We start from the raw sequence: 47,816 nt of genomic DNA, 5'->3' as shown, positions 1-47,816 counted from the left end.
GTATCGGAGCAATCCGATACCGGCCCTTGATCATTTTTGGGGACCAGTTGGGGACCAACCGGAGGTCCGGCGTCCCTGACCGGGTCAGCGGGTCATGACGATGGGGCCCGGTAGCGAGCGTGGTGCGCGCAGCGCGCTGAAGTGGGCCGAGAGCGCCGCTCCGGTGGCCGTGATCTTGTGGACGTCCGGGTGAAGGTAGCGCTGGGTGGTGGTCAGTGAACCGTGGCCGGCGATCCTGCGGAGGACGTGTACCGGGATCCCGGCGTCGGCGAACCAGGTCAGCGCGGTGTGCCGGAGGTCGTGGCGGCGCAGATGCTCGTAGCCGAGCTTGGTGACCACGTCGTCCCAGTGTGTGGCGTCGCGCAGGACGGCGGTGGAGATGCGTCCGCCTCGTGGGCCTGTGAACAGGCGGGCGTCCGGATTGAGGCCGGCGGACAGGATGCGTTGCGCGACGAGGGGGCGGATCTCCTCGACGATGGGAACCTTGCGGGCCCGCTTGCCCTTGGTGCCCTTGTCGGTCAGCCCGCCGGGGGCGGGTGTGGTCTGACGGCGAACGGTCCAGATCCACTGGGTGGTGTCGATGTCTCCGACGCGGCAGCCGGAGATCTTGCCGATCCGTGCGGCGGTGCACGCGGCGAAGATGACCACGTCTCCCCAGCCGCGGTACTCGTCGTGGGAGGCTGCCACGAGCGCGTCGGACAGTGCGAGGAGTGTTTCCCAGTCGGGCAGGGCGAGCGCGCGTGGGTCGAGGAGTTCGTCCTCGGCCTGCTTGTAGAGCTTCTGCCAGCCGGTCACCCGGGCGGGGTTCACCTTGATGATGCCGTCGCGCACCGCCTGCTCCATGACGCGGACCAGGACGGCGATGGTGTTCTTGACCGTTGAGCGGCTGAGCTCGTCGGCGATCCAGTTCTGCACGGTGCGGTCGACAGCACCGTTGGTGATCATCCGGACCGCGATGTGGCCCAATGCGGGCACGACGCGCATCCGCCAGCCGGCGAGATAGGGGTCGAGAGTCTTCAACTCCAGCCCTCGCAAAGCGAGGTCCATATTCGCATTGCCGTACTCGGCGAGCTTCATGGTGGCCAGCGACGGGGACAGCCCTGACTCAGCCGCTTCGATGATCGACTGGAGCCAATCCTGCGCTTCGTCCTCGTCCGCCTTTCCTTCCGACAGGGACAGGCGCCGCTTCGTAGCCGGGTCGAACCAGCGGACCCGCGCTCGGTACGGGTTGGGGCGATCAGGCCGGTACTCGATGTCGGTCGTGAGCCGGACACCGACCGGCACCACGGCTTTCTCGGCCATCATGCGTCTCGGCGCGGGACGGTCCGGCGGCGACGCAGCCATTCCTCAATGTCGACCGCGCTGTACATGACGACGCGTTCCGAAACGGCGACGAACGGCGGGCCTTGGGGCGGCCGGGCGGTGCGCCAACGGCGCAGAGTCGAGGTGTCTATTTGACGCTCGTTCTGATGGGGTGTCAGGTGTGCCTTGGGCAGGTCAGGTGGCGTCAAAGCTGCGAGCGACGATGTGACGCCGAGGGCTGGTGACGCTCAATGCGGGGCCCGCCGGATCGTGCAGATCAGATGTCGCGGAAGAGACCAGCCAGCGCGCTGACCTGCAATGGTGAGATGGGTTCGGGCTCTGACCTGCGCGAATGATCTTTTACTTGTTTCATGATCGTGCCGGTTGATGGTCCGCACGCCCGTTGCTCTTCTGGGTGGTGCGGTGATCTACTACACACTCCGGAGTGGCTTATGGGGGAACTGTGCAAACAGGCCATTTTGCCGTAAATCGAGAGTCCAGTGCTGTGCGTCAGCGCGCGCGAGGTGGCTGTGGCTCTCGCGCCTGCTGACGGCGGCCGTCGGAGCAGGCGCGGGTTCGCCTACCAGGATGCCGTCACGTTGCTGGACTGCCTGGACATGCTCGAAGGCAGGTGGACAGCGGTCTCGTGGGAGGACCTGGAGGACATCCTGTGTCATCGGGATGGCGCCCCCGTATACCGGCAGGTCAAGACGATCGAGGAAGCCGGGACGCGGCACAGTATCGCCAACGTTTGCAAACCGGAGGAGAAGAAGGCCGCAGACAGCAGCTATCTGGGCAAGCTGTTCCTGGGTAAGCCGTTGCCGGACGGCACACGGTTCACCTTCATAGTCAACGAGACGCCCCAGCGGGACTTGTATGCGTTCGTCGCGGAACGTGACCGCCCTCGCGGCCCGGTGAGCGCGGACGCCCGCGCGGACATCGTCAAGAGGCTCCAAGGGGTTCAGCTGCCTGACGGCAGGGACATCGGATGGTGTGTTGACCGCCTGGACGTCCTGGTGGAGGCGCGCACCATCGACCAGGTCGAGGCGGAGGCCATGGCGCGACTGGCGCCACTGGTGGAAGCGTGTCTGGGCGAGAAACCGCTGTACGGGGAAGTCGAGGAGGTCATGATCTGGCTGATCTCCAAATACATAGCCCGCAGCGCCCTTGAGCTGCGACCGAGAACCTTTACCGTGGACGATTTCGGCGCGGCCCTGGACGACAGCGTGCGCAGAGCAACCGGGCGGCGACGAGACGGTTCCACCGAACTGTTGATGAAGCTCAAGCTCAAGCTGCGGACTGCTGAAATACCGGAGCCCGAGGCGGAAGCTCAGCACGATGCCATGCTCGCCTACCGTCGGACGTACCGCGCCAGTGTCGGCACCCGGCGCCGCGCGTACGACGATCTGGCCGATCAGATCAACGCCATCTGCACGCTCGCGATGGCGAAACGACGCGCCGGACGTCTCGCCGCCGGCTCGGCGGCGTACTTCGAGACGCTCGTGGCGGTGAGCGAGCTGCCCGGGGTGAGCAGCCGGCAGTTCACCCTCGCCGAGGCCCACGCAGTGCTTTCCGACATCACGGCACGCTGCCAAAACAGGTACGCCGATGCCTCATAAGATCGGCAGCAGCGTGGTGCCCCCGCTGTATCGCGCCTGGGACCCGGACGACTCCCCTGACTTCCACGCAACACGGCTCCTGCTGCTGATCTACCTCTGCGGCGAGGAGCCCGGCCCCTACATTGAGGGACGGACGAAGTTCGCCAAGCTTGATTTCTTCGTGCGCTATCCAGGATTCCTGGAGCGGGCCCACGCCGCGATGCCGGAAGCCGTCGATGCCGAAACCGCGTTTCTCGCCCCCGATCCGTCCGAGGTCGAGGCGCCGATGATCCGCTACCGCTACGGGCCCTGGGATCAGCGCTACCGGCAGTTCCTCGCCTTCCTCGTCTCTAGAGACCTTGTGACCATCACCACCCACCGGGTCGAACGAGTGAAACTCAAAGCCGTCGGCAAGAGGACCGCGCAACGCCTCACCGAGGCCCCGCAGTTCCAGCCGCTGGTCCGGCGCTGTCAGGCCATGCGAGGAAATCTGGCCGCCATGTCGGGCACCGACCTGAAGAACCTGATCTACGACCTGTTCCCCAACGAGGTCGGCAACGCGTCCTTCCGCCAGGAGATCCGGCCATGACAAAGCCCGTGACCGCCCACCCCGACCGCGGGATCAGGATCGACTCCGTCAAGCTCGTTCACAACACCGCAGAGATCGACGAGTACACCTTCGGAACCGGCATGCTGAACACCCTCAGTGGGCCCCGCAACAGTTCCAAGACCACCACGCTGAAGGTCATCGACTACTGCTTCGGCGACCGCGGCGGGATGATCGATGCTCTTGGTGCAGCCGTCTCCGACGAGTACATAGAGGTCTCCACCGCGATCCGGCTCAACGGCCAGCCCCGCACCCTGACCCGTCTCCTCCAGCACGGACGTATGAACAAGGTGTACGTAGACGGAGACGGGATGACCGACGCTGACTTCTCCGACTGGATCCTGCGCGAACTGGGCTGGCCCAACCTGCGCATCCCCAAGGGCCTCCACCCGGCCACAGCCAGTGAACTGACGCCCTTGTCCTTCCGGAACCTCCTGCGCCATATCTACCGCAACGAGGAGTCCTGGACGAGCTTCGCCAACAAGGAGCAGGAATTTATCCGGCGCGGCGTCGTCAGCATGCTCCTCGGCTTCGCCCCCTCCCGCTACGACAACAAGGACTTCGCCGTCGCCCAGGCCAAGCGGCGCCTTGCCGTAGCTCAGGCAGTGGAGCGGGACGTGCAGGACAGCACCTCGCAGGCCGTTACCGCCATCTCCGAACGGCTCGGCATTCCCGTCGCCCGCACCCTCGACCAGGTAGCGACCGCACGAGAAGAGGTCACTTCCCAACTCGACGGGGTTCGCCAACGACGTCACGAACTGACGCGAGAGATCAACAGCCTCCTGCAGGGAACGTCTACCACCGAGACGGCAGCCGGATACGACTCCTCTCTGACGAGCGTCTACGAAGACGTATCCAAGCGGCTGCAACTTGCGGTCGACGAGGTAGTCGCGCTCGAACAACTTGGCAGCGAACACGCCCACTCGGCTCAGACGGTCACCTCCGAGGTGACCCGCATGGAACGCCTCGTTGCTTCCGTGGAGATCTTCGATGCCCTGCCCGTACGACTCTGCCCGGCGTGCGAACAACGGGTCGACCCACACCGAGATCACGACGAAGACGCCTGCTATCTGTGCTTCCAACCGGTTGACGACGACCAGCGCCGCCGACGGGCACACGTGGAGATCCGGTCGCTCAAGTCGGAACTCGCCGACCTGCACGACGTCACCGCCCGCACTGCTGCCGATCTGCAAGAGGCCCGCACTCACCGGGCGAACCTTCAAGAGGAACAGACACGGCTCGCGCACCGCATCAACGAACAACGCGCCGCGCAGCTGGCGCCCTTCATGGCCACCCTCGAAAACCTGGCTGCCCAGATTGCCCAGCTCGAACAGAAGATGACAGCCTTTCCCGCCATCGAGGAGATCCTCCAACGCCGCGCTGTGGCCAGCCAGGCCGTCACCGTTGCACAACAAGCCGTTGACGCAATTGATCAAGAGCCTGCCGCCGTCGCCACAGCTACGCTCACCTCCGTTGAACGATGCGCCTTGTTCGCCGAGCGCATGAACGAATTTCTTCACCGCTACCGCGAGCGCGGCTGGGTCAAGGGCACCATCACCATCAACGACAGTGACCTCACCTTCTACGTAGGCACCCGCCCCTGGGATCAAGCCCTTGGGGCAGAGCCGAAGGTGCTCTTCTTCCTGGCCTACAGCTACGCCACGCTCTTCCTGGCATCCGACCTCGACGAAGAAGCTGCGTTCCCCGGCCTGCTGCTCCTGGACAACCCGTACCAGCAGGGCATCGGAACCACCGTGGTCGACGATGTCCTGCGAGATCTCGCAAACGCAGCCCAGAGCACGGGTGCTCAGGTCATCAGTACCCAGGCCGTTCCGGTACCACGAGACCCGGGCGCCATCCGAGAGATCCACATGCCCACGGAGTACGAAGCGCCATAGACGGACTCGCAGGAGTGTTGGTATCCCCTGGGTAGGCCGAGAGGCGCGATCCCGACAACGGGAAACGGGCCAGGGTTTGGTCAGGACAGTCCGTCTGCGGCAAAGAATAGTCGCTAGAGGCATAGATGAACGGACCACGCAAAGCACGTAATAGAGCAGGCGCTTAGAAGGCGCCTGCTCTGTTCATTCATCCAGGTGCCATTGTGTCCCGGTTTAGTAAATTTTGTGCAGCGAACGCTACTTCCAAGGGTAGTTCGCCGGCGGCAGACGTATTGGGTCGCCAACATACTGGATTAGGGCGGCTGCTTTAAGTGAACCTAGGTGTAGGCGGGTTAGCCGCCGATGCGTGTAGTCGGCGTGGAGCGACGACGAATCCCGCACGGGTTGATGGGCGGGCCCCTGCCTTTGTAGCACGGGATCCCCGGTTACCGAAACCGGGGATTGTGTGGACGATTGTTGTTGTCGAGCGATCCGCGTGCGACAGATCCCCTATCCCCGCAAGGAGTTCACTGCTGTGCTGGTCGATGCTTTGGATGAGGAATGGATACTTTCCGAGAGGCAAGTTCTCTCGCTATTGGATTGGATACGCCAGCAGGCGGGCGGCAGTCGCTCGGTGTACCCGTTCCTGGTCACCCTGGCCGAGGGGGCACTCCGTCCGAGTGAAGTGCGATCCCTGCGTGTTCGCGATGTTGTCCATCGTTCGGGTGGTTCTGGTGAGCTGACGGCTGGCTGTCGAGGGCAGGCTCGACTGGTTCCGCTGCGACCGGGGTTCGCCATGTTCCTGCGCGGGTGGATCAACGATGCCGGTCTCCAGAAGGATGATCTGTTGTTCCCCGACGCGCGTGGTGGGCGACTCTCGGTAGATGCATACATGGGGCTCTGGGAGCAGGCGCAAGAGGCCGTGCTGCCCCATGACCAGCTGCTGCCCTGGCGGTTGGGGGAGCCCGTCGACATCCTGCGGGAGTCTTCCTTGGTGCGATGGCTGAGGCTGGGCGTCGATGTCGCCACGGTGGCCGAGCTCGCTGGAGTGGCCCCAGCCTGGCTGGCGCTTCGCTACCCGTACTGCTTCCGTCTCGAAGCGACAGAGATCGATTGGGGAGCGCCTCGCTCGGGCGACACGCCTGCCAGAGCCGACTGACCGATGAACCGGGCGGCGCTTCGCTAGACCGGCGGAGCGCCGCCATCCGAGACCCATTTTCCCACGCCTTCCGGTTCGCCGCCGAGAGCGTTCCTGCCTGGCTCATGTGCGCAGGAACCCGGCCGCCCCGCGACGTGCTACGCCCCGCCCTGACAGGGCTTGCGGCCTTCACCACGGACTGGACTGGCTTGGCGGCCGCCTCGCCGCCGCACCCCCTTACGCTCCCCGCCAAGGACTCACCCATGCCTCCACGCTTGCTGTCCATCCCTGCCGTCGCCGCCGTTCTGGACGTCGACCGCCGCACCGTCTACCGCTTCATCGCCGTAGGTGACCTTCCAGTCGTCGATCTGCGCACCGGCACGGGACGCTCGCGAATCCGCGTCCCCGCCGCCGGCCTCGACGAGTTCATCTCCAGCCGCGCCGTCGCCGCACCGACTCCGCGCCGCTGACCCCGGCCCGCGAGGGTCCTTCCGTACTGACATGAGGAGTTGGGCTGTACCTACGCAAGTTGAAGACGGGCAACTGGCAGGCGACGGTTCGTAACCGGCTGGGTGACCGGTTCAGCGAATCGTTTCCCCTCAAGACGCAGGCGCGTGCCTGGGGACTGGAGATGGAGACCCAGTTCGCCCGTGGGGGACTGCGTGACCCACGGGTTGGTGAAACGTCCTTCCGCGACTGGCACGACCGGTGGTGGGACGCCCGCGTCGTCGAGCCCCACACGCTGCAGGGAGACGGGTCGAGCATCAAGAATCACGTCATGCCCTACTGGGCCGACTGGGAGATGCGGGCGATCACCCGCATGGATGTGCAGAGTTGGATCCGCTCCCTGATTGACAAGGGTGCTGGGGCCGCGGCCATCAAGCGGGCCTACAATCTGACGTCCTCCATCATGCGCGCGGCCGTCGACGACGACGTCATCGCGGTGAGCCCCTGCCGCAGCATCGACCTGCCCCAGATCGCAGTCAAGCCGCCGCAGTGGTTCACGCTCGACCAGGCGCAGAGCGTGCTGGACGAGCTCCCGACCGTGTGGCGGACAATGTGCCTGGTCGGCTTCTACACCGGGCTGCGATGGGGCGAGCTCTCCGGGCTGCACCGCCACCGCATCGACCAGCGTCGCTCCCGCCTGTTCGTCGTCGAGGTCAACACCAAGAGCGGCATCAAGGAGTACCCCAAGAGCTCCAAGAGCCGCCGCGAGGTACCGCTCCCGCCCCACGTCCTGGAGGCGCTGGAGCGCCACAGCCACCGACTCGACCGTGACGCAGTGGTGTTCACCACCCTCACCAAGGGCCGGGCCGGCCGCCTCCTCAACGACGGCAACTGGCGACGGCAGACATGGTGGCCGGCCGTCGACAGCGCCTACTACTTCGACGATGACGGCGAGCAGCAGCTCGTCCCGCACTACCCGCCGCACTCCATGCGCCACACCTGCGCCTCTTGGCTCGTACAGAAGGGCGTCTCCCTCTACGAGGTCCAACACCTCCTCGGCCACGAGAGCTTCCAGACCACCCAGCGCTACGCCCATCTCCAGCCAGACGCCCACAAGGCCGTGCTCGGCGCCTGGGAGCGCATGGATTCTCCGCTCACCATCGCTGCATGAGTTTCCTTCGCCCCGTCCACTGTCGACGGGACCGTTCGACGCTTGTGTCAAGCGGCTGGCATTCGACCGCTGTGATGCGGGATCGTTGCTTCCTGATGATCGACGACTCTGTGGTTGCTGACGGCGGTGAGCCGACGAAGCTTGCGCAGCCTCGGTCGCCCTATAGCGAGCGTCCCGTCGCGCGTGCCAGGCGGGCGAAGGCGCAGGAACTGATCGAGCGGCTCGTCGCCGAGGGGCGCGTGCGGATCGCTGAGCCGGATCACGACGAGGTCGCGGAGTGGCGGCGCGTCGTCAATTACGCGAAGCGCCACGGCATGGAGCCGGCGGGCCGACGTATCGAGAAGGTCCCTTACGGTGGGCCGGGACTGGAGCTGTTCCTTGCTGACGGCCCGCATCCCAACGCGCGGAGCCAGCGGTCGAAGGCAGCCGGGGAACCAATACCAGTCCCCGCACGTCTGGGAAATCTACATTCGGTGGTGGCGAAGCTCAAAGACGAAGAGAGTCGGCTGGCGATGCCGCCTGCGTTGCGCCGCAGGGCGCTTCTGCTGCTGCAGGGGCTCGCGGCTGAGGCAGTACGCCGAGGGTACGAGGTGCGGAAGGCGAGGTCCGCTTTTCACCCGCGCGAGGGCGGAGTGGACGTCACTGTCGACGGCTTCGCGTACACCGTTTCCGCTAGGCAGGAGTTCCCAGAGTCCACGAATCCGGAGCGCTCTGCCCGTCTCGTCTTGGAGCTCGCCCATGGTCTCGGAGACAGGAACGGTTGCTGGCGGGATCGGAAGAGCCGGACACTTGAAGAAGCCCTCGGTGTGATCCTCGGGGAGATTGAAGCGCGAGCCGCCGATGACACTCAGCGTCGACAGGATGAACAGCAGGCCAAGGCAGATCGTGAGGTTCGCTGGGAGGCGGCCTTGGCTGTGGCGAAGCAACAAGCTGTTCGCGAACAGCTTGCCCATGTGCTGAGTGAAGAGGCCAGGGGGTGGCAGGAAGCGGCCGCCCTCAGCGCGTACTGCATGGCGTTGGAACGTCGTATCCAAGAACTGGATGGCACCGCGGACGAGCCGGCACTGGACTCAGCCCGACGCTGGCTGGAGTGGGCAAGGGCATATGTAAAGTCGGTAAACCCTCTGAGTGAACTTCCCGGCATGCCCCGCACACGTGAACCCACATCGGAGGAGCTCGAACCACACCTCAAGGGATGGAGCCCCCACGGACCGGAACGGCGTGGCCGAGGGTGATGTAAGCCTGTTCGACTGCGCCTTCGAGCGGTCCGATACCCACCTAGACAAGTAGGAGTCTTGCTCTACGAGGTTCAGCCCCTCCTCGCTTCCAGACCACGAAGCGGTACGCCCGCCTACAGTCGGATGCTCACAAGGCGGTTCTCGGGGCCTGAGAGAGCCTGGACGCTCCACTGACGATCGCCGTATAGACGTTTCTTTGCTTCGTCCTTGAACGATGGGGCAAAGAAGCGCCTATGCAGGACGTGGGCCAGGACTCCGAACCAATGGTTGGGGGTATCTGCGACACGGCGAAGGAGTTGTCCGCTCCCGGGACGCTCGAGTTACGGGCGTCGGTCGGTGGGCTCGTCGCTCTTGGGTGGACCGTAGGGTGCCTGAGCGCCGGTCGCTTGATCGGAGGGGTGGGAGGCTTGGTGGCCGTGGAGTCGATAGACCATTTCATCCGGACAACGGTCTAGGCGGGCTCGACGCCAGGCAGCGTCGTAGGACAAGGGCGTTGAGCTGCGCCGTTGAGCGAGGAGGGCTCGGAGGCTGGTCATTGGGGCCAACAGCGCTCGCCACAAGACGAGCTTCATGGATGTGCCCTTCGAGTTGTCGTGTCGGCCCCGGGTATGTCCACCGGCCCAATGCTGCTGGGCCGGCTGCCGCCGTTGAGCGCCTTGAGGGAGTCGGACAGCACGACCATTGCCTGCTGTCGCTTTTCGATGTCTGTGAACCCTTGGCCCACCTGCTCCCATTGCTGCAGGAGTGGGAACCACCAGCGGTTGCAGGAGTAGATCAGGCGAGCGAGGCGCTGGAGTTCGGCCACATGCTCTTCAGTCAGGGCACCGGGGGCGTGGTGCTCAAGTTGGTCCAGGACGACGAGGTCCGGGTGATCGTAGAGGTTGTCCTTCAAGAAACGCAGCCGGCGAACGCGTTGCTCGTCCGCTGCCCGCTGTGCCAGTAGATCCTTCGCAGCGCTGGGCAGACCGAGAGCCGCGTAGACGTTCAACAGGCAGTAGTTCGCGGCCCGGTGGGGCATACAGCCGAGGGCGGAGTTGACGGCGTCTTGGGCAGCGGGTACGTCCGAGGCCGTCAGGCGTGCCGTTGTCGCGGAGGCCCTGGCATGCACGGCGGCGCGTACTGTCTCCTCCACATTGGGAGGTATACGCCACAGTGGTCGCCAGGTGATCGTGTACACGGCTTCGAACGCGATGTCGTCCGAGGCACTCGGCAGCAGACGCGGCTGGACAGACGTACTCTTCCGGACTGCACGCCTCCATGGCCACCTCACGGAAGACTCTCTTCAAGCGGAAAGACCGTGTGCAGACGGCTGTCGACGAGGTGGTTGTAGAAGTCGTCAGCCACACTGACGCCCTCAACGGTGGAGATGCCGCGCAGCTCGTTCATGAGCTTCATGCCAGCCTCGAACATGTTGTGGCCGCGTAGCGCAGGCAGGAGCTGGTTACGCAACTGTGCGTAGGCACTGGGATCGCCGGCGCACGAGCGAATCCAGTCCGTCAACCGCGAAATGACCTGGGCAGCGGTGTCCGGTGAGGAGAGCAGGTTGTTGAGGGCTCGCTGTACGTCGATGTCCGAGGGAGGCGCGCACACGAGCCACGGCGTGCCGTCACGGCGGACAGTCATCAGCGCGAGGAAGGCCATTGCACCGCCGCGCGACGATACCTTGCCCTTTTGCCAGCCCTGGACCTCAGCGACCAGTTGCCTTGCCACGGTGGGGTGGTGGACAAGATCGTCGTAGGCAGCCAGGACTTGGCCCGCTACGTCGGCGTTCTTGTGCGCGACGCGACGCAGGCGCACCATGGCCCGCTTGGTCAGAGACGTGGTGGCGGAGGAGTCCTCCAGGATCCGTTGACACAGCGCGATTACGGCGGGCGCGTAACTCCTCTGTTCCGCCCACCCGTAGAGCGCTGCCCACGCCATGCGGCCGACGTGTTCGTTGCGCACGGCCTTGTCCAGGACCGCACCGAGTACCTCTGGCCGACTGCTGCTGACGAGTTCACCCAACTCGGTGAGATAGCCCACCGTTCCGTGGCGCACGGTGAGTTCGGCCAGCGCCGCGACGGCATGGTCTTCCGGATCTGCGCTCTGGGCTGTCGCGACAAGCCAGGTCAGCAAGGGTTTGCGCATGACGTCGTAGTTGTCCCAGACGTACTCCAGCACCGCGCGTCCGTAGGCGGGCCGGTCGAAGACCACTGTGTCCTGTAGGTCGACTCGACCCCCAACGTCCTGGATACGCCGACGCATTCCTCGTCCTGCCAGAGCACTGCGGGGCGGCGACAACCCTGGTGCTGTGTCGGCGGCGCCGGGCGCGTCTCCGATGGCTGAGAGCAGAGCGGCTGCACTGCGCGCGACGATGGGCATGGGCGCAGACTGCTGCACGGCCAAGGCCATGAGCAGGCAACGGTCTTCCACGGTGAGTGACGGGTTGTCGTGCGCGTGCAGGCTGTTCAGCTCGCCAAATCGGCTGTCAAGTTCACCGCGCCAGTCGGTCAACGCTGCGACGATGCGGTCTTCGAGGGTGCTCCCGGTTTCACCCTCGCCTTCGGCCTGCGCGAACGACTGCTGGGAGCTGGTGCGGCTGTGCTCCTTCCAGGCCATCACGACGGTGTGCGCGGCCCGCACGGCGGCCACTGCTGTCAGTCCCCGCAAGGGCGTCGTGGTTTTGGAGAAGGAGCGAAGTGACGTGACGAGTTGGTCGTAGCCGTGGGCAGTTAGGTGCGCCTCGACCATGCTCTGGGCATCGGGCGCCTCGTGCAGGTGAACGACTCGGATGCCGTCACGATCGCTGAGGCGGTGATCCTTCCACAGGTCCTGTGCGACGGTCAGCGCGAGGTAGGAGCGGCAGTCGCGCAGGTGGGAGGCGTGTTTTGACAGGGCGTTCAGGAAGTCGGCGGAGACTTGGTCGTTCTCTGGATGCTTGAGATCGAGCTGGTATGCGTGCGCCCTCTCCAGAGGCAGGCGCCCCTGGCGGGGAGTGTCCCAGTCCGCGTCCAGCTGGACGATGGTGGTTTCGTCAGCAGTGTGCTCGGCCAGCAGTCGCAGAGCGAAGGTGGTGGAGCCGCATGAACGCGGTGCCACAATGACGGTGACCGGCTGGCAAGGACGGCCGGTGACAGCATTGACGATCTGCTCCCAGACCAGGTCCCAGTGCGGGCCCCGTACGAACGGCTGGCCGCGCAACCGCTCACGGTTCTGCTCCACGCCCTCCAGCAGGTCCCGCTTTCGAGTCTCCAGGATCACCTGCTCGATGTGGTGGGCGACAACTTCGGGGTCCCCGTATACGTGTGTCGCTGCACCGTCGGTTTCGTGCACGCGGGGCGCGGGTGGCAAAGCGCCTGGCTGTGGGGGAACTGGGGAAGGGGACGGGCCGTCAGGGTTCGCGCCCGGTTGATCGGCGGAGCCGGTTCCGGGACGCAAGCGATGCAGCCAGCTGCCGGAGCCATTGGACTGGCTCTCGGCACCCTCGTTGTTCGATGGGGTGACGTCGGAGCGAGTAGGGTCGAACGGTACGTCAGTCATACCGGAACTCCAGGTTGTGTGCGGGAAAGGCAGCTGGGGCGGAAGGTTGGATGCCTCACCGCTGGCGGCGATCGATTCGCACGGTTTCGATGCTGTTGGCGATCGTGGCGTCGCTGACCTGAGCGTGGAACTGGAACGTGCCGCCGCTGCTGGCAGCAGGCGCCTCCGATGCCGCGTTCTGCTGCGCGGTGGAGGACGGCGCAGAAGCCGACGATGCGGCCTCTGTGACATAGGGGTGTACGGCCGGACCGGTCAGGCCCGGTACATGAATCCGGCAGGGCTGCTCGAAGCCGGGCTTGTCGCTGACGCGGGCAACCGCCTTGAGGAAGTGATGTGAGCCTAGATCCTGCGTGCGTCCCGAGTGCACGGTGCGCTGGTAGACGATCTCGGAGAGCGCGGCAGCAAGGAAGCCGCCATTGTCCTTCGCGGCGGACAGCGCTTGGCGGTTTGCCTGACTGTCGAGCAGCCGGGTGGTGTCGTTGATGGCGTTACCGCGGTGGTCGGGCAGGGACAGCGGACCGATGTGCACACTGGCTCGCAGCCGAAGGACGGGACTACTGGCCAGCCGCTGCCGCTCGTAGCGCATCAGAGCCGCATTGAGCCGGTCCAGCAGTGGGTCCACGAGTCGTGCCAGCACTGAGGGCGGGAACAGAAGGATCGCCCCGTCGCCACCGTCCTTGTAGCCACCGTGAAGTTCCTGCGGGTCGGGCAGCTGGCAATCGGCGAGCACGGTCGCCACGATGTCGTCCACGTCGCACCGGGCGGCGGCCATCTTCGCCTCGGGGATCTGGCTGTACTTTTCCATGTCGATCGCCACGAGGGCGAGTTCGGCGGGCACATCCAAGGACTCTGCGTGCAGCGGCGCATCCATCGGGCACCGTCCTTTCAGCACAGGCGGTCAGGGAAGTGCCCATGCTGATCGGGCGGGACGGCGGCCGCTGCCCAGTAGTGGGCACGCCTGAAGTGCGGCCCGTCACGCCTACGTACGCGCGTGCGATTGAATCGAATGGATGTCGCGAACAAGGAGCCCGCCACTGGAGGTGGTGCGGACCCAGTCCTGCTCGCGCCAGGGTTTGAGCGCGTTGACCACCGCGTTGCGGGAAGCGCCAATCATCTGAGACAGCTCCGTCTGGGTCAGACGCACGGCGAGATCCGAAGCCGAAGTGGATGCGGCCTCGACCAGTCGCGACAGAGCCGATGCCAGACGCAGCGGCACAGATGCGGTGGCCAGTTCGAGCCGAACGGCCTCCGATTCCCTGACCCGGGCGATGGCATGGCGCAGGAGTGGGGCCAGCAGATCGTGCTCCTCAACGAACGTGAGGAAGGCGTCAGCCGGGATGATGCGGATCTGGCAGGTCTCGGCGGCGATGACCGTGGCGGCGCGCGGCTGGGAGTCCAACACGGCCAGCTCGCCGAGTAACTCACCGGCGCCGCGCACGGCAAGAAGCGTCCTTTCTCCGCAGGCCCCGGCCAGGGTGATCAACGTTGACCCGGACTCCAGCACGATCACATGAGTTGCTGGATCTCCCTGGCGGAGCAGCACACTCCGGGCGGGCCTGACGCGCTGTGGTGCTAGAGCCTCCAAACGTGCCCACAACTTGTCGCCGATCACCGTGGCATGCGGCTGATACATGCGTCCCCCCTGCTATGCGGCCCAGACACGCTTGGGCGATCATCTCAACTAATCAGAATGTTGCTCAATAGACACATTCCAGCCATCAGGAGTGCTGCCAGGGCAAAGTCGACGGACAGGCGGGCTGCTCGCAGCTTCCTGTTCGCCAGCCAGGCCAGCACCCGCAGTCGGCGGCCCTCGATATGCCGTTCAAGCTCCGAATGCGCAGTCGTACTCACACCGACCCGGTGGTGTACGAGCGCTTCGCCCATCAATTCGGTATGCAGTCCCGCGCTTGGGACCACGGGCCGCAGCGCGAGCAGCGCAGCCCCGATGGCGGCCATCAGCAAGAGGCACATCAGGACCAGGAAGAGCACCGCGATGGGGGCCATGCCGTGTGTACTCGGCAGCACGGCAACCCCTGCAGCCAGCAGGCCACCGGCTATTCCGCACAGGGCCGTTGCTTTCGTATCGGCCCGCTGTACCTCGACGAAGGCGCGTTGAGCGTGTCCTTGCAACCGCTCCGTCTCCACCGGAATTTTGCCTGGCTCGTGCATGCCGTCCCACATCCCTCTGTGGCCGTCGCCTGCTTGTTAGGGCAGTTGCCAGCTTGCTCTCAGCTGTCGAGGAGTGATGCCTACCGCAGGGCATGAGGAGCGGTAGTTTCCTCACTCCGCGGCGTTCCGTGGCTCCGCGTTCGCTGGGATGTAGGTCGGCACTGGTGGGCGGAGCGAGCGTCTACTGCTGACTGGGCCTCGTGGGGGTGAAGGTCAGCTCGTGTCTCGTCTGACGCTCGTTTGACGCTCCGAGTGTCGGTAGTGTCCTACGGCTGGACTATGAATGGCATCTGACCTGGGGATACGTCAGATCCCTCCCCATCTGATGTCTTTCCGATGACGCATCATGTGGGCGTGGCGATTCTGGAGCCGGTCACCAAGGGTGCCTGAACTGCGGGTTTGGTCGTGCGCATTATGTGTGGTGCGGGCGTTACGGGCGATATCTTGACGCTGAAATGACGTTCGTTCTGATGGTGTGTCAGGCGTCCTGTTGGGCAGGTCAGGCCCTGCCAGGGTGGCGTATAGCGATGGAGCGCCGAGGGTGGGCGGCGCTCTGCACGGAGCTGCTGCTTCCTGATGGTCAGATGTCCCGGAAGAGACCAGTCGGCTTCGTGACCTGCGGCGATGGCTAATCAGGGGGCGCTGACCTGCGGGAGTGGCCTTTCGGTTGTTTCACGCACTTACCTGTTGATGCAGCCGAAAGTCCCAGAGAAGTCCCAGGAGACTCCCAGTGCCGGCGGATGATCTTTCCGCCTTGTATGGGCTGTGCAGACGCGTGCACTCCGGTCTTGCGACGGCTACGCGGGACGGACGGCGAGTCCTTCGGAGTGGGCCGGGTCGAGGAAGTCGAGATGGCCTACCTTTGCCTCGTCCGCCCACCGGGTGTACTCGTTGATGGTTTGCGCCGGGTGGGGCAGGCCGAGCTTGGTCGCCGTGGTTCGGATGCGGTTGCCGGTCAGCCCGCTCAAGACGATTCTTTCGTCGCTCGGATGGGCCAAAGCCGCGCTCATCCATCGTCGGCGGATCGCCCTGTTGCGGAGGTGTGCGCCTCGATTGCCGCGTCGGCAGCGGCCAGGTGACGTGTGACCGGGCCGAAGGAGACCAGGCCGCTGCCCGCGCCGGCGTACTCGGCTGCGGCGGGGGCGAGTTCGTCCCGGGCGCGGCGCAGTACCGGCAGATGTCCCACGGACGCGGCGGCTCGGGCGAGTACGCACCACAGGGCCTCCTGGAGCAGATCATGCGGTGGCCGGGGGACTGTCGAGAGAGCTTGGCGGGCCCGCTCGGTGTCGCCGGAGGCTGCCAGCAGCAGGGGGGCGAGCCACGGCCGGTACGGGCCCGGGTCCAGGTCGGTGAAGTCGGCGGGATCGGGCAGGGCGTCGCCTCGCATGACGGGGATCAGCTCGACGAGGGCAGCGGCTCCTCGGGTGAGGCCGGGCATGCCGCAGTCAGCGGTTTCCGCCAGGACGCGTGTGTACCGGGCGCGAGCGGCTGGCCAGCCGTCCGTCTCGCAGAGGCGCAAGGCCCGGTACCAGGCGGTGAAGACGCCTGCGAGCGGCCGTTCGTTGCGGTCCGCGAGCTGGTCGATCTCTTCGGCCTCGGTGTCCGCTGCCGCGAAGTCGCCGAGTCCGGCGAGCGCCTGGAGGCGGATGATGCGGCCGAGTACTTCGTGCCCGGGGAGCTGGTAATTGTCGGCCAGCCGGGTCAGTTCGGTGCCGAGGGCGTCCCGGCGGGTGGCTGACCCGCAGGCGGCGAACGCCTGCATGAAGGCACCGTTGAGGGCGAACGCCAGAAGAGCGGGGTCGCCGAAGCGACGGGCAGTGCGGACGGCTTGGTCGGCGGCGCGTTCGGCGCGTAGCCGCCATGCTTCGGTGGTGGGCGCGGCGGCGGCCCGGGGGAGCGGGGCGTCGGCGGCGGCGTCGCCCCGGGATTCGACCGCCATGACCGACTGCAGGCGGGCGCGGAGGGCGGGCGGCCCTTCGGGGCCGAGCCGGGCTGCGGCCCGAGCTGCGGCCCGGGAGAGTTCCCCGGCGCCTTCGGGGTCGTCGGCGTGGGTCCACACTGCCGGGACGTCGTAGGAGCCGATGATCCTGGCGGCCAGTTCCGGGTCGCCGGTCGTCTCTGCGGCCGAGACCAGATCGCGCCGGTGCCGGTGTGCCTCCTCCAGTCCGTCGGGTCCGGTTACAGCAAGGTCGCGCAGGAGGCCCGCGGTGGCGTGCAACCGCGCCCGGGACCGGGCGGGCACCGAGCGGTTCCAGGAGGCCGCCGCCCGGTCCCAGACGCTGTCGGCCGTTCCGGCCGGTTCGGCCGGGGAGTCCGCCGAGCTCAGGATGCGTGCCCCGGTCCGTGCCAGAGCGCCCGAGCCTCCGTTCAAGGCGTCACGGGCCTGGTCCAGTGCCCGCAGTGCCTCGCCGTGCCGCCCGGCCCGGTCCAGCGCCGTGGTCAGCAGCACCCAGCCGTCTTCCCGGCCGGGGTGCTCGGCGACATGGGCCCGCAGGTCCGCGACTGCGTCCCGGGCGGCACCGGTCGCCAGCAGGGCGTCGGCCCGCCGCTCCACCGCGTCCAAGCGCAGCGCCTCCAGCCGCGCCCGCTCGGCGGCGGCCCACGCGGCAGCGGGGAAATCGGCGAGTAGCGGCCCCCGCCAGCAGGCGAGTGCCTTGTCCCAGAGGGCGACCGCTGCCCGCGGCGGCGCTTGGTCCGCGTGGGCGGCGATGTCTTCGAACCGCCAGGCGTCGACCGCCTCCCGGCCGGCGCGCAGGGCGTAGCCGGGTCCGTCGGTGACCAGGAGACGGGACGGCTGCCGAGGCGGGCGCCCGGGTTCCAGAGCACGCCGCAGGGCCGAGACGAAGGTGCGGACCGCGCCGACCGCACCCGCCGGGGCCTCGTCCTCCCACAGGTCGGCCACCAGCCGGCCGACCGGGACCACCCGGCCCCGGGCGATCAGCAGCCGCCCGAGGACTTCCCGGTGCCGGGGCGCGCTCAGCGGCAGCAGTGCCCCATCGGTGTCCCAGGCGACGACCGGTCCCAGCAGTCCGAACTGCACACTCACGGCGGGTCCTTTCGCGGACGAGGCGGCACCGTCGCCGGACAGTGCAGCGTTCGCACTCATCGAGCGCTGATCCGCGGCCCGCAACCTGGGTGACGTCCCCGAACAGCCCGGACCAACGAGGTCAAAGGTCCAGGCTGTCCACTTTCCCACGAACCACAGGAGCCACCGTGACAACCCCGAGCATCCCCGGATTCACCGAGCACCGCGTGAGCGTCGACGACGGCGTCACCCTGAATGCCGCCGTCGGCGGCAGCGGCATCCCGGTCGTGCTGCTGCACGGCTTCCCGCAGACCCACCTGATGTGGCGGCACGTCGCCGCCGACCTTGCTGCCGACCACACCGTGATCTGTCCCGACCTGCGCGGTTACGGCGCCAGTGACAAGCCCGCCGAGACCGGACCTGACGTCTACTCCAAGCGGACCATGGCCCGGGACGTCGTACGCCTCGCCGCCGCACTCGGCCACGACCGCTTCACCCTGGCGGGCCACGACCGCGGCGCCCTGGTCGCCTTCCGCGCCGCGATGGACCACCCGGACGCAGTCGCCCGCGCCCTCTTCCTGGACGTCCTGCCCACCCTCGACATGTGGGACGCGTTGCGCGGCGTGAACGGCGCGGTCGGCTTCCACCTCTACCTGATGGCCCAGGCGCCCGGCCTGCCCGAGGAGATGATCCGTGGTGCCGCGGACACCTTCTTCAGCTACTTCCTCGACGCCTGGACCAAAAACCCTGACGCCCTCCCCGCCGATGTCCGCGCCCACTACCTCGCAGCCTCCGCCGCGGCCGTGCCCTCCATCGTCGCCGACTACCGCGCCTCGGCCGGTGTCGACGTCGACCACGACAGTGCCGACCAGGAGAACGGGAAGAAGCTGGCCCTGCCCGTCACCGTCCTCCAGCAGGACTGGGGAGCAGCCCTCGGCTACCACGCCCAGGGTCTCTGGAGCGCCTGGACCGACGACCTCCGCCACCAGACCGTCTCCTGCGGGCACTTCATGGCCGAAGAGGACCCACAACTGATCGCGTCCGAGATCCGGGCCCTCACCGTCCGCTGAACGAGCCCCCACGGCTCACTTCGCCGCCCCAGGCTGAACAGAAAGAGAGGGGCGACATGGCGCGAAGGGTACGCCGCTCAGGCGGCGTACCTGGCCACCATCATCAGAACAGCCTCGTCGACGACCGACTCGATAGCGGCGCCGTCCGGAGCCCAGTGGGGAAGGAGCAGGCGGGGCCAGAAGACGTAGTTGGAGATCATGCCGAGGAACTGGGTCGCGGCCAGCTCCGGATCCTCCAGCCGGATCGTGCCCGCCTCCCGTTCCGCTTCCAGGTAGCGGCGCACCGAATCGAAGTAGGGCATCTTGCCGCGGTGGAACTGCGACTCGGCCAGTTCCGGGAAGCGCGGCAGCTCGGCGATGACGATTCGGAAGAGGTCGGCCATGTCCGGACGGGTGAGCAGGGCGGCGTAGCGCCGGCCGATCAGGGCGAGGCCCGCCCGGAGGTCGCCCGGCGCAGGCGTCTCCTCTGTCCCGTCTCCCGTCTGCCAGGACGTGGTCACGATCGCGTCGAACAGCGCAGCCTTGGTCGGGAACTGCTTGAACAGGGTCGCCTTCGACACTCCGGCTGCCTCGGCGATCTTCGCCAGCGAGGTCCGGTCGTACCCCGAATCCAGGAAGAGGCGGGTGGCCGCGCCCTGGATCGCGGCCCGTTTCTCCTCGGCTACGCGCTGGTGGTAGGCCGACGGCTCGGTGTTCATGGGACCATCCTAGACGAGGTGAGCCACTTGACTCACCTCTCGTCGTTCTCGTAGATTCGATGGTGAGGCGAGTCGCTCGACTCGCCATCTGGAAAGGACCACCTCATGGGACGCTTCGACCACCGCACCGTGCTCGTCACCGGCGGCGCCGGCGGCCAGGGAGCCAGCCACGTCCGCGCTTACCACGCCGAAGGCGCCGACGTCGTGATCGCCGGCATCGACGAAGGCCGGGGCCGCGCGCTCGCCGCCGAACTGGGCGCCCGCGCGCTGTTCGTCCGCCTCGACGTCACCGACGAGAGCTCCTGGAACGCCGCCGTCCAGGCCGCCGAGGAGCGCTTCGGCCCGCTGTCCGTCCTCGTGAACAACGCCGGCGTGCAGAACCCCGCCGCCCCGATCGAGACCACCGAACGCCGGGTCTGGGACCGCATCCTCGGCGTCAACCTCACCGGCGCCTTCCTCGGCATCAAGGCGGCGGCCCCCTCACTGCGCCGGAACGGCGGCGGCGTCATCATCAACATCGCCTCCACCTCCGGGGTGGGCGGCACCGCGATGTACGCCCCATACGTAGCGAGCAAGTGGGCCGTCCGCGGCCTCACCAAGACGGCCGCCCTGGAACTGGGCCGCGACCGCATCCGCGTCAACGCCATCCACCCCGGGGTGATCGCCACCCCGTTCATCACCGAGCCCGCCGCCGGCAGCGACACGCCGATCGCCGACTTCTACTCGGCCGAGCCGTTCGCCATCCCCCGCCTGGGCGAGCCCGCAGACATCACCCGGGCCCTGCTGTTCCTCACCTCGGACGATGCTTCCTTCGCCACCGGCTCGGAGTTCGTCATCGACGGCGGACTCCTCCTCGGCCCCGCCCTCAAGCACGAAGCCGCCTGACCTGCACGCACCACCCGGCCTTCACGAAAGGCGCGCCTCATGGACCCGGAGGTCCGCGCGGCCATCGAAGTCACCCCAGCCGCCAGCACCCGCGAGCGGATCATCGACATCACCACGACCGGCCGCCGGACCGGCCGACCCAGACGGATCGAGATCTTCTTCTACCGTGCCGCCTGCCGCACCTACCTCTGCAGCGGCACCTCCGGCCGTCCAACAAGCTGGTACGCCAACCTCTTGGCCCACCCAGACTTCACCTTCCACCTGAAGCACGGCATCCGGGCCGACCTCCCGGCCCGGGCCGTCCCCGTCACCGACCGGGAGGAACGACACCGTGTCCTGACCGAGATCGTTGCCGACCTCAACCAGCCCCACAATCCCGGCACCATCGCCCAGCCCACCCACCTGCGCAACTGGCTGGACAGCAGACTTGCCCGTGTCACCTTTCCCTGACGTCCTCCCTTCCGACATCGGCTACGCACTTCAGCCGTGACATCAGGTCGGGGCGCCGGGTCAGGGGTGAGCGGGGTGGAGGGGCCGCCTGGGGAGTGCCCGTTGCCGTCCCCGGTGCTGGCGTACCAGCGGGTATAAAAGCACCTACAAGAACGGGCGAACGGGCGCGGCTCTAGCTACGGCGGACGGACATCGGCCTCGGGAAACTTCTGTACAACCGTTGTCGGCGAGAACGATCATGGCCCGTTCAGCACAGTCATCAACTTCGCCGCCGGGGTTCGGTGAAACGTCTCCGGGTCCGGCCCGGGGCTGGCTACGGTCCGGCTCGTGCCGGTGGAATTTCTGAGCGATGAGCAGGCCGAGGCGTACGGGACGTTCGCCGAGGAGCCGGCGAGGCCCGAGCTGGAGCATTTCTTCTTCCTGGACGACGTGGACCGGGACCTGATCGCCTTGCGGCGGGCGGAGCCTCACCGGCTCGGGTTCGCGCTCCAGATGTGCACGGTCCGGTACGTCGGGCTGTTTCTGGAGGCCCCGCTCGCGGTCCCGTGGCCAGTGATCGAGCACCTGGCCGTGCAGCTCGGCATCGAAGACCCGTCGGTTGTGAAGCGGTACACGGAGCGGCGCCAGACGCTGTACGACCACGTGTGGGAGATCCGGGACGCCTACGGCTACCACACCTACGAGGATGACGAGTGGGGCCGGGGGTTCCGTACGTTCCTGCACGGGCGGGCCTGGACGCACGCCGAGGGCCCGAAGGCGCTGCTCGACCACCCGGTGGGCTGGCTGCGCCGTCACCGGGTCCTGCTGCCTGGGGTGTCGGTGCTGGCTCGGCAGGTGTCGGAGGCGCGGAAGGTCGCGGAGAAGCGGCTGCGCGCCACCGTCGCGGGCGCCGCCCGCCGCGCGGACCCGGCGCCGCCGCCCGGGGATTCGGTGGCGACGCTGAAGACGCCTGAGGGCTCGCGGTTCTCGGAGCTGGAGCGGCTGCGCCGGCCGCCGACGCGGACGACGGATACGGCGGGTACGGCGTTCGCCCGAGCGCTGGAGCGGGTGGACGAGAGCGGCGCGTACCGGCTCGGGCGGCTGAGGCTGTCGCAGATCCCGCCGAACCGGATGGCGGCACTGGCCCGATACGCGCTGAGGTCGAAGGCGCCGCTGCTGGAGCGGGCGGCGAAGCCCAGGCGCACGGCGACGCTCACCGCGATGATGCGGCACCTGGAGGCGACAGCGGTCGACGAGGCCCTGGACCTGTTCCAGGTTTTGGTGGCCACCCGGCTGCTGAACACGGCGAAGCGCAAGACGGCGTCGCGGGTGCTCGCGCGGGAGTCGAAGGTGCTGTTCGAGGAGCTGGAGGTGGTCGAGGAGCAGGAGGCGGACCTGGACGTGGCCGCTCTGTGGGCGGCGGTGGGAGGCCGCACCCCGCGCCGCCGTGATGAGCGCGGCGGCCACCGTGGTGACCCTGGTGCCCGAGGACGAGAACGCGGCCGAGACCGCCGTGCGGGCCGCACCGTCGCGAACCGGTACGCGACGGTGCGGCCATTCCTGTCGCTGCTGGTTGAGTCGAAGGCAGTGGACGCGGCGAGCGCAGGGAAACGCGTCCTGGCCTGGGTCCGGGGCCTTCCGGCGCTGGTGCGGCGGAAGATGGGCGTCAAGCCGCTGCTGCCACGCGAAGTGGACGACAAGCTCGTGCCGCCGGCATGCCGCAAGGCGGTCTACACCACCCCTGATCTGCCGCAGGGTGCGATGGACCGGGACGCGTACGCGGTGTGCGTGCTGGAGCAGCTGCGCCGGGCGCTGAACAACCGCGATGTGTTCGCCGCCCCGTCGCACCGCTGGTCCAACCCGCGGGCCCGCGTCTTGGACGGGCCCGACTGGGACGCGGTCGAGGAGGACGTCCTGGCGGTCCTGAACCTGGACATGCCCGTGGAGGAGCACCTGGCAGAGCTGGTGCGGGGCCTGGACGCCGGATGGAAGCAGTTCACCGAACGTCTGGAGGAGGCGGAGCCGGCGGCGAAGGTGTCCACCGAGGTGCAGGACGACGGGCGGGTGAAGCTGAACGTCGACAAGCTCGGCCGCTTGGCGAGCCGAAGTAGCTGACCTGGCTGAGCAAGCGGATCGAGAAGACGCTCCCGAGAATCGACCTGCCGGACCTGCTGTTCGAGGTGAACGCCTGGACCGGCTTCCGAGACGCCTTCGTCCACCTCGGCGACGGCACCAACCGGATGAAGGACCTGCCTACCTCGGTGGACGCGCTGCTGGTGTCGGAGGCGTGCAACCTCGGGCCTGGCCCCGGTGGTGAACCCCAGCTACGAGGCCCTGGCCCGGGCCCGGCTCGTGCACGTCGACCAGTACTACCTGCGCGCCGACACCATCGCAGCGGCGAATGCCGCGTTGATCACCGCCCAGGCCGGCGCCCGATCGTGCGTGACCGGTGCGACGGGCTGCTCGTCTCCGTGGACGGGCTGCGCTTCCAGGTGCCGGTGCGCACCATCAACGCCGCCCCGTCGCCGAAGTACTTCGGGTTCAAGCGGGGCATCATCTGGCTCAACGCCGTCAACGAGCAGGTCGCGGGCATCGGGCAGATGGTCGTCCCCGGCACCCCGCGCGACTCCCCGCACATCCTGGACGCGCTGCTGAACCTCGACGGTGGGGTGAAGCCGGAGATGGCGGCGACCGACAACGCCTCGTACTCCGACATGGTGTTCGACCTGTTCAAGATCCTCGGCTACAACTTCAGCCCGCGGTGCCGCGACCTGGAGGACCAGCCGTTCTGGCGGGCCACGATGCCCGGCGTCGAAACCGGCACGTACGGCGCGGTGGAGGACCCGGCCCGTAACGGGGTCGGCCTGAACAAGGTGATCACACACTGGCCGGACATGCTGAAGGTCGCCGGTTCCCTGGTCACCAAGCAGGTCCGCGCCTACGACCTGCTGCGCATGTCCGGACGTGACGCCGCCCGACCCCGTTCGGAGCGGCGTTCGCGGAGTACGGTCGGATCGCCAAGACCTAGTACCCGCTGCGCGTGGTCGACCCGGTGGACGACACCTACCGCCGTCAGATGAACCGGCAGCTCACCGTGCAGGAGTCCCACCACAAGATCGCCCGAGACGTGTGCCACGGGAAGCGCGGCACCATCCACCAGGCCAACCAGCTCCGTGCCGAGGACCGCGAGATCCGTGATGAGGACGTCGCTCGTCTGTCCCCGCTCAAGCATCGCGATTTGAACCTGCTCGGCTGCTACAGCTATACCGCCGGCATCCCGGCCGCCGGCGCCCTGCGCCCGTTGCGTGACCCGGATGTGCCCGAGCTGGACGAAGACGACGACGGGAGTGGGGATCTCTGCGCCATGGCCTCCGAGCATGCGGGGCGGGAGGGTCAGGCGAGGAAGGCGGTTACCGTCTCGGTGAACCAGTTGGGGTCCTCTTCGGCAACGAAGTGTCCGGTCGGCGCGACGGCGCTGCGTACGTTCTTGGCGTGCGGGCCCAGGGCCTGGGCGGTGCTGGTGCCGGATTGGGTGGTGCCGATGGCCAGGACGGGCATGGGCAGCTTCCGCTGGTCGAGCAGGGCGCGATTGTCGCGGCCGTCGTCGAGGAGGGTGCGGTAATGAGCGAAGCCGCCGCGCAGCCGTTCGCGTCCGGTGTACGCGCGGGCATAGTGGGCGAGGTCGGTGTCGGTGAAGGTGCCCGGGTTGGACATGGCGCTGAACGTGGCGGTGAGGAACTCCAGCTCGTGACCGTCGAAGAGCATTTCCGGTAGGTGCTCGGCCATGAAGAAGCCGAAGTGCCACATGCCGCCTTCGGCGACGTTCATGGCCTCCTCCAGGCCGAGGCCGGGCAGCAGAGAGTCGATCAGGACCAGTCGGGATATGTCGTCGGGGTAGGAAGCGGCCCAGGCCAGGGCGACCATGGAGCCGATGTCGTGGCCGGCCACCGCGACAGGCCCCGCCAGGCTCAGGGCGTTGAGGATGCCGCGCATGTCGTTGGCCTGATTGGTCTTGGCGTAGCCGTCCTGGGGGCGTTCGCTGTCGCCGGTGCCGCGTAGGTCGGGGACGACGATCGTGTGAGTGCGGGCGAGTGCGGGCATGACGCGGGCCCAGGCACGCGAGGTCTGGGGCCAGCCGTGCAGGAGGACCAGGACCGGCCCGCTGCCGCCGACCGCTACGGACAGGTGCGTGTTGTTGGTGGCTATGCGCTGGAGGGTGAAGCCCTCGGGAAGCCAGTCGGCACTGCTCATGACAGAAGGCCCTTTCAAAGGAGGAACCACGAAGAAGTGAGCCGTTGCCGCGGGCCTTGAGCCCGTGGCAACGACAGGTGTCACCTTGCGGGAATGGCCATGTCGCGCAGCCGCTGATCGCCGATCATGGTGAACATGTCGGCGTGCTGGGGCTGCCAGCCCAGTTCCTGCTGGGCGGTGGTGGCGCGGATGCGGCTGGAGGCGGCCAGGATGAGGGCGCCGAAGGGCCCCCATACCTCTTCGGCCTCCTGGAGGGTGACGCTGCGGGTCTTCACGCCGACGTCCTCGGCGACCTTCTCCGCGATCCACCGGTTCGGGGCCTCACCGGCGACCGAGTGATACAGGCCCCCTGCCCGGCCCTTGACCAGGGCGAGGCTGAACAGGTGGGCCACGTCGTCGATGTGGACGTGGCTGTAGACGGCGAGACCGTCGCCGACGTAGGCGGCGGCGCCGAGCGCCGCGACGGACTGGTAGGTCATCGCCATGTGTCCGTGGTCGCCCGGACCCCAGATCTGGCCGGGACGGATGACCATCGCCCGCACCCCGTGAGCGGCGGAGGCCATAACGGTGTCCTCGGCGTCCTTGCGGAATTCGGCCAGTGGTTCCGTGACGAACGCATCGTCCTCGGCGAAGACGTCCGGACTCCAGGCGCCCTGGGTGCGCTGCATCAGCACACCGCTACCGGACAGGAAGACCAGTGTCTTGCCGGTATCCGCCAGCGCGCGGGTCAGGTCGGCGACAGTGGCGGTCTCCTGCTCCGGCTCCGCCTGGGCCGCGTAGATGACGGCGTCCGCGGCCAGCGCGGCGCCGATCGCAGCCGGGCGGCGCGCGTTGAGATCAGCTGCGATGGGAGTGATGCCCTGCTGCCGCAGAGTGGTGGCAGCGGTATCGGTGCGGGCCAGGCCGGAGACGGCGTGACCTTCGTCGGCCAGGTGGCGGGCGAGGTGGCCGCCGACGAATCCTGTGGCTCCGATGATGAAGACGTTCATGATGACGCTCCTCAGCCGGGAAGGGCGCTGCGTTCGCCGCCGTCGGCGAACAGCACGGCTCCATTGACGTACGAGCTGGCCGGTCCGGCGAGGAAGGACACAACCTCGGCGATCTCCTGCGGGTCGCCGGCGCGACCACGGGCGTTGGTGGTGTCCAGTACGGCGATGTGCGCACCGAGCATGGCCTGGGTGCCCTCGGTGTGGACCGGGCCCGGGGAAACGGTGTTGATGCGCACGCCGGCGGGCCCGTACTCGGTGGCCCAGTAGCGGGTGAGGATCTCCGCCCCGGCTTTGGAGGCACCGTAAGCGGCCCCGACGGGGGCGGGCATGCGGGCGGCGCTGGAGCCGACGAGCACGATCGAGCCCTGACCTCGCTCGGCCATGCCGGGAGCGAGCGCGCCGACCAGGAGGAACGGTGCGCGGGTGTTGACGGCGATGTGCCGGTCGAAGCTCGCGGCGTCTGTCGCGGCGGTCGGGGCGAACTCGTACAAGCCCGCGTTGCTCACCAGGATGTCGACCGCGCCGGCCTCGGCGGCCAGCCGCAGTGTGTCCTGCGCGTCTGAGAGGTCGGCGGCGATGAAACGCGCCGTCGCGCCCTCGGCCGCCAGCTCCTTCGCCAGCGCCTCACCGCGTGTCTGGTCGCGACCGTGCAGCACGACCGCGGCACCCTGCCCGGCCAGGTTGCGGGCGATGGCCTTGCCGATCCCCGACGTGGCCCCGGTCACCAGAGCCGTACGGTCCTGCAGAACGCTGCTGCTGCTCATCTTGCTCATGTCCTTGCGATAGAGGATCCCGGGCGATCGGCACGTGACGTGCGCTCGCTCCGACTACACAATTCACTATGCACCCAAGATGTTCTGCTCGCAAGAACATCTTGGGTGCATAGCATCGTGCTATGGTGCAGAGATGAGTGCAACGACGTCCGACAGGCACTCCGGCGAAGATTCCCGGCCGGCGCTGGATGCGGACCTGGGTTGGGCGATCCGCATGGTCTCTTCGGCCTTCCGCCGGGTCGCCACCGAATCGGTCGCCGACCTGCCCGGTGGCGCACGTGCCTACCTGGTTCTGGTCGCTCTCGCCGACGGCGACCCCCCTACCCAGCTCGCCCTCGCCAAGGCGGTCAGCCTCGACCGGACGGTCATGACCTACCTCCTCGACGACCTCGAAGTCCACGGACTCGTCACCCGCAGACCCGATCCCCGCGACCGCCGCGCGCGCCAGGTCCTGCTCACCGACACCGGACGCACCCGCCTCGGCCAGGTACGCGAGAACCTCGCCACCGCCGAGGCGCAATTGCTCGTCGACCTCGACGAACGCGAAGCCCACCAGGTGCGCAGTCTGCTGGCCCGCGTCGCGCAGACCGCGCAGAGCTCATCGGCCGCTTCCGCGGAATCCGACTGCTGATCTGCCCGTCGCACACCGAACCCCTCCTGTCGTCAAACGATCGTTTGACGACAGGAGGCCGACGCGTCCAATGAACCCGTGCAATCCGGGGGTTCGCGGCGGCGCGAATCCCATCAGATCCGATGGTGGTTGATGACAGGGTTTGACGACAGATGGGGTCCGATCCTCTGTACGGAAGGGGCCCACGGTGGCGAACCTGGTCTACAAGCGGGTCTCGACCGATCAGCAGTCCACCGCCCGGCAGGACCTCGTCCCGGAGGAGCCGGGATCGAGGACCCGGTCTTCTTCGAGGAGGGCCCGGGGGCCTCCAGCCGCCTCCACCCCCTCCAGCGTCCGAGGTTCGGCGAACTGCTCGCCGACGCGCGGCCGGGCGACACCGTGCACATCTCCGAGGTTCTCCGCCTCGGGCTCGGCAATCAGCACATCCTCGACATACTCGACGTCCTCCACCGTGACCGTCTCGCCCCGCGCACCCACGACGGCACGTTCTCCGCCATGGACCTCGCCGCCGGCCACCCCCGCACCGGCGAGCTGCTGTCCACCGTGAAGTTCATGGTGCAGACCCTCGCCGCCACCGGCGAACTTCAACGAGACCTCCAGAGCGAGCTGACCTATGAAGGACTGCGCGCCGCCGAGGCCAAGGGCGGTAAGGGCCGACACCGACCCCCCCTCGCGGGCGAAACGATCGCCACCGTGCGCACCGGTTCGTCCGCCACCACATCAACGTGCTGGGCCGGTACTCCCTCCAGCTCCCCGACCTGCCCGGCGGGCTGCGGCCCCTGCGCGACAAGCAGGCCACCGACGACGAGTGAGCGTCAGCCTGGAGCCATCCCTGTGGCTTGAGGGTGCGGAAAGACGGTTGACGGGCTGCTCGGGACTGCGGGAAGTCAGTTCCGAATTGGTGTGGCCGGACTGATGTCGTACGCCTTCTGCACGAGGGCGGGGCGGCTGCCGTCGTTGAGCTTCCGGTCCCACAGGGCGTCGACTTGCCGACGGGCCTGTGGCTCCATCTCTTCGGGCAGCAGGTTGCGGTAGCGGCTCTCCTCGCCGAGCAGGACGCGCACCGTGCGCTCGAAGACCGGCTCGGGGTCGTACTGCTCGTGCGGGAAGGCCAGTTCGGCGTAGTCGTAGAGGCGGCCGGCGGGGTCGTCGCGCCATTCCTTCCACGTCTCGAACATGGTGTCGTTGAAGCCGGTCAAGAACGGGCCGGGGTTGATCGTGGCGACCGTGACGCCGAACTCGGCCAGCTCCTGGTCCAGCGCGTCGGCGAACGCCTCCACCGCGTGCTTCGATCCGGCGTAGGCACCGGTGAACGGGTCGACGGTCAGTCCGGCGACCGAGGACATGAAGACGATGCGCCCACTGCGGCGCGCGGCCATCTGACGGGCGATGCCCTGCGTGAGAAGGACGGGCCCGAAGACGTTGACCTCGAACTGCCGGCGCAGCCGTTCCTCAGGGATGTCGGCGGTGGCACCGCCCTCGGAGACCCCGGCGTTGTTGAGGAGGACCTCGATGTCCCAGGACCAGGCGTTCTCGCGGTCGCCGGGGTCGGTGACGTCGAGTTTTTCCACGCGCAGTTCGACGCCCCGCGCCCGCGCCTCGGCGCGCACCGCGCTGACCTGGGCGATGATCTCCACGCCCGCGATCACCTGGTGCCCGGCCGTCGCGAGTCGCAGCGCGACTTCTTTGCCGAAGCCGCTGCCCGCTCCGGTGATGAGAATCGGTCCCGCCATGGTGGTTGAGCCTTCCTGTGCTGGTGTCCGGGCTGTTCCGGGCACCGACCCCCGGATGCCCCCGCCCAGCCGCGGTACCCGCGGCCGGCTTGTCTACAAGGCCGTGGCCGCGGCCCTGGCTACGGCGGTGTCCTGCTCCTGTGAGCCGCCGCTGACCCCGACCGCGCCCACCACCTCTCCATCGGCCCTGAGCGGGACGCCGCCCGCGAAGACCAGCACCCGGCCCAGCCCTGACAGGGCCATGCCCCAGAACTGCCCGCCCGGCTCGGAGTCCCTGGCCAGATCGCCGGTGGCCGACCGGAACAGAACGCTGGTGTGCGCCTTGTCGATGGAGTGCTCGATGCTGCCGAGCTGGGCTCCGTCCATCCGCGCGTGAGCAACCAGGCTGCCGCCCGCGTCCACGACGGCGATGTTGCTGGGGGAGCCGATACGGTCGGCCTCAGTGATACCCGCGTCGATGATCCGGCGGGCATCGCTGAGCCCCACGGTGTGTGTGCTGTGTATACGAGAGACGGTAGATCCTCGAACATCAGGACGCCTTCCGGCAGAATCATCCCGGACTCCCCGACAGGCGAACACATCCGCAGGATGTCGACGCTTCCTTACCTGGCACAACGCCGTCTCCCTGAACGAAACGGCCTCCCGACCCGTTCGCGCGGTACGCCCAGACCGGTGACTCAGCGGCGTCCGTCGCCGGGTGCGAGGAGGCTGGTCGGCTCCGAGATCGCCTCGTGGGACGGCTTGAAGTAGCGGCGGACGTTCTCCGGCTTCTTGTGCCGCGACTTCGCCATCAGGATCAGCAGGGAGGCGCCCTGTACACCGAGCGCCCTGTACACGGAGCTCGGTCAGCCCCGAGTGGCGGTACTCATGCGGATCCCAGCCGGCCCCCGGCCCGCGTACGGCGGTGTACTCGTCCAGCAGAGCGCGGGCCTGGCCGTAGGAAAGGCGGGCCACGCCCGTGTCCGGACACACGTCGCGCGGGCTGGCGACCTTCCCCGAGCCGGGGCGGCCTCCTGCCCCGACTGCTCAAGGGATGGACGAGAGTGGCCAGGAGCCGGTCGACGAACACCAGCCGGTGCTTCGCGCCTGCGCCCACCGCCCGTTTCCGCGGCCGGGAGGTGAGCCAGGGCTGGTGACGTCCAGGCCACAACGGACCGATCTCAGATGCGAGCTCAGCAATCACGTCAAAAGACAAGCCCGTGATCCTCCGCTCGCTGATGATCGCTGCACGAGACGCGTTCCCCACCACATGACCATGATCGACGATCAGGAGTCTCGACGTCTCACCGCTTACCCTGCACGAGCTCGTCAGCACTTCACGGTGGACAGCACTTCCCCGGTGCGCGGGTGGCGGGCGCGGTGAGGTCCATGCCGGACAACGCGCCGTTGTGGATGCGCGGGGCGAGGCGGTCGCGGTGCAGGATGTCGAGCACGTTGAGGGTGTGCCCGGTGCCACGCACGAGCCGGAACATCTCGGAGATGTGCACGGTGCCGCCCGGCCGCGCGTAGGGCGGCAGCTCGCCGAACTTCGGGCGCTTCAGCGGGTGGAAGTGCCGGGCTCCTCCTCGAAGACGACCGGGTCTTCGATCCCGGCCTGGGCCAGGACGAGGTTCTGGCCGTCGGCCGACTGCTGGTCGGCCGACACAAGCTTGTAGAGGAGATTAGCCACGCTGTCCCTCGCTTCTGCCGCTTCGTCGGACCTCGGGCGTCATCTGACCCTGTTGTCAACCGCCATCGGATCTCATTGGATCTGACCCGTCGCCAGGCCCCGGAAAGTCCGGGTTCATTGGATGCTCGCCGAGGCTGTCGTCAAACGATTTGGCCGACAGGGCGGCGCAGCTTGTTCCATCCGCCCGCTGTCAACTCGGGTGGTGCCAGGAGGACGAAGTCCCGGCAAGCTGACGTGACCGTGCGGCTCGCCGCCGGACGGGACGACGCAGGGACGGCGGGTGCGAAGCCGGTCAGCCGAGAAGGTGGGCGCGGCAGGTCCGCAGAATCTCGTCGGACAGTTCGGGCTGGACGTGGCTCACGGCGCGGGCGAGGGCCATCGCCCCTACGAGTCGGCTGAGCAGCAGTACCGCGCCCTCCCGCGCCTCCTGTGAGGTGATCTCCCCTTCGCGCTCGCGGGCGAACTCCTCGGCGAAACGGGTGAGGTACCCCTCCACGCCGGCCGCGTAGGCGCTCTGGACCGTGTCGCTGTGCCGTCCGGCGTCGATGACCAGGGAGGCGGAGGGACAGCCGCCGTCCGAGGCATCGCGGTGGGCGGCCGAAAGATAGTTGTCCACCACTCGCTTCAGTGGTGGGCCGGCGAGATCGGCGCCTTCCTCAAGGATCTGCTCCAGGGAGCCCAGAGAGGCATTGAACGAGGCGCCGCACGCCTCGGCGGCCAGATCGTCTTTGGACGCGAAGTGGTTGTAGAAGCCGCCGTGGGTCAGGCCCGCTTCTTTCATCAGTTCGGCGATGCCTACGGCATCGACGCCCTGCGAGCGGAACATGCGCCCGGCTGCCTCGACGATGTTCTGCCGGTTCCTGGCCTTGTCTTCCCTGGTGATCCGCGGCATGGCCGCCCTCCTGTGTCGGCAGCGTTTGACGTTTTCGATGTTACCCCTCATCATTATTTTAATGATGAACATCATCAAAGAGTGAGTGGAGGCGCCTATGCGCACCGTCGAGCACACGCGGCAAGGGGAAGCCGCACAGGTACTGACGCTGAGGGAGGAGACCCGCCGGCCGACTCCCGGCAGCGGAGAGGTTCTGGTCCGCATGCTGGTCCGGCCCATCCATCCGGGGGACCTGATCGGTGTGGAGGGCCTGCCGGGGCGGCCCGAACAGCAGCCGGGGGCCCGGACCCCCGGAGTGGAGGGAATGGGCATCGTCGAGAGTGTCGCAGCGGACGTCCGCACACTGCGCCCGGGGCAGCGGGTCGCGGTTTTCCCGGCGCCGGGAACGTGGAGCGACTTCGTCGTGGTCCCAGCCGATCTGGCAGTGCCGGTGCCGGACGGGGTCAGCGACGAGACCGCAGCTCTGATGCTGGTCAACCCGCTGACGCTGTGCATGCTGTATCGCGCGATGGAGAAGGCCCTGGGCGGGCAGACGGGTCCGGTTCTTCAGACCGCCGCCGGCTCGTCCATCGGCAGGTTGGTCGGCGCAGCCGCGGTCCGGCACGACCTGCAGTTGATCAACCTCGTGCGCAGCACCTCCGGTGCCGAGAAGATGCGGACGTTGTACCCCTCCCAGCCCACGATCGCGACATGCGACGACGACTGGCGGGAACAGGTCCGCCGCCATGCCGGCGAGCGGGGCGTCCAGGTGGTCCTCGACTGTGTCGGCGGATCCATGACCCCGGACCTCGCCGAACTGCTCGCCGACGGCGGAACTCTGATCTCCTACGGACATCTGAGTTCCGGCACGACATCGTTGGAGGCGCTGCCTCTCATGGCGCGGGAGCTGACGGTGCGGGGAGTGTCGATACTGCGCTGGCTGAGCCGCACCCCCAGGGAGCGGGCTGAGGATGTCGCCTTCGCCCAGGACCTGGCGCAGAACACGCCGGACCTGCTGGAAGTCGCGGCCGGCTACGACCTCGCCGACTTCAAGGCGGCCATCGAGCATGCCCGGCGCCCGGCCAAGAGCGGAACCGTCCTGCTCACCACACCGCGGACGGCCGACTCCGGACACGGGGCCGCCTGATGAAGATCGGAATGCTCGGAGCCGGGGCAATCGCCCAGGCCATCGCCCGGCATGCGATCCGTCACGGCCACGAGGTCGTGCTCAGCAACAGCCGAGGACCTGCCTCCCTGGCCCCTCTGGGCAAGGACCTCGGCGCGCTCGCGGCAGCCGCGTCTCCTGCGGAGGCCGCCGCCGCTGACCTCGTCGTGCTCGCGGTTCCCTGGCCGCAGATCCCTGACGCCGTCGCCGGGCTCCCTCGCCTGGACAGAACCATCGTCGTCGACGCCACCAACCAGTTCGCCTCCCTTTCCCCGAAACCGGAGATCGCCGACCTGGGCGACTTCACCGGCAGCGAATACGTGGCCTCCCTGCTTCCCGGCGCACGCGTGGTCAAGGCATTCAACGCCCTCTACGCGCAGTTCATCGCACCCGAGCCATGCCACGAGGCGGGGCGGCAGGTGCTGTTCCTCGCAGGCGACGACGCCGACGCCAAGGACACCGTGAAAGACCTGACCTCCGAGTTCGGCTTCGCCCCCGTCGACCTCGGAACGCTGCGCGAGGGAGGACGCCTCATCCAGCTCGGCGGCCCCCTGTCCGCCCTCCACGCTCTCAAGCAGGACTGATCCCACCGACCCGCTCGTGCTCCTCGTGTCCGCGCGGAGCGCCTCCCATCACGAAAGAGATGTTCATGTCCGACCTGACCTCAGTACCCGGCACCCAGCCCCTCCTGCAGCCTGTTCGACTGGGCGCGCTCAAGCTGCCCAACCGCGTCGTCATGGCTCCCATGACGCGCTCGCGGGCCGACAACGAGGATCTGGCCCCCACGGACCTGCACGCCACGTACTACACGCAGCGCGCCGGCGCTGGCCTGATCATCAGCGAAGGGACCTGGGTCAGCACGGACGCGATCGGCTTCATCAACGTCCCAGGCATCTACACCGGCGCCCAGACCGCCGGCTGGATCAAGGTCACCGAAGCTGTGCACTCCGCGGGAGGCAGGATCGTCTCGCAACTCGGCCACGCCGGCGCCGCCTCTCACCCGGATCACCACGGCGGCAGGATCCCCGCCGGGCCTTCAGCGATCAATCCCCACGAGATGTCTTACACCTCCGACGGCCCGAAGAACTCTCTCACCCCGCGCGCCCTGAGCGCCGCGGAGATCGCCACCACGATCGGCGCCTACAGGGAGGCAGCCGCCAACGCCCTACGCGCCGGATTCGACGGCCTGGAGATCCACGCGCAGGTATCCCATCTCGTGGCCCAGTTCCTCAACCCTCGCCTCAACCAGCGCACCGACGCCTACGGCGGCAGCAGTGAAAAGCGGGCCCAGTTCCTCCTCGACGTCGTGGACGCCGTCAGCAGCGTGTGGGGAAGCGACCGCATCGGCATCAAACTCTCCCCCTACTGGAACAGCGGGACCGCCTTCATCGCGGACGCCGAGATGCTGGACGAGTACGACCACCTCCTCAAGCGCCTCAACGGCAGCAACCTGGCCTACCTCCACCTCCTCGGCCCGGAACCCGACACAGGAACCGACACCCTCACCGCTTTCACTCGCTACCGCGCCCACTACCACGGCGCCGTCATCGCCAACCTCGGCTTCACGCAAGCGCGCGGCAACGAACTGCTCGAACGGCAACTGGCCGACGCGGTTTCCTTCGGCGCCCCCTTCATCGCCAATCCAGACCTCGTCGATCGATTCACCCACGGCCACCCTCTCGCCGCCGACAACCGCGACACGCACTTCGCGGGTGGCGCGGAGGGATACACGGACTACCCCACAGTGTCCGGCTCCTACTAGCCTCGATCTTTCGTGAGGGGCTGCCGACGGGGCGGAGTCGGCGGGCCCTTTCGCTTTCGAGAGCTGATGGTGGGCAGGCCGGCGGCCCGGCTGTCGCGGCGGGTGGGCACCGGGTTCCGCTGCCGGGGCGGGTGGTGCTGTCGCAGGGGTGGTGCGTTGCTGGTCAGCCGGGATCGGGCAGGAGCGCGAGCCGTTCAAGGGCTGCGGTGATCTCGCCGGTCCAAGGCCAGTGCCGGCGAGGCGGAGGATGCGGCGCCGGCCGGAGGTGACGAGCAGGCCTTTTGCGGAGAACCGTCGGAACCGCAGGCGGCGCGGTTCCCAGAGCCTCGCCCGGCCGGTGAGGGCGAGCATGGGCATTCAGGCCAGCAGGTCCAGCGCGATCTGGACTATCTCCAGCCAGACCCGGTTCTGGGGGTGTGGTGCAGGGGCAGATTGCGCAGGCTGGTGGCCCGGGCGGCCCGGATCTGGTCTTCGGCGCGTGCCCGGAGCCGGTGACGCAGTTCGAGCACAGGCCGCTCTCACGGCACGCGAGTCGTCCGAGGAACGTATGCGTCAGTTCGTCGCGGACGCGTCCCACGAACTGCGTACCCCGTTGCAATCCCTGCGGGGCTATGCCGAGCTCTACCAGCACGGGGCCCTGCCAGACGCCGCCGCGGTCGATACCGCCCTGGAACGCATGGCCTCGGAGATCCAGCGCAGGACGCGGCTGGTCGAGTCCCTTCTCATGCTGGCGCGCTTCGACGAGGAGGATGAAACGGAACTGGAACCCGTCGATCTCAGCCGTGTGGTTGCCGAGTCCTGTCTGGATGCCGCAGCCGTGGAACCGGACCGCCCCTGCAGCGTCCGCGTCCAGGAAGGCGTCACCGTTCTGGGCGACGAGGCTCAGCTCCGCAGTCTGGTGGCCAACCTTCTGGGAAACATCCGTATGCACCACAGCCCCGGACGCCCCGTGCGGCATCGAGCTGAGCGCCACCCGGGACGCGGTGGTGCTCAGGGTCGAAGACCGGGGGCCGGGCACCCCGCCGGAATCCCAGGGGTATGTATTCGACCGGTTCTACCGGGCGGACAAAGGCCGCAGCCGTGCGGTCGGGGACACCGGTCTGGGCCTGTCCATCGTCTCCGCTGTAGCCGAGCTCCATCATGCGCGGGTACGCCTGGACAGCGTGCCAGGCCGCGGCACCCTGATCGAGATCACTTTTCCGCCCGGCGGGCGGACGGGGCCCGGGAGCCGCTGACCCGCTCCGTGCGCCGGAGCCTTTCGTGTGGCTACCGGGGCGGCGGGGCCGTGCTGTCCCGTATCACGAGCCGGGTCGGGACGATGGTGGTGCCATGCTCCGGTGTGCTCTCCCGCACATGGTGCAGAACACCCTCCACACAGCGGCGGCCCACCTCCGCGAAGTCCTGGTGGACGGTGGTCAGCGGAGGCTGAAACGAGCTGGCCTCGGAGATGTCGTCGAAGCCGACGACCGAAACATCCTCGGGGACTTTGCGTCCGCGCTCGTTGAGGGCGCGCAGCAGCCCCAGCGCCATCTGGTCGTTGGCGGCGAACACGGCGGTGCAGTCGGCTTCGTCGGCGATGCGCAGGCCCGCGCGGTAGCCGGACTCCGCCGACCAGTCTCCGCGTACGAGGGGTGGCGGCACGCGCCCCTCTTCCTGGAGCGCCGTGCGCCACGCGTCCGAGCGGCGCTGGGCGGCATAGGACTCTTCGGGGCCTGCCAGGTGCCAGACGGTGCGATGCCCCAGACCGAGAAGATGGTTGACGACATCGCGGGTGCCGCCGGCTTGGTCGGTGTCGACGACCGTGTAACGGTCTCCGGCGTCGGAGTCCGCGACGACCACCTTCACATGGGGCGGCAAGGACAGCTCCGCCTTGTCGAGGAGGTGCACCTCCATAATCACGATGGCCGCGTCGATAGCGAGTTCGCCGAGGCGTGAGAAGGCGCCGCGCACCTCGTCCTGGGTGGGGACGGCGACCGGGATGAGTGTCACCGCGTACCCCTCTTGCGCGGCCGAGGTGGCGATGGCTTCGAGGGTGCGGACGTTGCCTGTCGTGGCGAGGGTGAAGGTGATCACGCCGATGGTGCGGAACTCGCCGCGCTTGAGTGCCCGGGCGGCACTGTTGGGGCGGTAGCCGAGTTCCTTCATCACGGCGAGGACCAGTTGGCGGGTCTCCTCGTTGACCCCCGGGAAGCCGTTGGAGACACGGGAGACCGTCTGCGAGGAGACGCCCGCGGTCCGGGCGACGTCTGCCATGGACACGGTCCTGCGACGACGCGGGGCGCGATCCGCGTGGATCGGCCTCGTAAGGCGCTTACCCGCTGCCGTGAGATCTGCCTCTGTTCCGTCCACCGTCTCCCTCATCAACCGTCGCTTCGTGAACGACCCTTGACCGCTCATCTAGGGGCAGTGTAGACATGCCGCCATCGAATGTTTACGTAAACATAACGCCTGGGCGGCGAGCGGTCGAGCCGGTTCACCGGCCTGCAACGTTTACGTGAATCTCCTTTTCGATTCGGCGAAGGACGAGCGAGGGACGCGAGATGGCGACGCTTCAACTGCCGACGGCCGCCGGGAGCCGTCGGGTCGGACCACCGGGGCGACGATCGCGGCGCTCCTGGGCGGGCTGGGGATTCATCGGCCCCTTCGTGCTGGTCTTCGTGCTCGTTTTCCTGGCGCCGCTGCTGTACTCGGTCTATCTGAGTCTGTTCCGGACGCAGCTGATCGGGGGCACCACCTTCGTGGGCCTCGACAACTACCAACAGGCTCTGCAAGACAGCGAGTTCTGGGGCAGCGTCATCCGGGTCGGTCTGTTCCTGCTGATCCAGGTGCCGATCATGCTCGGCATCGCCCTGCTGGTCGCCCTGGCGATCGACAGCGGCCGCCTGTACGGCAAGGACTTCTTCCGGATCGCCGTATTCCTGCCGTACGCCGTGCCCGCGGTCGTCGCAACCCTGATGTGGGGCTTCATGTACGGGCCGCGTTTCGGACTGATCGGGGACATCAACGATGCCTTCGGCACGCAGTTGCCGGACCCGCTCTCCTCGGACCTCATCCTGGCGTCGATCGGCAACATCGTCACCTGGGAGTTCGTCGGCTACAACATGCTGATCTTCTACGCCGCGCTCCGTGTCATCCCGCACTCGCTCTACGAGGCGGCGGAGATCGACGGCGCCGGCCAGTGGCGGGTCATCTCGGCGATCAAGCTTCCGGCCATCCGCGGCGCCCTCGTCATCGCGACGATCTTCTCGATCATCGGTAGTTTCCAGCTCTTCAACGAGCCGGCGATCCTCCAGAAGCTCGCGCCGAACGCGATCACCACCGACTACACCCCGAACTACTACACGTACTCGCTGTCCTTCTCCGGACAGCAGCACAACTACTCCGCGACCGTCGCCATCGTCATGGGCGTGATCACGATGGTCGTCGCCTATGTCGTCCAGCTGCGCGGCATGCGCAAGGAAGCGTGAGAGTGATGACGGTGAGCAGTACTCGGGACACGGTGCCGCCGACTGCCGAGGCCCGGTCCATCGAGGTGTCGACGGCCGGCGCCCCCCGGCTCCGCCCTCCCCGTCGGCGGCAGACCCGAGGCCGCCCGCGCCGCAGCGTTCTGCTGACCGCGCTCACCGGCGTCGTCGCGCTCTACAGCCTCGTACCGCTGGTTTGGCTGCTGATCAGTGCCACCAAAACGCAGCAGGGTCTGTCAGGTTCGTTCGGGCTGTGGTTCGACAGTGACCTCGCACTGTGGGACAACGTGCGCCAGACCTTCACATACCAGGACGGGGTATTCGGCCGCTGGCTGCTGAACACCTTGTTGTACGTGGTGGTGGGTGCCGGCGGCGCCACTTTCCTGGCCGTACTCGGCGGGTACGCCCTCGCCAAGTTCCGGTTTCCCGGCAAGCGCGCTGTGTTCGCCGTCGTCATCGGAGCAGTCGCCGTGCCCACCACGGCACTTGCCGTTCCGACTTTCCTCATGTTCAGCAAGATCGGGCTGACCGACACCCCGTGGGCCGTCATCATCCCCTCGCTCATCTCTCCCTTCGGCCTGTACCTGATGTGGGTGTTCGCGACCGAGGCGATCCCCACCGAACTGATGGAAGCTGCCCGAATCGACGGCGCGAGCGAGCTGCGTACCTTCTTCCAGGTCGCCCTGCCTCTGCTCGCCCCCGGCACGGTCACGGTGCTGCTGTTCACCACGGTCGCGACGTGGAACAACTACTTTCTTCCGCTGATCATGCTGAAGGACCCCGACTGGTACCCGCTCACCCTCGGCCTCGACGCCTGGAACAAGCAGGCGGCGACAGCCGGCGGTGAAGCCGTCTTCAACCTGGTCGTCACCGGCTCGCTCCTCACGATCGTGCCGCTGATCGCCGCCTTTCTGCTGCTCCAGAGGTACTGGCAGTCCGGACTCTCCGCCGGCAGCGTCAAGGAGTAGCCATACCGGAGCGTCGCCCCGCGGCGCTCCTCGCCTTCCTTTCGTACGTAAGTCCTGTCGAACCACGAAGAAGTGGAAGTACCGTGATGTCCCAGCACTCCCGCCGCCTGCTGCGCGGCTTCGGTCTCGTCTGCGCCCTGGCCCTGGCAGCGACCGCCTGCGGCGGCTCCGACGACGACTCCGGTCAGAAGAAGATAGGCGCCGCGGACCTCCAGGCCGCACTGAAGAAGGGCGGCACCGTCACCGTGTGGGCGTGGGAACCCACGCTGAAGCAGGTCGCCGCCGACTTCGAGAAGAAGTACCCCGAGGTCGACATCGAGCTAGTCAACGCGGGCACGGGCAACGACCAGTACAAGGGGCTGCAGAACGCCATCTCGGCGAAGAAGGGCGTTCCCGATGTCGCACAGCTGGAGTACTACGCGCTTGGGCAGTACGCGCTGACGAAGGAGATCACCGATCTCACGCCCTACGGCGCAGGCAAGCTGGAAGGCTCCTACTCGCCCGGCCCCTGGAACTCGGTGAAGTTCGACGACGGAATCTACGGCCTGCCGATGGACTCCGGGCCCATGGCTCTCTTCTACAACAAGAAGGTCTTCGACAAGCACGGGATCGCGGTGCCCACGACGTGGGACGAGTACGTCGAGGCCGGCCGTAAGCTGCACAAGGCCGATCCGAAGGCGTACATCACCAGCGACGTCGGCGACGCTGGGCTGACGACCAGCCTGCTCTGGCAGGCCGGCTCGCACCCTTACAAGGTCGACGGCACGGAGGTCGGCATCGACTTCACCGACGCGGGTGCCAAGAAGTACACAGCCACCTGGCAGAAGCTGATCGACGAGAAGCTCCTCTCGCCCATCGCCGGCTGGAGCGACGACTGGTACAAGGGCTTGGGAGACGGCACGATCGCTACTCTGCCCATCGGAGCCTGGATGCCCGCCAACTTTGCCTCCGGAGTGAAGGACGCCGCCGGTGACTGGCGCGTGGCCCCGCTGCCGCAGTGGGAGAAGGGCAAAAGCGCGAGTTCCGAGAACGGCGGCAGCTCACTGGCCGTGCCCGCGCTCGGTAAGAACAAGGAGCTGGCTTACGCCTTCGTCGAGTACGCGAACTCGGGCCCCGGCGTGCAGACCCGCATCAAGAACGGCGCGTTCCCCGCGACGGCGAAGGACCTGAACTCCCAGGCGTTCCAGGACACCGAGTTCCCGTACTTCGGCGGCCAGAAGGCCAACAAGATCTTCGCCGACTCGGCGAAGGGTGTGCCGGCCGGGTGGAAGTACCTGCCGTACCAGGTGTACGCCAACTCGATCTTCAACGACACCGTCGGCAAGGCGTACGTCTCCGGCGCCACGCTGCCCGAGGGCCTGAAGGCGTGGCGGGACAAGTCTCTCGATTACGGCCAGAAGCAAGGCTTCACCGTCCAGAAGTAGCACACCCGAGGGCTCTCGATCCTCCCTTCTTGACCACCGGCCCGAGGAAGGACCTGCATGACCTCCCCCCGCACCTCCCGGATCCCCTACCCGAAGGACGGCGACGGTGCCCGGCGCCTCGTCTACGGCGCCGACTACAACCCCGAGCAGTGGCCGCGGGAGGTGTGGGAGGAGGACATCCGGCTGATGCGCCAGGCAGGGGTCAACCTCGTCTCGCTGGCGATCTTCTCCTGGGCGAGGCTTCAACCCACCGCGGACACATGGGATTTCGACTGGCTCGACGAGGTGATGGGCCTGCTCCACGCGGGCGGGATCGGTGTCGACCTCGCGACCGCCACGGCCTCGCCGCCGCCGTGGCTCACCACCGCGCACCCCGAGATCCTTCCGGTGACCGCCTCCGGCGAGACGCTGTGGCCAGGTGCACGACAGCACTGGCGGCCCACCTCACCCGTCTTCCGGGAACACGCGCTGCGCCTGGTACGAGAGATGGCGACGCGCTATGCCGACCACCCGGCTCTCGTGGCCTGGCACGTCAACAACGAACTGGGCTGCCACAACATCTACGACTACTCCGACGATGCCGCCCACGCCTTCCGCGGCTGGCTGCGCCGCAGGTACACCACGCTCGACGCTCTCAACAACGCCTGGGGCACGGACTTCTGGTCCCAGCGCTACAGCGCCTGGGACCAGATCCTGCCACCTCGCCTCGCTGCCTCTCATCCCAACCCGACGCAGCAGCTCGATTTCAAACGCTTCTCCTCCGACGCTCTGAAAGACCATCTGCTCGCCGAGCGCGAGGTACTGACCGAGATCACCCCGAATACCCCCGTCACGAGCAACTTCATGGTGATGAGCGGGATCAAGGGCATGAACTACGCGGACTGGGCCGGTGCTGTCGATTTTGTTTCGAACGACCACTACACGGTCCTTGGCCCGCGAAACCGTGACGAGCTGTCCTTCTGCGCCAATCTGACCAGCGGCATCGCGGGTCACCGCCCGTGGTTCTTGATGGAGCACTCCACCAGCGCCGTGAACTGGCAGCCCGTCAACCTGCCCAAGAATCCCGGAGATCTGGGTCGCGACTCGCTGCTGCACGTGGCGCACGGCGCCGACGCCGTGTGCTTCTTCCAATGGCGCCAGTCCGCGGCAGGCGCGGAGAAGTACCACTCGGCGATGGTGCCCCACGCCGGTGAGGACAGCGAACTCTTCCGCGACGTCGTCGCGTTGGGGCACACGCTGGATGTGCTGGCACCGCTTGCCGGGAGTGAGCGTGAGCCTGCTCGCGTGGCGATCCTGTTCGACTGGGACTCCTGGTGGGCCAGCGAACAGGATTCCCATCCCACGTCCCTTCTCGACTACCACCGTGAGGCCCTCGACTGGTATGCGGCCCTGATGCGCCTGGGCATCCGTGCCGACGTGGTTCCCGCGCAGACGACCGACCTGAACCCGTACGACGTGGTGATCGCGCCCGTCCTGCATGTGGTGGCGCAGCCGCTCGCCAAGGAGCTCACCCGGTACGTCGAGGGCGGCGGCCACCTGGTCACCACCTACTTCTCCGCGATCGTCGACGAGAACGACCACGTCTGGCTCGGCGGCTATCCCGGTGCCTTGCGCGACCTGCTCGGCATTCGCATCGAGGAGTTCGGACCCCTGCTCGACGGCGACACCGTCGACCTCGACAACGACACGGCCGGCAGCCTGTGGACCGACCGCATCAGCATCGATGCCACCGACGTGGAGACTCTGGTCCACTATCGCACCGGGACCTATGCGTCACGCCCGGCGGTCACCCGCCGCGCAACCGGCCGAGGAACGGCCGCGTACGTCTCCACCCGCCTCGGGATCGAGGGCCTGGCCGCTCTGCTGCCACGGCTGCTGGCCCCGTCAGGCGTGGCGAGCGACTTGCCCGAGGCAGCGCGGGGCATGGTCGAACACGTCGTACGCCGGGACAGCGACAGCCGCTATCTGTTCTTCGTGAACCGCGGTGACGCGCCGGCTCCCCTTCCTGGCCTGTCGGGGGAGGTGCTCATAGGGCCGTCGGCCGGTGACGGGTTCACCCTGCCGCCTGGGGGAGCCGCCGTTCTGCGGCAGCCGCTTCCGCAGGAGACGCTTCCGCCTGCCGATCGGAGTGTCTGAAGCCGCCCGCGGGGCCGGAGCCGTCAGCTCGTTCACTGTCCGGGCGGCGGGCGGCGGCTCCTTTCGACCGGCCCGGTACCGGCGCACCGCTTCGTGAGTCTTACCGGACGCAGAATTAGCGAGAGCAAAAGGGGCCTGGTGTGCCACCCGGGCCCTTCACGGCGTGCCCGGGTGCGTAAAGCAGGTGAGCCGTGGCGGGTTGGCCGTGCATGCCGGGCCGCGTCCGCCGGATGCTCCGGGCCGCGTCCGTCGGCATGCCCCGGGGCGCCCGAGCGGTACAACCAGGGCCTGATGTCGTAGATGATCAGGTTCCAACATCTTCCACCAGTGGAGCGCGCCGAAGACGTCTCGCTCGGCGCGGGCGCGGCGTGCCCTCCCGGCAATGCGTCAAGCCGCTCCTGGGGGTGGCGCACCACCTCTTGCCGCCCTGACGGCGCCTCTGGCGGTCGGCGGTCGACCGGGCTCGTGAGCCGGGTATGCGTAAGCCTTCGCCGTTGCTGAGCAGGAGGAGGTGATCGCCCGGCCTGGCTGGATCGTGGGCCGTGCCGCCGAAGTGGACCGGCTCGCAAGGGAGCTGATGACCCGTCGGCCGAGGTGGCCCCTCACCTGCGAAGGTTCCCCGCAATCACGCAACAGTCAACAGATTCCCACAGGTTCGAGTGGAGAAAGTCTTGCCGCGCCCATTGCCTAACCCTCCGCCGGTTGGCATCCTCCCTGTCATGTTTGCGTAAACATTTCGGGTCCTGTGTGTGCTGCTCGTAACGCCGACGGTGTCCCGGGTCTACGCATTCCCGTGTGAGACATGCCGGCTCCCGTAACCCACGCGGGAGTCGAAAGCTCTGGAGAGGACCTCGATCCATCATGAGCAACGCAACGAGAGCCGCCGCAGCCTTCGCGGGTGCGGCTTTGCTCGGCACCGTGCGCTCAACGCCGACCCGGGACACGGCCGCCCCTGGTGAGGCGGCGAGTTCGAGCGCTGTGGAACCGCGGCATCGCGGTGGCAAGGAGGAAATCGCATGAGGACCGCTCCTGGAATCAGGGCGAGGCGGAATTCGTCACGCGGCGCCGCCCCCTTCACGGGCGTAGCGCTCGCACTGGCGGTGGCGGTCGCCCTCGCGCCTGCCGCCGTCGCGGCCGACAGCGTGCCGGCGGTAGCCGCCGACGACACGCTGACCGTCGACAACGCGACCGGACTGGCTTCCGACGGAAAGCCGATGGCGGGCCCGGGCCTCGACAACACCGATGTCGATGGCTACTACTACTCGATCGGCGCGACCCAGCTCGATGCCTCGGCAGGCGGTACCAGCCTGGCCCTCTACCGGGGCAAGGACTGGCGCAACAAGTCGCTCCTGAAGGTGATCGCCGACGCCGACACGACTTACACCATGCCCGACGGTACGGTGACGCATCCCCTGGCCAACGCAAAGCTGGAGCGCATCGACTTCGAGCGCGCGCCGAGCGGTAAGTACGTGGTCTGGGTGCACTGGGAGCTCAAGGCCACCTACAGCGCCTCTCAGACGATGGCGCTGGTCGCCGACAAGCCCACCGGTCCCTACAAAGTCGTCGCGACACACGCACGTCCCGGAGCCAGTCTGAACGTCGGAGGCAAGGGCCAGGCGGGGTCGACCGACTTCAAGGACGCGATGGGCGACCGCGTCGGGCAGCTGCGCAAGGACTACGACACCGCAGGCAAGAGCGGTGCGTACGACGGGAGCGCCGAGGCCCCGACCACGGGGAGCGACTACCCGCCGCAGATCTCCACGTTTCCCAAGCCCACCGGCCCCCGCGGCAGTGGCTACGACCCGGACAAGCCCGCGCGCAACAGCGACGACCTGTACGGCTCCTCCGTTCAGGAGGGCACCTGGTGGACCTTCAATTTCAACGACCTGCACGACGACATGACGCTCAAGGCCGGCGCCGTGCGCATGACGCCGTACGACCAATCAGCCTACGAGGATGCCAAGGCCGCCGGGATCAACCCGAGCCCTGGCTCCTACATCGTGCGCTACCCCGCGGCGAAGTCCGACCCCACGAAGGCGGCCGGTATCGCGGCGAAGGGGTACGGCGGTGGCGCCGACGAGGCGTACGACCCGAACCCGAACGACGACACCACGCCGATCGTGGACGAGATGGACCGCTCGGCAGTCGCCAGTGAGACGTACACGTCGGTGGAGGACGACAGCGGCGCGCGTAAAGAGCTCGTCGCGCCCCGGATCGCGCCGCGTGTGGACGAGAACGCCGGTGTCAACAAGGGCAGCAAGTCGGTCGTCGCGAACGACGGCGACCGCGCCTACGTGACCGCGGACCTCGATGTGGACAAGTACCAGGTACTGGTCACCACCGACGGCTCCGACCCCAGGACCAGCGACACGGCCTGGCAATGGGACAACCGCTACAAGGTGCCCGACATCTCGATCACCGACGGCCTGGTGCTCAAGGCGGTGTCCACCGACTTCGACAGGACCCGTTTCTCCGACGTCGCGACCACCAGCTTCTCCCTTGCCAAGGCGGGGAGTGAGGGGGCCGAGGACGTACCGGTGTTCGAGCCGGTCATGAACTTCAAGTCGGGCGACTGGCAGAACAACGACGCCGGCCTCTTCGGCTACGGCGAACTACGCGTCCTGTCGCCGACCTACAACGCCGAGGTCTACTACACGATGGACGGCGCCGACCCGGTACCGGCCCGCTACGGCCAGAACCTCGGCTTCGGCAGCCGCGACTACGCCCTGTATACGGACGAGAAGGAGTTCGGCGGCAACGGCAAGTCGTACCTGATCACAGGCTCGGACCACCTGTACATGCGGGTGTGGGAGCTGAACAAGGACATGACATCCGTCGTGCCGGCCAAGGAATACGACATCAACGTCACAGACCACCGGGAAGCCCCCCAGGCCATCCGGAGTCCCGGCGGCAAGTACGTCTACTTGCTCACCTCCGGCCAGTCCGGCTGGTACAAGAACCAGGCCATGTACAACCGCGCCGCGAGCCTCGCCGGCGGCCTCAGCGCGGAACGTGACGAGTACGGCTACCGTAACGGTGAGAAGACGTGGACGCCGCTGCAGCCCTTCGCCGACAACACGACCTACAGCAGCCAGGTCGGCGGCGTCTGGAACCTGGGGACCAAGGACAAGCCCGTCTACCTCTTCAACGGCAGCCGCTGGGTCGTCAACGACCTCGAGAACTCGACGACGGTATGGCTGCCGCTGACGATCGACGACGAGGCCGAGGGGCCCGGCGCGGCGACCGGAAAGCAGGTGCTGATCGGCAGGGACAAGAACGGCAAGGAGATCACTGCTTCGGCGTACGCACCGGCTCCCGGCAAGCTCACGGTCAAGTACGCCCAGCAGGTCAGCGTCAGCCTGAACAGGGGAACCGTGCAGGCCGGCGACGGCACGGACGAGGCCGTCCGCATCAGCACCGCTGAGGGTGAACTGGGCAAGGTGGACCCCGCCGACCACACACCCCGTGTCATCGACTACCAGAAGCCCGGCGCGTTCTACGAGTGCGACAAGTTCGACCCCAACGGAACCTCCGGCACCACGGACTGGGTGACCTGCCCGGGCGGAGCGCTGGAGAAGCAGGGCATCGTCCACCGCTACGACGTCGGCCAGGCGTTCAACGGTATCGACTCCGACATGGACAACTACGACGGGACCGAACAGGCGTACAAGGGCCGTAACAACAAGTTCTACGTCACCGTCGACCTGGGCGAGCAGCGTGAGCTGACGAACATCGCCTTGTCGTTCAAGACGGTGAGCGGGTCCGACAACGCCCACCGCTACACGATCCTGGGGTCCAACGACAACAAGACCTGGACCACGGCCGTCAACAACAACCAGAACAACTTCCCCGGCTTCCAGGCGCACGACATGACGGGAAAGACCTTCCGCTACATCAAGTTCCAGAACAGCGACAGCTACGACATGATTCACAACGGCGCCGCCGAGTGGGCCCGTGGCCTCTACGAGATGACGATCAGGGCGAAGAAGATCGTCCCGCTCGACGTGACCAAGCTGAAGCCGGCAGTCGAGCAGGCAACCACGCTTTCGGCGATGAGCGACACTTTCACCAAGGAAAGCCTGGCGGCCCTCGCCAAGAAGCTGGCACCGGCCAAGGCGCTCCTTGATGCCCTGCAGACGGAAGGCGAGGCCACCGATCACACGCAGGCCGAGGTCGACAAGGCGACAACCGCCCTCACCGCGGCGATCAAGAACCTGCGGGGCATCGGCGCGGAAGTAACGGTCGACGTCACCAAGTTGGCCCAGGCCATCGAGAACGGAGAGGCCAAGCTCGACAAATCTCACCGGTACACCAAGCAGTCCGTCAAGAGCCTCAAGAGCGCTGTCAAGGCGGGTAAGAAGGCCCTCGCGGCCGCCGACGACCCCGAGACCACCCAGGCGCAGATCAACACAGCCACCAAAGCCATCAAGAAGGCCATCACCGGCCTCGCACCGATCAAGGCCACCGCGCCCGAACTCAACGCGTCAGCGCTGAGGAAAGCCGTCGAACAGGCATCGAAGGTGAACGCCGAGAGCTACACGGCGCGGTCCTGGAAAGTGTTCGACAGCAAGCTCGACAACGCCAGGCGCGTCGCCACCGCGCCCAGGACGCAGCAGCAGGTGACCGAAGCACTCGACCAACTCAGCTTGACAGCTGGTGAACTCGTCGCCCGGACTCGCTGACGTCGCGTAGTCCCTGGACCGAGTGACGGAGCACCCGGCACGCCGGAGGAGCGGTCGTGACCGCGACGGCACTCACCGAATCGGCCGATCAGTGCTCCGTCGCACCAGCCCCGACAGGGCCTGCC

At 67.4% G+C, this 47,816-nt stretch carries 39 protein-coding genes and 7 pseudogenes; 25 read left to right on the top strand and 21 right to left on the bottom strand.

All coding sequences use genetic code 11. From position 1 onward, the window contains the following. Nucleotides 1-84 precede the first annotated feature (84 nt). Nucleotides 85-1,302, bottom strand: coding sequence for a tyrosine recombinase XerC (xerC, locus tag ACFWM7_RS05900; protein WP_383255538.1), 1,218 nt, complete (start codon nucleotides 1,300-1,302; stop codon nucleotides 85-87). A gap of 530 nt (nucleotides 1,303-1,832) precedes the next feature. Between xerC and ACFWM7_RS05895 the strand changes: the two genes are divergently transcribed. The 7 genes from ACFWM7_RS05895 to ACFWM7_RS05865 all read left to right on the top strand — a co-directional run bounded on the left by ACFWM7_RS05895 (nucleotide 1,833) and on the right by ACFWM7_RS05865 (nucleotide 9,375). Then, entirely contained in the window at nucleotides 1,833-2,921 is a 1,089-nt protein-coding gene (locus tag ACFWM7_RS05895; protein ID WP_383255531.1) for a dsDNA nuclease domain-containing protein, read from the top strand. Further along, nucleotides 2,911-3,489 (top strand): hypothetical protein, encoded by a 579-nt coding sequence (locus ACFWM7_RS05890; protein ID WP_383255529.1) that lies wholly within the window; start codon nucleotides 2,911-2,913, stop codon nucleotides 3,487-3,489. The genes ACFWM7_RS05895 and ACFWM7_RS05890 overlap by 11 nt, the downstream gene beginning before the upstream one ends. Next, a complete protein-coding gene (locus tag ACFWM7_RS05885) occupies nucleotides 3,486-5,405 on the top strand; it encodes a hypothetical protein (RefSeq protein WP_383255526.1) in 1,920 nt (639 codons plus the stop codon). Before ACFWM7_RS05890 ends, ACFWM7_RS05885 begins: the two co-directional genes overlap by 4 nt. A 514-nt stretch (nucleotides 5,406-5,919) precedes the next feature. Then, complete coding sequence (locus tag ACFWM7_RS05880; protein WP_383255524.1) at nucleotides 5,920-6,543, top strand: tyrosine-type recombinase/integrase; 624 nt, start codon at nucleotides 5,920-5,922, stop codon at nucleotides 6,541-6,543. Nucleotides 6,544-6,785: 242 nt separating this feature from the next. Further along, nucleotides 6,786-6,992: a helix-turn-helix domain-containing protein gene (locus ACFWM7_RS05875; protein WP_229318960.1), complete on the top strand. Its 207-nt coding sequence runs from the start codon at nucleotides 6,786-6,788 to the stop codon at nucleotides 6,990-6,992. A 161-nt stretch (nucleotides 6,993-7,153) separates the two neighbouring features. Next, nucleotides 7,154-8,140: a tyrosine-type recombinase/integrase gene (locus ACFWM7_RS05870; RefSeq protein WP_383255535.1), complete on the top strand. Its 987-nt coding sequence runs from the start codon at nucleotides 7,154-7,156 to the stop codon at nucleotides 8,138-8,140. Nucleotides 8,141-8,235: 95 nt separating this feature from the next. Continuing rightward, the gene (locus tag ACFWM7_RS05865; RefSeq protein WP_383255521.1) at nucleotides 8,236-9,375 is read left to right on the top strand and encodes a hypothetical protein; all 1,140 of its coding nucleotides are present in this window, start codon (nucleotides 8,236-8,238) and stop codon (nucleotides 9,373-9,375) included. A 571-nt stretch (nucleotides 9,376-9,946) separates the two neighbouring features. On the opposite strand, the gene ACFWM7_RS05860 is transcribed toward ACFWM7_RS05865, so the two are convergent. From ACFWM7_RS05860 to ACFWM7_RS05830, 7 genes and pseudogenes are all read right to left on the bottom strand, one after another. Further along, nucleotides 9,947-10,510 (bottom strand): hypothetical protein, encoded by a 564-nt coding sequence (locus ACFWM7_RS05860; RefSeq protein WP_383255519.1) that lies wholly within the window; start codon nucleotides 10,508-10,510, stop codon nucleotides 9,947-9,949. Between the two features lie 134 nt (nucleotides 10,511-10,644). After that, a complete protein-coding gene (locus tag ACFWM7_RS05855; RefSeq protein ID WP_383255517.1) occupies nucleotides 10,645-12,690 on the bottom strand; it encodes a hypothetical protein in 2,046 nt (681 codons plus the stop codon). Between the two features lie 262 nt (nucleotides 12,691-12,952). Further along, the gene (locus ACFWM7_RS05850) at nucleotides 12,953-13,768 is read right to left on the bottom strand and encodes a hypothetical protein (RefSeq protein WP_383255515.1); all 816 of its coding nucleotides are present in this window, start codon (nucleotides 13,766-13,768) and stop codon (nucleotides 12,953-12,955) included. Nucleotides 13,769-13,876: 108 nt separating this feature from the next. Continuing rightward, nucleotides 13,877-14,530 carry a Crp/Fnr family transcriptional regulator gene (locus ACFWM7_RS05845; RefSeq protein WP_383255512.1) on the bottom strand — a complete coding sequence of 218 codons (654 nt, stop codon included), beginning with the start codon at nucleotides 14,528-14,530 and terminating at the stop codon, nucleotides 13,877-13,879. A gap of 44 nt (nucleotides 14,531-14,574) precedes the next feature. Then, entirely contained in the window at nucleotides 14,575-15,066 is a 492-nt protein-coding gene (locus ACFWM7_RS05840) for a hypothetical protein (protein WP_383255510.1), read from the bottom strand. Nucleotides 15,067-15,872: 806 nt separating this feature from the next. Next, a pseudogene (locus ACFWM7_RS05835) lies at nucleotides 15,873-16,076 on the bottom strand (hypothetical protein); the annotation flags it as partial. Continuing rightward, nucleotides 16,073-18,112, bottom strand: a complete 2,040-nt coding sequence (locus ACFWM7_RS05830; RefSeq protein WP_383255507.1) for a BTAD domain-containing putative transcriptional regulator — start codon at nucleotides 18,110-18,112, stop codon at nucleotides 16,073-16,075. The pseudogene ACFWM7_RS05835 and the gene ACFWM7_RS05830, both read right to left, overlap by 4 nt. A 167-nt stretch (nucleotides 18,113-18,279) precedes the next feature. Here ACFWM7_RS05830 and ACFWM7_RS05825 point away from each other — a divergent pair, with 167 nt between their 5' ends. Continuing rightward, the gene (locus ACFWM7_RS05825; RefSeq protein ID WP_383255505.1) at nucleotides 18,280-19,161 is read left to right on the top strand and encodes an alpha/beta hydrolase; all 882 of its coding nucleotides are present in this window, start codon (nucleotides 18,280-18,282) and stop codon (nucleotides 19,159-19,161) included. Nucleotides 19,162-19,238: 77 nt separating this feature from the next. On the opposite strand, the gene ACFWM7_RS05820 is transcribed toward ACFWM7_RS05825, so the two are convergent. Continuing rightward, nucleotides 19,239-19,859: a TetR/AcrR family transcriptional regulator gene (locus ACFWM7_RS05820; protein ID WP_383255503.1), complete on the bottom strand. Its 621-nt coding sequence runs from the start codon at nucleotides 19,857-19,859 to the stop codon at nucleotides 19,239-19,241. Between the two features lie 105 nt (nucleotides 19,860-19,964). Between ACFWM7_RS05820 and ACFWM7_RS05815 the strand changes: the two genes are divergently transcribed. The 5 genes and pseudogenes from ACFWM7_RS05815 to ACFWM7_RS05795 form a co-directional block, all read left to right on the top strand. Continuing rightward, complete coding sequence (locus ACFWM7_RS05815; protein WP_383255502.1) at nucleotides 19,965-20,744, top strand: SDR family NAD(P)-dependent oxidoreductase; 780 nt, start codon at nucleotides 19,965-19,967, stop codon at nucleotides 20,742-20,744. A gap of 39 nt (nucleotides 20,745-20,783) precedes the next feature. Next, nucleotides 20,784-21,194 carry a nitroreductase/quinone reductase family protein gene (locus ACFWM7_RS05810; RefSeq protein WP_383255501.1) on the top strand — a complete coding sequence of 137 codons (411 nt, stop codon included), beginning with the start codon at nucleotides 20,784-20,786 and terminating at the stop codon, nucleotides 21,192-21,194. 327 nt (nucleotides 21,195-21,521) lie between these two features. Next, nucleotides 21,522-23,288, top strand: a complete 1,767-nt coding sequence (locus ACFWM7_RS05805; RefSeq protein ID WP_383255499.1) for a DUF4158 domain-containing protein — start codon at nucleotides 21,522-21,524, stop codon at nucleotides 23,286-23,288. Nucleotides 23,289-23,353: 65 nt separating this feature from the next. Next, on the top strand, nucleotides 23,354-24,253 hold the full coding sequence (locus ACFWM7_RS05800; protein ID WP_383255497.1) for a Tn3 family transposase: 900 nt from the start codon (nucleotides 23,354-23,356) through the stop codon (nucleotides 24,251-24,253). Beyond that, nucleotides 24,250-24,294: pseudogene (locus ACFWM7_RS05795) on the top strand (hypothetical protein); the annotation flags it as partial. The gene ACFWM7_RS05800 and the pseudogene ACFWM7_RS05795, both read left to right, overlap by 4 nt. A gap of 272 nt (nucleotides 24,295-24,566) precedes the next feature. On the opposite strand, the gene ACFWM7_RS05790 reads toward ACFWM7_RS05795, so the two are convergent. The 3 genes from ACFWM7_RS05790 to ACFWM7_RS05780 all read right to left on the bottom strand — a co-directional run bounded on the left by ACFWM7_RS05790 (nucleotide 24,567) and on the right by ACFWM7_RS05780 (nucleotide 27,177). Then, on the bottom strand, nucleotides 24,567-25,424 hold the full coding sequence (locus ACFWM7_RS05790) for an alpha/beta fold hydrolase (RefSeq protein ID WP_383255494.1): 858 nt from the start codon (nucleotides 25,422-25,424) through the stop codon (nucleotides 24,567-24,569). An 80-nt stretch (nucleotides 25,425-25,504) separates the two neighbouring features. Continuing rightward, a complete protein-coding gene (locus tag ACFWM7_RS05785; protein WP_383255493.1) occupies nucleotides 25,505-26,413 on the bottom strand; it encodes an NAD-dependent epimerase/dehydratase family protein in 909 nt (302 codons plus the stop codon). A gap of 11 nt (nucleotides 26,414-26,424) precedes the next feature. Next, nucleotides 26,425-27,177, bottom strand: a complete 753-nt coding sequence (locus tag ACFWM7_RS05780) for an SDR family NAD(P)-dependent oxidoreductase (RefSeq protein WP_383255490.1) — start codon at nucleotides 27,175-27,177, stop codon at nucleotides 26,425-26,427. A 142-nt stretch (nucleotides 27,178-27,319) separates the two neighbouring features. Here ACFWM7_RS05780 and ACFWM7_RS05775 point away from each other — a divergent pair, with 142 nt between their 5' ends. Further along, nucleotides 27,320-27,817: a MarR family winged helix-turn-helix transcriptional regulator gene (locus ACFWM7_RS05775; RefSeq protein WP_383255487.1), complete on the top strand. Its 498-nt coding sequence runs from the start codon at nucleotides 27,320-27,322 to the stop codon at nucleotides 27,815-27,817. A gap of 132 nt (nucleotides 27,818-27,949) precedes the next feature. Continuing rightward, nucleotides 27,950-28,405 (top strand): annotated as a pseudogene (locus tag ACFWM7_RS05770) (hypothetical protein); the annotation flags it as partial. 299 nt (nucleotides 28,406-28,704) lie between these two features. On the opposite strand, the gene ACFWM7_RS05765 reads toward ACFWM7_RS05770, so the two are convergent. From ACFWM7_RS05765 to ACFWM7_RS05735, 7 genes and pseudogenes are all read right to left on the bottom strand, one after another. Beyond that, nucleotides 28,705-29,550, bottom strand: a complete 846-nt coding sequence (locus tag ACFWM7_RS05765; RefSeq protein ID WP_383255485.1) for an SDR family oxidoreductase — start codon at nucleotides 29,548-29,550, stop codon at nucleotides 28,705-28,707. A gap of 93 nt (nucleotides 29,551-29,643) precedes the next feature. Continuing rightward, nucleotides 29,644-30,036, bottom strand: a complete 393-nt coding sequence (locus ACFWM7_RS05760; protein WP_383255483.1) for a heme-binding protein — start codon at nucleotides 30,034-30,036, stop codon at nucleotides 29,644-29,646. Nucleotides 30,037-30,227: 191 nt separating this feature from the next. Further along, a pseudogene (locus ACFWM7_RS05755) lies at nucleotides 30,228-30,558 on the bottom strand (site-specific integrase); the annotation flags it as partial. A 25-nt stretch (nucleotides 30,559-30,583) separates the two neighbouring features. Next, nucleotides 30,584-30,799, bottom strand: a pseudogene (locus ACFWM7_RS05750) (transposase); the annotation flags it as partial. Nucleotides 30,800-30,866: 67 nt separating this feature from the next. Further along, the gene (locus ACFWM7_RS05745; protein WP_383255481.1) at nucleotides 30,867-31,037 is read right to left on the bottom strand and encodes a hypothetical protein; all 171 of its coding nucleotides are present in this window, start codon (nucleotides 31,035-31,037) and stop codon (nucleotides 30,867-30,869) included. A 50-nt stretch (nucleotides 31,038-31,087) separates the two neighbouring features. Then, nucleotides 31,088-31,219 (bottom strand): hypothetical protein, encoded by a 132-nt coding sequence (locus tag ACFWM7_RS05740; RefSeq protein WP_383255478.1) that lies wholly within the window; start codon nucleotides 31,217-31,219, stop codon nucleotides 31,088-31,090. A gap of 292 nt (nucleotides 31,220-31,511) precedes the next feature. Beyond that, the gene (locus ACFWM7_RS05735) at nucleotides 31,512-32,111 is read right to left on the bottom strand and encodes a TetR/AcrR family transcriptional regulator (protein WP_383255533.1); all 600 of its coding nucleotides are present in this window, start codon (nucleotides 32,109-32,111) and stop codon (nucleotides 31,512-31,514) included. 97 nt (nucleotides 32,112-32,208) lie between these two features. On the opposite strand from ACFWM7_RS05735, the gene ACFWM7_RS05730 reads away from it, so the two are divergent. The 3 genes from ACFWM7_RS05730 (at nucleotide 32,209) to ACFWM7_RS05720 (ending at nucleotide 35,017) form a co-directional block, all read left to right on the top strand. Beyond that, on the top strand, nucleotides 32,209-33,237 hold the full coding sequence (locus ACFWM7_RS05730; protein WP_383255476.1) for a zinc-binding dehydrogenase: 1,029 nt from the start codon (nucleotides 32,209-32,211) through the stop codon (nucleotides 33,235-33,237). Further along, nucleotides 33,237-33,839: an NADPH-dependent F420 reductase gene (locus ACFWM7_RS05725; protein WP_383255475.1), complete on the top strand. Its 603-nt coding sequence runs from the start codon at nucleotides 33,237-33,239 to the stop codon at nucleotides 33,837-33,839. The genes ACFWM7_RS05730 and ACFWM7_RS05725 overlap by 1 nt, the downstream gene beginning before the upstream one ends. Before the next feature lie 65 nt (nucleotides 33,840-33,904). Then, nucleotides 33,905-35,017, top strand: a complete 1,113-nt coding sequence (locus ACFWM7_RS05720; protein ID WP_383255472.1) for an alkene reductase — start codon at nucleotides 33,905-33,907, stop codon at nucleotides 35,015-35,017. 163 nt (nucleotides 35,018-35,180) lie between these two features. On the opposite strand, the pseudogene ACFWM7_RS05715 reads toward ACFWM7_RS05720, so the two are convergent. Beyond that, nucleotides 35,181-35,532: pseudogene (locus ACFWM7_RS05715) on the bottom strand (transposase); the annotation flags it as partial. Between the two features lie 32 nt (nucleotides 35,533-35,564). On the opposite strand from ACFWM7_RS05715, the pseudogene ACFWM7_RS05710 reads away from it, so the two are divergent. Both ACFWM7_RS05710 and ACFWM7_RS05705 read left to right on the top strand, forming a co-directional pair. Beyond that, a pseudogene (locus tag ACFWM7_RS05710) lies at nucleotides 35,565-35,702 on the top strand (histidine kinase dimerization/phospho-acceptor domain-containing protein); the annotation flags it as partial. A gap of 64 nt (nucleotides 35,703-35,766) precedes the next feature. Next, on the top strand, nucleotides 35,767-36,252 hold the full coding sequence (locus ACFWM7_RS05705) for a sensor histidine kinase (protein ID WP_383255470.1): 486 nt from the start codon (nucleotides 35,767-35,769) through the stop codon (nucleotides 36,250-36,252). A gap of 31 nt (nucleotides 36,253-36,283) precedes the next feature. Here the strand turns inward: ACFWM7_RS05705 and ACFWM7_RS05700 are convergent, their stop codons facing one another. Continuing rightward, nucleotides 36,284-37,270: a LacI family DNA-binding transcriptional regulator gene (locus tag ACFWM7_RS05700; protein WP_383255467.1), complete on the bottom strand. Its 987-nt coding sequence runs from the start codon at nucleotides 37,268-37,270 to the stop codon at nucleotides 36,284-36,286. 287 nt (nucleotides 37,271-37,557) lie between these two features. Here ACFWM7_RS05700 and ACFWM7_RS05695 point away from each other — a divergent pair, with 287 nt between their 5' ends. From ACFWM7_RS05695 to ACFWM7_RS05675, 5 genes are all read left to right on the top strand, one after another. Next, nucleotides 37,558-38,484 (top strand): carbohydrate ABC transporter permease, encoded by a 927-nt coding sequence (locus tag ACFWM7_RS05695; protein ID WP_383255464.1) that lies wholly within the window; start codon nucleotides 37,558-37,560, stop codon nucleotides 38,482-38,484. Nucleotides 38,485-38,489: 5 nt separating this feature from the next. Then, nucleotides 38,490-39,449, top strand: coding sequence for a carbohydrate ABC transporter permease (locus ACFWM7_RS05690; protein ID WP_383255461.1), 960 nt, complete (start codon nucleotides 38,490-38,492; stop codon nucleotides 39,447-39,449). A gap of 86 nt (nucleotides 39,450-39,535) precedes the next feature. Then, nucleotides 39,536-40,873, top strand: a complete 1,338-nt coding sequence (locus tag ACFWM7_RS05685) for an ABC transporter substrate-binding protein (protein ID WP_383255459.1) — start codon at nucleotides 39,536-39,538, stop codon at nucleotides 40,871-40,873. Nucleotides 40,874-40,930: 57 nt separating this feature from the next. Continuing rightward, the gene (locus ACFWM7_RS05680) at nucleotides 40,931-43,009 is read left to right on the top strand and encodes a beta-galactosidase (protein WP_383255457.1); all 2,079 of its coding nucleotides are present in this window, start codon (nucleotides 40,931-40,933) and stop codon (nucleotides 43,007-43,009) included. Between the two features lie 1,016 nt (nucleotides 43,010-44,025). Beyond that, on the top strand, nucleotides 44,026-47,691 hold the full coding sequence (locus ACFWM7_RS05675; protein WP_383255455.1) for a discoidin domain-containing protein: 3,666 nt from the start codon (nucleotides 44,026-44,028) through the stop codon (nucleotides 47,689-47,691). The last annotated feature ends 125 nt before the right edge of the window (nucleotides 47,692-47,816 follow it).

The sequence above is a fragment of the Streptomyces sp. NPDC058375 genome, from assembly GCF_042723425.1.
GTDB lineage: Bacteria > Actinomycetota > Actinomycetes > Streptomycetales > Streptomycetaceae > Streptomyces > Streptomyces durocortorensis.
This window is presented reverse-complemented; position numbering and strand designations above follow the sequence as displayed.

Excerpts from the sequence above, each read along its gene's own strand:
- xerC (WP_383255538.1), bottom strand. The coding sequence starts at position 1,302 with ATGGCCGAGAAAGCCGTGGTGCCGGTCGGTGTCCGGCTCACGACCGAC.
- ACFWM7_RS05890 (WP_383255529.1), top strand. The coding sequence starts at position 2,911 with ATGCCTCATAAGATCGGCAGCAGCGTGGTGCCCCCGCTGTATCGCGCC.
- ACFWM7_RS05885 (WP_383255526.1), top strand. The coding sequence starts at position 3,486 with ATGACAAAGCCCGTGACCGCCCACCCCGACCGCGGGATCAGGATCGAC.
- ACFWM7_RS05875 (WP_229318960.1), top strand. The coding sequence starts at position 6,786 with ATGCCTCCACGCTTGCTGTCCATCCCTGCCGTCGCCGCCGTTCTGGAC.
- ACFWM7_RS05870 (WP_383255535.1), top strand. The coding sequence starts at position 7,154 with ATGGAGACCCAGTTCGCCCGTGGGGGACTGCGTGACCCACGGGTTGGT.
- ACFWM7_RS05865 (WP_383255521.1), top strand. The coding sequence starts at position 8,236 with ATGATCGACGACTCTGTGGTTGCTGACGGCGGTGAGCCGACGAAGCTT.
- ACFWM7_RS05850 (WP_383255515.1), bottom strand. The coding sequence starts at position 13,768 with ATGGATGCGCCGCTGCACGCAGAGTCCTTGGATGTGCCCGCCGAACTC.
- ACFWM7_RS05845 (WP_383255512.1), bottom strand. The coding sequence starts at position 14,530 with ATGTATCAGCCGCATGCCACGGTGATCGGCGACAAGTTGTGGGCACGT.
- ACFWM7_RS05840 (WP_383255510.1), bottom strand. The coding sequence starts at position 15,066 with ATGCACGAGCCAGGCAAAATTCCGGTGGAGACGGAGCGGTTGCAAGGA.
- ACFWM7_RS05820 (WP_383255503.1), bottom strand. The coding sequence starts at position 19,859 with ATGAACACCGAGCCGTCGGCCTACCACCAGCGCGTAGCCGAGGAGAAA.
- ACFWM7_RS05815 (WP_383255502.1), top strand. The coding sequence starts at position 19,965 with ATGGGACGCTTCGACCACCGCACCGTGCTCGTCACCGGCGGCGCCGGC.
- ACFWM7_RS05810 (WP_383255501.1), top strand. The coding sequence starts at position 20,784 with ATGGACCCGGAGGTCCGCGCGGCCATCGAAGTCACCCCAGCCGCCAGC.
- ACFWM7_RS05790 (WP_383255494.1), bottom strand. The coding sequence starts at position 25,424 with ATGAGCAGTGCCGACTGGCTTCCCGAGGGCTTCACCCTCCAGCGCATA.
- ACFWM7_RS05785 (WP_383255493.1), bottom strand. The coding sequence starts at position 26,413 with ATGAACGTCTTCATCATCGGAGCCACAGGATTCGTCGGCGGCCACCTC.
- ACFWM7_RS05780 (WP_383255490.1), bottom strand. The coding sequence starts at position 27,177 with ATGAGCAGCAGCAGCGTTCTGCAGGACCGTACGGCTCTGGTGACCGGG.
- ACFWM7_RS05775 (WP_383255487.1), top strand. The coding sequence starts at position 27,320 with ATGAGTGCAACGACGTCCGACAGGCACTCCGGCGAAGATTCCCGGCCG.
- ACFWM7_RS05765 (WP_383255485.1), bottom strand. The coding sequence starts at position 29,550 with ATGGCGGGACCGATTCTCATCACCGGAGCGGGCAGCGGCTTCGGCAAA.
- ACFWM7_RS05735 (WP_383255533.1), bottom strand. The coding sequence starts at position 32,111 with ATGCCGCGGATCACCAGGGAAGACAAGGCCAGGAACCGGCAGAACATC.
- ACFWM7_RS05730 (WP_383255476.1), top strand. The coding sequence starts at position 32,209 with ATGCGCACCGTCGAGCACACGCGGCAAGGGGAAGCCGCACAGGTACTG.
- ACFWM7_RS05725 (WP_383255475.1), top strand. The coding sequence starts at position 33,237 with ATGAAGATCGGAATGCTCGGAGCCGGGGCAATCGCCCAGGCCATCGCC.
- ACFWM7_RS05720 (WP_383255472.1), top strand. The coding sequence starts at position 33,905 with ATGTCCGACCTGACCTCAGTACCCGGCACCCAGCCCCTCCTGCAGCCT.
- ACFWM7_RS05705 (WP_383255470.1), top strand. The coding sequence starts at position 35,767 with ATGAAACGGAACTGGAACCCGTCGATCTCAGCCGTGTGGTTGCCGAGT.
- ACFWM7_RS05700 (WP_383255467.1), bottom strand. The coding sequence starts at position 37,270 with ATGGCAGACGTCGCCCGGACCGCGGGCGTCTCCTCGCAGACGGTCTCC.
- ACFWM7_RS05695 (WP_383255464.1), top strand. The coding sequence starts at position 37,558 with ATGGCGACGCTTCAACTGCCGACGGCCGCCGGGAGCCGTCGGGTCGGA.
- ACFWM7_RS05690 (WP_383255461.1), top strand. The coding sequence starts at position 38,490 with ATGACGGTGAGCAGTACTCGGGACACGGTGCCGCCGACTGCCGAGGCC.
- ACFWM7_RS05685 (WP_383255459.1), top strand. The coding sequence starts at position 39,536 with ATGTCCCAGCACTCCCGCCGCCTGCTGCGCGGCTTCGGTCTCGTCTGC.
- ACFWM7_RS05680 (WP_383255457.1), top strand. The coding sequence starts at position 40,931 with ATGACCTCCCCCCGCACCTCCCGGATCCCCTACCCGAAGGACGGCGAC.
- ACFWM7_RS05675 (WP_383255455.1), top strand. The coding sequence starts at position 44,026 with ATGAGGACCGCTCCTGGAATCAGGGCGAGGCGGAATTCGTCACGCGGC.